Raw genomic sequence first — 55,591 nt, 5'->3', positions numbered from 1 at the left:
AATCGCCTCGAACTCCGAGAGCTCGGCGTCGGATTCCAACACCGTCTCCACCATGCGCACTGCTCGCTGCCGGAACTCCGGCGGGTACTGACGTGGCATAGCTCCATCCTCCTACAAAGAACGGAACTAAACCTGGGGTACTTCAGTACACGATCGACAGTCGCCCGTCTCGGCGCCCCGCGCCGCATCGAGGCCACACGTTTGATCCCCGCCGATGGGGTTATGCGGGTGTCACTGCAGCTCGGTCGTACAGCAGTGTGCGCCGCTGTGGATATGACAGTTCGGTGTCGCGCACGCGCCCGACTCCACCCGACATCTGTCTCTTTCGAACAACAGTTGGGATCGACATGACTGACTCGACCTCCTTTCCTCCAGAACACACTTCCGACCCGCACTATCCCGAATCTGCCGTGCCGCAAAGCTTTTCGTCACCGCAGCACGCCGTGAACCCGAAAGCAGCAGATGTCGGCGGCCATTCGACCGCCGGCGTCGCCGCGCACCAAGCCGGCGAGGTCGCCGGCGGCGCCGCCGACGCCGGCAAACACGTTGCCGGTGTCGCGCAGGAACAAGCCCAGCAGGTCGCCGGCGAGGCGAAGAACCAAGCCAAAGAGCTGTTGCACCAATCCAAAGGCGAACTCACCGAGCAGGCCTCGGCCCAGCAGAAGCGGCTCGCGTCCGGGCTCAGAGCGCTCGGCGACGAACTCGGCACGATTGCCCAGTCCAGTGACAACCCGGGTGTGGCAAGCGATCTCGTCCATCAGGTAGCCGACCGGGCAGGTTCTGTTGCGTCGTGGCTCGATGACCGCGAACCCGGTCATGTGCTCGACGAGGTCACCCGCTTCGCTCGTCGCCGGCCGGGTGCGTTCCTGGCGATCGCCGCGGGAGCGGGCCTGCTCGCCGGCCGACTCGGGCGCGGTCTGCTCGCCGACGACACCGGTACCTCGCCGCAGGCAGAGCGCCGCGACCAGGTGCCGCACACACCGTCGCCGCCGGCTCCGCAGCGTCCGTCGGATGCGCGGCCGATCGTGCCCGCCGCCGAGCCGGTCGGCCAGTTCCCCCCGGACGCGGGCAGCGAATTCGTCTCGCCCACCGAGCGGCCGATCCAGAACACCGGCTATACCGCGCAACCGGGTTACCGGGCCCCCAACACGGGGCTGCAGCCGTGAGCACTCCAGCCGGTACCCACGGCGACCACGTTCCCGACCCGCCCTCGATCGGTGAACTGCTGTCCGCGGTCGGTGAAGATCTGTCGCTGCTGATGCAGCAAGAACTTGCGCTCGCCAAAGCCGAAGCGAAACAGACCGCCACCCGCGCCAGCAAAGGCGCCGCCATGCTCACCGGGGCGGCGCTGGCTGGATTCTTCGTCACGCTGTTCTTGTCGATCGCCCTGTGGTGGGCATTGGGGAACGCGATCGGCCGCGGCTGGTCCGCGCTCGTCGTGGCGGTGATCTGGGCCGTCATCGCAGCCGTTCTCGCTGTCACCGGGCGAGGTGCGCTGCGCACAGCCACAGGTTTACCCCGCACCACCGAGACGGTCAAAGACATTCCCGACGCCCTGACCCCGCACCCCCAGGAGAGATCATGACCACCCCCAGTTCCGAACCCGACCGGATCCGCGCCGACATCGAGCGCACCCGCCGCACCCTGAGTTCCGATGTCGATTCCCTTGCCTACGAGGCGAATCCGGCCACCATGGCCCGCCGTAAGGTGGGCCGGGTGACCGGATCGGTAGCCGGTCTGCGCGATCGTGTGATGGGGTCTGCCCACGACGCCGCGGACGCATCGCACGGAGCGGTGTCCTCGGCCGCGGACACCGCGTCGTCGGTTCCGTCCGCAGCGCGATCACGAACGCAGGGCAACCCGCTCGCGGCAGGGCTGATCGCGTTCGGAGCAGGCCTGCTCGTCTCGGCGCTCATTCCCGCTTCGGAGAAGGAGCACGAGCTCGCGCAGACGGTGAAAGACAACGCCGAGCCGCTGGTCTCCGAAGCCGCCGACGCCGCCAAAGACGTCGCACACAACCTGGCCGAGCCAGCCCAGGACGCAGCGCAGTCGGTCAAAGACACCGCAGCCGATGCCGCGCACACCGTCAAGGACGAAAGCGCCGACGCCGCCGGCGATGTCCGCACTCGAACACAGCAAGCGCGCGAGAACGTCCAAGACGCCTGACACGAGCACTCACGGCGGGGAGCCAACCACCGTCACCCACAGCCGTCAGTGCGGGCTGCCCGGCACCAGCGGCGCCAGGCAGCCCGCACACCCGGCGAACCCACGTTCAGCGCATCGCCCCCCCGAACCGGGCGGTGTCGCCGGCCGTCGTGGCCGAGTGTCCGCTGCTCCGTCTCGGACGTGCCCGAGGTGTTTCGAACAGCTCGCATATCTCCGCCGGGGCGAGTTCGACGACCGCATCCAGGTCGACCAGCCTCGTGCTGTACACCCGATTCATTCCCTGGTGGCCGGGCCGCGAACGCGTGCACGGTGTGTGCAATAAGCGGAGCCATCCGCTGGTCGTTCGATGCGTCCGTTTAACGCCCGAATCTGTTGTCGTTCACAAGAGCTCGTCGTACCCGGAGGATGCGAGAGCGGTCAGCAGTCGGTGTTCGGGCACGCAGGTCGATAGGCCGCAGATACACAGAGAACTCCGGTGCCGAGTCTCCAGCGGCGCGAATCGAGGGTTCGACGGACCCGATTCACATCAGGCTTCCCCCCATCGCTGGCGCTGCCAGGCGCTCGTCCTGCTGCCTCAAGCTGAAGGTCCGACGGGCACGCGGCGTGTCACGCGCTCGGCGCTCGGCGTTGTGAGTCGGATCCGGTGGACGCTACGAACACAGCCGACGCGTCCGAAGTGCGGTTCAATAGCTGCGAGGTGAATTCGGACAGGTTCGAGTTCGAGTGACAGAAAGGGCTGAACTACATGGCTCACTACATGGCTCTCGCTAGTGCGGAGCGGTCCGACTTCGCCGATTTGCTGGAGGGGTTGACCAGCGAGCAGTGGTCGTCGCCGAGCTTGTGCTCGGGATGGTCGGTCAAGGACGTCGCGGCACACACGATCAGCTTCGATGTGCTCGATCGCCGCGGCCTCATCCAGCGGTATGTCGAGGCACGATTCGCGCCCGCCCGCATCAACCAGCTCGGCGTGGACTCCCTCGCGAGTTCGCAGCCCGACGAGTTGGTCGAGGTGTTTCGTCGACACGAACGTCCCACGGGTCTCACCGCCGGTTTCGGCGGCCGAATCGCATTGGTGGATGGACTGATTCATCAACAAGATGTGCGCCGACCGCTCGGGCTGCACAGAATCATCGACTCGGACCGACTTCTGGTCGCGTTGCGGTTTGCGCTCTACGCACCACCGATCCGGGGAGCCGTCCGACTACGCGGACTGGCCCTTTCTGCAACCGACCTCGATTGGTCCCACGGTCGAGGTCCGACAGTACGTGGGCCTGCAGAAGCGTTGCTGATGGCGATGACCGGACGCCGACACGCGACCGCAGACTTGCACGGTCCAGGCTTGGCCACGCTCGCTTCTCGGTGCCACTAGATGCACCGACAACAACAGTTGCGCGCGCAGTCGATCCGCGTCGTGCTGCACAGCTGACACACGACAACCTCGACCAGCAAGCGTCGCTGCCGGTTCGGATCGCTGCCGCGGCGCGGCGGCACACCCGACTGTCGAGTGTCCCGACGACCCCGCCTGCCGCCCTCACCGTGCTGGGCGATCACCCGTTTGCTCGGCCTGCGCCGAGACGACGGCGCTATCGGCGGTTCGATGTCCAGCGTTGCAGTCTGTCCTGGCGCGCAGCAGCAGCAACGCCATCGCGCGCCCACACGGAACATCGCTGTCCTACGGCGAACCTCCGACTTGTCCACTATTCGGCTGTCGTCGGCTCAGCCACGTTTCTTCAGCTGATGTGATTGTCGATCGGCGCCGTCCGCTGACGGACGAATCAGCGGAGCGTGCGAGCCGTTTGTCCGGGCATGGACGCACCAGCAGACAGAGCCGCGGCTGCTGGGTTGTCGGTTGCCCGGTGAGGCATCGCGGCTGGACCGGAGCGTAGGGTCGGATGATGAACAGCGAGGAAAGCCCGCGTGTCGATCTCAGCCGTGTAATCGCGCAGATGACGAGGACGTTCTTCGCTCCTTCTTCTGTGGAGGACACGTTGCGCGGGGTGACCGCCAGTGCAACTGCGTTGATCGATGCGGTCGATTGCGCCGACGTTCTGATCGTCGAAGGCGCGAAAAAGTATCGGTCGCATGCAGCGACGAGTGATCTACCGGTGCGGTTGGACGAACTTCAAGAACGTGTCGGTGAAGGCCCCTGCGTCGATGCCGCGCGTACCGCGGCGTTCGTGCGCTGCGACGATTTTCGTACCGATCCGCGGTGGCCGGCGTTCGGTCCGTCTGCCGTCGAAGCCGGAATCTCGAGCAGCTTGTCGTTCCAGCTGTACGCCAGCGATGACACGATCGGCGCCCTGAACTTGTTCGCACGCGAGGCGAATGCGTTCAGCTATGAGGACGAGCAACTCGGTGCGGTACTGGCCACCCACGCCGCGGTGGCGCTCTACGCCGCGAACAAGGCCGAACAGTTCAGCTCCGGGCTTGCCTCCCGTGATCTGATCGGCCAAGCGAAAGGGATGTTGATGGAGCGTTACCGCATCGACGCCGTGCACGCGTTCGAGTTGATCAGAGAACTGTCTCAAACCCAGAACGTGCCGGTCACCGAATTGGCTGCAGAGCTGGTTCGTCTCGGATCCGAATCGTCGCCTCCGCAGACCGACTAGCCAGACGCCCTCGACAGTCGTGTGTGCTGGGCGCTTCCTACGTATGTCGAACGGGGTGTATAGGTCGTCGACCGCGGGCGGTGTGTGTCGAATGCGGCGCCGAACACCTCGGCAAGACTTCTCGCGCACAACAGCGGCCAGTCGATATCGCCGTGCGTTCGACGGCCGGCCTGGGTCAGTTGCACCGGGCCGGCGTCCGCCGCGGGTGTTTCAATACCGTGGTGTCCACAGTCGATGATGCACCGCCGAGGTCGACGACGGGGATGAACGAAGAAGTGATACCGCGTATCGACGACGACACGGGCGACTCGACGTGGCAACGGCCGGATACGGCGCGCTCGTTCACCGCAGTGCCCGACGCGTGCGCCCGGATCGTGTTGTCGCGAGGAATATCTGCGGTCACTGTCGGCGACATTGAAGAGGTCACCGGCATCACCCGGGCCCGGCTCTACCGTAGATATCGTGATCGCGCCGATCTGCTGGCGCAGCTCTACCGCGAAGGACACCGCCGCGCTGCCCGGTGGTGCGCCGATCCCGCGCACCACCAGCGCGAATCGGGGCCGGCCAGAGTGCGCGAGTTCGCTCATGCGGTACTCGAGGACGCAGCAACCGATCCCGTGGCGCGGGCACTGCACAGCCTCGAGATGTCGCCCATCGCGCACCGCACCGGACTCGACAGCATCTACGCTCTCTGGGGCGCATTCGTGACCTCCGCCCTCTCCACGCCTGCGGCCGCCCTCGAGGACCGCGCTCACGCCGCCGACATCGCTGCCCTCGTCGTCGGCGCCGTGGCCGGGTTGTGTGTTGCAGCCGATCCGCTCACCCACCCAGGCCAGGCCGGTCACGACCACGCCGCACGAGTACTTCACGCGGTCCTGCCGCAACCGCCGCAGTGAAGCCAGTGGGATGGGAGTGAGGATGTGGGCCCGGTGCACCGCCTGGTCGTCGCATGTGATCACCCCATTCCCGGCACAGGCGAACACACATGCTGTTCGTATGTGAGCTTCACCGCACCGGTGTCGGCGCGCACTCGTGCTGCGTGGCACCGACCTGCGTCATGTCCGATCCGGTACTGAACGACAGGCAAGTAACTGCGTCCGGCCCCCTTGAAACGAGTCACCAATTACGACATTGTTCAGACATGAGCACAATAGCCGTCTCGGCCGAGGAACAGCGCGCACTCGGCGACCTTCGCGGTCGCCTCACCGTCGAATTCGCCTCCATCTCGGCTGCGGCGGTCGAGGAGGCGATCACGGCTGCGCATCGCCGGTTCGACGGCGGCGCGATCCGCGACTTCGTGCCCCTGTTCGTCGAACGTGACGCCCGCCGCCGACTCGCCCGAATTCTCTGACCTGAAGTTCGCAGAATTCCCCACTGAACACTTTGTCGATCAGGCGATCCGGACAGGGGCCCGACCGCCTGGCGGGCAGCCTGCCCCCACACGTGCATTATCGGCGGGTCACCGGGCGCCGTGGCCCGCGCCGGGTGATACTGGGACCATGACGCAGGCCGGGCGCAGCGAGGACGACCGCATCATCGACTTCGCACTTCGGTGGCTGCCCTATGGCGGCGGACCGGCCGAGGACATCGTCGTCGGATTCGGAATCAGCCCGCGTGAATTCTTCGCCCGCCTCGATACTCTGCTCCGTGGTCCCGCGCGTCCGCCGCATCTCGACCGCGCCGCAGTCGCAGCCCTGCTGCGTATGTGCAGCCGCCGACTGCGCATGAACGAAGACATCGCCTGACATCCTCCAGCTGCGTACGCCATTCCTCGGCTCGGGCCGGGACGAGGGTGCGGCGGTGCCGGGCTACGAGCGCCCGGTGGTCGTGGCGGCGATGACGCCAACCCAGCGGGCGTTCTCCCCTGGGATGGGGTGTTCTGTCCGTAGAAATTGGTGACCGCGGCCCCGGAACGATGTTGGTTGCCACTGAAGCTGGAAGGCCCGCAGAAGAGGAAGAACGGCCATTCGCGCTGCGCCGGCCGGTGCTGGGTCGCGGAATCACCTGCAGCAGTGCAGGTTCGAGTTCTTGCACCTCGTTGATGAACAACCCCGGAGCGGTACCGTCTGTATCGAAGAGTATTGACTATTTTCGATACACGGAGAGACACCTCGATAGGCAGGCGCGCAAGCGTGGCAGCGATCTGACGCGGCGTGAGCTAGTGCGATTGTCGTCGTGGCGCCTCGGCCGGACGAGTCCACACGGGGCTTCGCCGCGGCGGTTCGGGAAGGCGTCTACGGCTGCGGCGGCAGGCATCGCGCCGCTCCCGGTCATTCGGGCGTTATCTCGCGTTCGTGGCGCCGACCTGTGCCGGTACATCGGTGTTCCAGCGCATGGTGACGGTGGTTCCTTCGCCGGACGGGGTCACTTCCGAACCGGTGGTCACGGCGGTGATCAGCGGCAATCCGTTGCCGCGGACCGGGTCCGGTGTCGGTGTTCGCCACCGGCCGTGGTCGCTGACTGCTACTTCCAGCACGTGTCCGGCACCGGGGTAGCAGGCGTGGACGGTGAATGTTCCCGGCGCTGGGGCGGGGGCGTCGTGGTAGGCGTGTTCGACGGTGTTGGCGAGGGCTTCGTAGACGGCCAGTTCGACATCGGGGCGCCGGTCGGGGTCGATTCCGGCGGCGGTGAGCCAGGAGGAGAGGGTGTGCCGGACCGCTGCGGCGTTGTCCGGGGTGGCCGGGACGTCCGCGATCATCAGTTCGATCGGGGGCGACGGCGACCCGGTGGCACCGGTGGGCATCGCTGTGTCAGCCATGCCGATCCGATACCCCGTACGTGGGGTGTTCACTCCACGGACCCCGCCCGTTCATCGTCGGCTACTCGGTCACCGCTCGGTCGGGGACAGCGCCGCCACGGCCGTAGCCACATCGGTGTAGAGAGTCATTTCCTGGTCGAGGCCGAGCAGTGTCAACGGCCGCGCTGTGGTGGGCCCGTCGGCGACGACGGCGAACTCGGTGGCGTCGGTGACGCGCCGGCTGGCGTCGAGGAGGACGGTCATACCGACCGAGGCGAGGAACGGTACATCGGTCAGGTCGATGATCAACGCCGGCGGGGCGTGCTCGGCGAGGACGGCGTCGATGGATTCGGTCAGCTGCGGGGCGGTCACCAGATCCACCTCACCGCGCACCGAGAGCACGATCGTCTCCTCGTGCTGGGTCACCGACACCTCGAGGGATCCGGCGCCGGCGTCGTCGATCGTCATGAGGGGCACACACCACCTTTTCTGCAACACCCGCCGTTCGGGTATCGGTTGTGCAGCAACCCTAACGTCCCCAGGACTCGGCGCTGAGCTTTCACCACGCCAGGCCGCGTCAAAGGACTGCGCTCGGTGCTGTCCGCCACCGAGAAAAACCCGCCCCCCTTTTTTCGCGACTCGCAGCGTCCCGGGTCGCATGGCGACGCCGGGGCGTTCATCGGCCCCTGCCCCGGTCGACGCGCGACCGGAAAATTCAGGGCGGGGATTGTCACGGCTTCCGCGGTGTTCGGCGGGTCTCGACCAGTTCGGCGGCGAGGGCGGCGACGGGAGTGTTTCTGTTCTGTGACTGGGCGGGAAGCATCTGGAGTGCGTGGAGCGCGTCGACGTCGAACCGTTCCATGATCATTCCTTTGGCTTGTCCGATGATGTCGCGGGAGGCGAGCGCGGACCGGAATTGTTCGTCGCGGCGCGTCATCGAGATCCCGACCGCGATGTGCGCGGCCAATGGCTCGGTTTGCTCGATAGTGTGTTTGTCGAACGCTCGCCGAGGACCGCATCCTGGGTCACCGGGTCAGCAGTAGTCGAATGATGCATGGACCGCGCCAAATCAGCGATCGCACGATAGAGCTGCTTGTCCTCGGTCACCGCACTACCCCCACTGGCCGAGCGCGCGTGTGCCCGGCCCTGTGCTCTCCATGACCCGGTCGGCGTCGGCCCACACCACCCAGTCTGAAAAAGCTTGGTCCAACCCGTGGATACTCGTGACCTGACCGCGAACCGCGGACAGCGGACAGCGGAACACCGAAGGATTGAACACCTGCGCCGGTGGGCACCACTGTGCGATGGGATGGGGCGATCGGGACCGACGCGACCGGCTGTGGCACCGGGTAGCGCATGCCGCGGCGGCGCGGCCCGGAATCGAGTGCATCGACGCCGTCGCCGTGGTGGCCGCCGATTCTTTGCCCATGCCAGGCTGCGAGGTCGTGATCACAGCCCGCGCCGACCCCGGTTCGTCGCCGATGAACGCGCACATCATCGCAGCGACTGCGACGTGGGCGGCTGATCTGGACGCACTGCAAAGCGCGGCCGGGGAAGGCCCGTCACTGTCCGCGTTGCGCAGCGGAGTCCCCGGTGTCGCTGTCGATGCCCGCGCACTTGCCGGGCAGTGGCCGGGGCTGGCGGCGATGACACCACACGACTACGACGGCGCGATCTTCGCATTCCCCGTCGGCTCGCATGCCTCTCCGTTCGCCACCCTCACCGCGTATCTTCGTCGACCCGCCGCTAGTACCCCCGGTATCGCCGACTTGGGCATGGAGGTGGCCGCGATCGCAGCGCTCGTGTTGTCCGAGCACCTCAGCGACTATGTTCACCGCATCGAAACCGACACCGACGGCGACGGTGTCGCTATCGCGGTGGGGATATTGGCCGCTCGTCATCATCTAGCGGCCAGCGACGCCGGAGCTCTGCTCCGCGCGACGGCATTCGGGCGGGGGCAACGTCCCCGAGAGGTAGCCGACGACATCATTGCCGGCTGCTGCGACCCAACCGACACCTGACACCCTCGACATCGCACGCGCCACTGCGGGTCCGACTGCAGATCCCGTACTCCCGAATTGCAGGTCACGTACTGCGACAGACACCTCACGCCGCAATTACGGTTCGGGACGTTTCGGCGACACCGTCCCGGGCGGCCTTCTGTCGCTGATCGACGTCGGCGGCGTCGAGGCCGAGAACGGCGCACCACCATGACATGCGTTCAGCTGTTTCGGTCCAGATCACTGTGTCCATCACACTCGTCCTCACCGATGTCTCGTCTGCTGCGGCTACCCGCCGCGCGGGCAGGGCAAACCCACACCAGTGCGCCCGTCGACGCGTGCACCCGCCGGGTGAACGCACTGCAGGCGACGAAGGCAGGTTTCGCTGGACGTCCAGCTTGGTCGCCGCCGGTACCGCGGCGGAGGTGTGGTGGCGGGTGCTCTAGAAGTCGCCGCTGGTCTCGGCGGGTGCCGTGCGCGCTCGAACTCGCTGCAGGTGCACCCGACGGGAGAGCCGGATGACGGGACGAATCAACAGTTCGATGCTGCCACCGAGAAACAACCACGTGCCTGCGGTGGTGGTCGACTCGCCGAAGAACAGAATGCTTCCGGCGATGACCGCTCTACGGTGCGGGGACGAGGGTCTCGCTGCGGACGAGGAAAGAGTAGCCATCGGAGCTGTGTTCGGTGTTTCGGACCAGCACGAGACCATCGTCTCTGACACCGCGAACCGTGACGTCGATGGTGCGGGCTCCCGCAGTGAGGTGACAACGGTCGCCGACGTTCATACCTGTTGTCTACACCCCCCCCCGACGACGTCACCGTCCCGCCACCCATCCGATGACCCGAAATGTGGACCACATTTACGACAGCACCATCATGACCCCCGGATGCCTCGATGGCCGCGGGCGAACCGCCCGGTCTGCACGTTCACCCGCCGGCCCCGGTCCAATGGTCTCTGCCGCATATTTTCCTTTCTGGGTCTGATCCGAGGCCGCCCGCGACCGGTGATGACGGTGCTCGGTGTGATCCATGCCTCGTCCTTCTCCGGAGATGTCCGGTGCGCGCATCGGCATCCGAGTTCCGACCGGCCGGCCCGGCGGTGTGGGCGGGCGCGGGTGAAGGGGTAGCTTGGTGTGGCTGCGTTGTTGAGACCACAGCTCGCGGTCGGCGTGGATGCGGCATCGATGTCGTATCCACGCGGCCGGCAACATCCGCGGCAGTCGACGGGCCGACCCACGAGTCGAGTGCATCTGTTCGAGACGACAACCACGCTGAGATGGTCTGTCGGTGCAGCGCAAGTCGTCTTGTGCGGCGCCGCGGCAAATTTGTGCATTCATCGTGCACGGTGCCCATAATTGGTGAGTGACTACATCGGATTTCAACGATGCGACGATCGCGGTGTCGGCGCCTGAAACTCCGGCGCCGCGTGTGCGGTGGGGCGGCGTGCATCAAGACCGCGACCTCGCGGCGGCGTTGGGCACTCGCATCGACACCGATACCGACCTCGACAGCGCGCTGCGGGTGTTGGTGTCGCTGGCCCGTACCGCGATCTCCGGCGCAGACAGCGCCGGGGTGTCTCTCACTCTGGGCGAACGTGTGTTCACCGCCGTGCACAGCGATGCCCGCACGTTGATCGTCGATCAACGTCAATACGAGGTGGGTGACGGCCCGTGCCTGCATGCAGCTCGGACCGGGGACATCGTGCGGGTCGACGCGATCGCCGCGGAAACGCGCTGGCCGGTGTTCGTGGACGCAGCACGGGAGGAGAACGTGCACTCGTTCCTCGCCGCCCCGCTCTACGGGGCAAGCACCAGGTTCGGGTCGCTCAATCTTTACGGCGAAGCCCCCGCCGCGTTCGCCGACGCCGACGTCGTAACCCTGACCTCGTTGACCGGGGCGTTGGCGCGGGCACTCGGCGACTATGCCCGCTTCGACCGGCTCCGCACCGAGGTAGCGCAGCTACGGTTCGCACTCGAACACCGGGCCCCGATCGAACAAGCCAAAGGCATTCTGATGGCCACCCACCGCATCGACGCTGACACCGCATTCATCCGGTTGGCGGAAATGTCGCAACACACCAACCGCAAACTACGGGACGTCGCCGCGGAGTTCGTCGCCGCCGCAGCAGCACCCGCCCGCGACATCGACGGCACGCAGAAGTGCGGGTCGTAGACGGGCTTAAAAATGACCGGACCACCGCTCATTCGGGCGAGACCTGTCCCTGCACAGCAAGTTCGGCGATAGCCTTGGTTCGCCGAACTAGCGCTGCGAGCCGCCCGGGACCGTTCGTGCACACCTCCTGGCTGATCGCCGGCGTCTCAACGCCTGTCCGACCCGCCGGTTCGATCGCCGAGTCGCCCCCCGCGCCGTGTTCGGTCGGTGTGGCAATCGACAGTGCACCGCCCCAGCGCGGTCACCGTCGCCCGGCATCGTCGCGTCGTACCGGCACTGCTGCCCGGGTATCGAGAGGCTGCTGCTCATCGCGTGATCGTGGTGGCCGTGTCGAGGCCGACGGGGTAACGATGCCGAGCCCGCAGCGATGGATGCTGTGTGGCTTTCGGGCGGAGTAGAGGTACGGGCCCGGTCGCGGTCTCGGTAGTGATCGATCGACGCCGCCGCGTTCTGGCTTCGCTGCTCGCGGTGCTGCTGGTGGTGTATGCGGTGTCGGTCGGTGTCTCCTGGTGGGATGGCGCCGGTGAGGGCGCAGGCGCGGCCGGCGAGATGTGGGCGACTGTGATCGCTGCAGCCGGGCTGACAATGTTTGGCGCCGCGCAGCGCCGGTCCAGACGGTTTTCAGACTCGCCACCACCTTATACGTCACGTTACCGGTATCGTTGCGTTGCGTAGCGGCGCAACGGATTTGACGTTCATCTGCCATAACCTCAGTACGCTGGCCGTGGACGGCCGTCACCGTACGGGCATCGCGGCGCGGCGTGATGCAATCCATGTCCGGCGAAACCAGCACCGAGTCCTCCGATGCCACCTACGACCGGTGAGCCCATACGTAAGGCCGTACCTGTGGACGCAGCAACCGCCTTGCCGACCGCGAGCCCAGGTCACCGAAGCAGGCGAAGCTCGGCTGCTGCCCCGCGATCTATGAATTGTCATAGTGACAATTCATAGCCCGGGCATGGAGGATGTCGGTCTGCGTTGCGTTGCAGCGTTCTCCGCGTCGGTCGGGTGGCCGAACCGATGTGCAGCGCGTCGGCGTCACCGACCATCGGCCGGCAGAGACCATTGGCCGGCGCCGGTGACGGCGCCAAGCGTCAGGTGTCTGCTGACTTATCTTCTGGACATGCTGGTGACGTCGCGAGCAGCGCGCGTATCTCCGTCGGGGTGAGCCGGGCGGCGGTGTCGAGGTCGACCAGCCCTGCGCGGTATGCGCGGTTCGGCGCCTCCCGGTCCGCCGCGTAGGCGGCCACGGTATGCGCGATCAGCGGAGCCACTTGCAGTCTGTCGATCCGTTCGTTCAACCGCCTAAACATGGTGTCGTTCACTGATACTCCTTATCTGTCGGCTTTCATGGTTCAGCCCGTCGGCGGCCCTTGTGTGGTGGTGGTCGGGTAAACCACGACACCAGCCTCTTTCACCCAGGTCTCGTCGTCAGCGCCGAGGTGTTCGATCAATAGCTCGACTGTCGGAATGTGTTCGGCGAGTGGGTGATCGAACGCGGCGCGGGCGTTACGCACGCAGATGGTCCGATCGAAGCCTGGCGTGTACAGGGCGTCGATGACGAAACCGGGAGTGAAGCGCCCACCCATGGGGTCGCCGCCGCCCACTGCGGCGACGCGGCCGCGCCACCACCGGGTCAACGCCCGGGCTCGGGTGATGTCGGCGGGCGCTTCGACGTCGAGGATGGTGAACTTGTCGTACCCGGAAGATGCGAGGTCGGTCAACAGCCGCGGACCGAGCCAGGCCAGCTGAATGTTCCCTCCAACACGACGTTTTCGCCTCTGCTGATGCAGATGTCGGTGATCGCATCGAGGAGCTTCGTCGACTCGCTGTGCACCAGGGTCGCGAGCTCGCGCGGCAGTACCCGATATCCGTCGGGCAGTATGCGGGCCAGCAGGTCGTCGTAGACGCCGGCGTCGAGTGCGCCGCGCAGTAGGTAGTCGTTGACGCGGTCGGCGTCCAACACCCGCCACCCTCTGCCCGCGAGGTGTCGTCGTTCGACACTCGACGACTTACCGACACCGGGTGGCCCGGCGGTCGCGAGCGCCAGGCACTGGCGACCGACACTGACCTCGGTCTGCTCGGACAGGTACGCCTCGACGATTCCGTCGCGGGTCCGTCGACGCGGGACCGGATCGAAGATGTTGATCGAGGCGCGTGGTCCGTCCTTGTCCAGCACCCCGCCCGGCCGGCACCACGCCTCGAGTTCTACGGAGACCGATGTTGCCGAATCAGCGGGCATTCGCCTGCGCACGTCGATCGGCGGTGGCGTCGAGGAGGGCGCGGTAGTCCTCGTCGCTCAGCAGGTCACCGGCGCGTTCGATCTGGTCCCAGCTGCCGCGGATGTAGCTGTCCCCGATCGGATCATCATCGGCGTCGTGTCCGTAGGTGTAGTCCCACGCGGTCAGCTCGGTCATCATCGCGTCGTGATCGATGAGCTGCGCGGCGTGTTCGAGCAACACCTCGCGTGGGCTTCGCCGACGCGCCCAGGGCTGCAGCCGCAGCTTCTTGACGATCCGGCTCACCTCCGGCTGAGCGACACCGAGATTGGCGGCGATCACTCGCTGCGGGATCCCGGCATCGACGGCGTGCGCGACCGTCCTCAACAGCCGCAGCTGCAGCAACTCCCGCTGCGCGGGAATCGACCGGAGATCCCGCTCCAGATCGGGCATCAGCGCCATCGCAACCACCTCCACAAGGACTTATACGAAACAGTATCATCGTCGAGGGCGGACGCTCCGCGCTCGGACCGCACCTGCGCGACGGTAGAACACGCAGACGGCAGGCGGGTTCGCGTGCCCGACGCGTTCCCGGGTGAACCAGAACGACGGTGAACCAGAACGCCGACCGTGGGATTGCTCAACGTGGGATTGCTCAAATCGTCAGGGTTTCCCGACAGTGTCCCGGCCCGCGCGTGCGCGCCGACGGGTCGGCTTGTCGTGGTTTTTCTGACGTGCATCCGTCGAAAGCTGCCCACTCGTGCTGTGCGCCCTGATCGCCGTATCGTGTCGCGTTCGCCCACTTGCCTATCCCGCGGCCGACAACTGCGGCAGCATTCCGCCATGCTCTTTGCGTGTCGACCCCCCACGACCATTGATGGCAGCGTGACCGCCGGCTTCCTTCGGGTCTGGTGGCGTCGCCTCTCGACTCCTTCTATCGGTCGAAAGGGTCGGAGCGGCCGGCAATGATGTCCGCGGCGATATCACAGGGCCGCATCCCCTGCCCGAACGCGGTCGCGCGTAGTAACGCAGCGGCATCGTCTGCCGCCAGCTCGAGTCGGGCAGATAGAATCCCGACGGCGATGCTGATGTCATCGCCGTCGACGGCCGATTCGATGCGTTGTACATGATCGGCGAAATGTTCTGTCAACGCGATTGCTGCGATCGCCGCCAGATCCATTCCGGCCGCTGCCATAGCCGGTGTCGAGGCAGCAGGACAGTACCGATAGGCGGTCAGGGTGGCGAACGCATCCGAATCGGCTGCAATAGGGAAAGCGAACATCGCCCCATCGAAACCGTCCGGCGTCATCGCTGCCAGTCCCGGTCACCGCCCAGCAAGGGAGCGGGCATCGACGGCCACCCCGGGGACACCGGTGCGCATCACCGACAACGAAGGACCCTCCCCTGCGGCGCTCTGTAATGCGTCCAGATCAGCCGCCCACGATGCGGTCGAGGCGACGATGTGCGCGAACATCGGCGACGATCCGGAAGCAGCGGTCCGGACAGTGATCACGACCTCGCAGCCAGGCATGCCCAACGCCTCGGTAGCAACGACGGCCACCGCGTCGATACAGCCGCGGTCCGGCCGGTTCTGTGCGACGTGCAGTACCCGATGCCAGAGCCGGTCCCGTCGGCCCCGTTCGTCCCATCCCACCGCCCAGTGGTGCCCGCCTCCGGACCGGTTCAACCATCCCCCGATCTGCCGCCGCAGCCGTCCAGCAACACCCCGCGTCGACTGCACCCCCTGATCCATGGGCCGGCACACGGGGCTTCCTGCCCGAACGTTTCCGATCGCGACACCCAGGGCGCTGTGTCGCTCCGTACGACAGGAGCGGCGACCGTCGGCGTCGACCTCGGGGTAGCCTGAAAAGGGCTGTTCTTGTGCTGGTTTGGAACTATTCGACTGCAGCCCTACCGGGAAGGCAGGAGTGCGCGTTCCGTCGGCACCCGCGAGGGGTGGGGTGTGTCGGGGCACCCACCCTGGACACGAGCGGCTCGGCGCACCGGCCACGGTGCGGCGCCGCGTGTCGACAGCAGAACGGCCCCATTGATGATCATGTCCCTCGCCCACGCCGCACTTGCCGCGCCTGTCGTGCGGCCCGGTCGATCCGGCGCTCCGATGGGTGACACCGACAACCGCGTCGCCCGATGAGCCCCCTCACCCCGCAGGCGCCGCCACCACGAGATAGCAATTCAGGAGCCTTACTTGTGGCCCGAGCGGAGTTCCTCGCCCTCGCTGCACTCGGATCAGCGGAAGCAGCCACTGCGTTCGCTGACGTCCGTGATCGCCTACGCCCTGGGACGTCGGCATCGTTACGCGCAATGTCAGTAGCGCTTGCACAGCCCGACGCCGACGCCGCCGCGATCCATGCCCTCGCCGCGGCAGCGCGATCGCCCGCCGATCAAGCGCTCGCCGACGAACTGCTCCCACTGTGCACCAGCGCCGCCGCGACGTTCGCGCTGGCCCGATTGATCGACAGTACCGCCGGCTCGGGGCGTTCCAACGCGGCCCCGGACCACCCCTGACAGCGGCGGCGCGGGTCGAGCCTTCGAGCTGACGTGCGAGACCAGGCAGTCCTGAAACACCCACAGCACGCATCCAGTGCGCGAGCGACCACACACGCAGGTCGATGGCGCCCAGGCTGCAGGGAACTGTTTTCGCACGACCACGAGTACACGGAAACGGCCACGAGTCCGACACGGAGAGGGCTGTTCGGTGCGATGCTTTCGACCCCTTCACGTTCGGGCCGGCCAGACAATGCCGGCATCGGCCGCGCTGGCCACTGACCTGCCGGGTGACCGGCCTTACGCGTCGGGATGCTGGGCGTCGATCAGTTGCCGGGCGAGGTGTGTGACGGGTGTGTTGGAATCTTGGGACAGCTTGCTCAGGAGCGTGAACGCTTGGGTGGATCCGATGTTGTAGCGCTCCATGATCATGCCCTTGGCTTGCCCGATCAGATCTCGCGAGGCCAGAGCGGAATGGAATTGCTCGCTGCGCCGGGCGCTGGACAATGCGACTGCAGTGTGGGCTGCGAGCGCGAACAACTGGTCGGCGGCGTCGTCGCCGAAGCCATCGACGCGCTCCGAATACACGTTCAAGGCGCCGAGTTCGTCGTGATCGGTGTAGAGCCGGATCGACAGGCTCGACCGCACGGGGGTGCGGTCCACGACCGCACGAGCGAACGAGGGCCAGCGTTTCTCGTGTCCGAAGTCGGTGACACGCACGGTGTCGTGTTCACGGGCCGACCGCAGACACGGACCATCGTCGAGTTCTTCTTGCAAAGCGTCGAGCAGCTTGGGGATATCACCTGTGGCCGCGGCCGATCGAACGGTCCGGTGCCCGCCGCGGCGACGAATCAACGTCACTCCGGCATGATCGACAGCGGGAACGAACTGCACAGCACCGAAAGTCGCGTCCTGCAGCACCTGGTCGGGGCTCAACACGGGACTGTCGCCAGTGGCGTTGTGCATCGTGCGCGCCAACTCGGCAATCGACCGGTGCACAGCACGCGAATCTGCCTCTATTCGATCGGTCATCGACGTGTCCCCTCGGCCCCCGACGGTCGCGGCGCAGTCACTGCAACACCCACCTTAATTCACCGGCCCCACCGCAGCAGTGGTTGCAGCGAGAAAACCGGTCGAATCGACCGCAGCACCACACTGTCGATTCGCCGCAGAACGTGTACGTCGACAATCGACGACGTCGTGTTCGACAGTCAGTCGCCGAGCCACCGGGCACTGCGCTCACAGCCCGGACGTCTAGAGCGGAGTGATCCTGTCGACGGGGTCCATGCCGACGAAAGGTTGTCGTACATCCGGTTTGTCGTCCGCCGCGGCTGCGCCTGTGGATATCGGGCGCGCAGTCACCGGTATCGGCGCGCGGTCGTTCACAGGTGGATTCATTCGCGTCGGATCCGGATTGAGGGGCTCGAAGCACTGGGGGCTCGGAGCACCAGAATTCGTTCGGTCGGCAGCGCTTACTCGCGTACCGCATTGCCACGGGAAGACACTGTGCACTGGCGAACATTCGATGTTCGCACTGAGGAAATCTGCGGTCATGCCGACGTTGAGCCGACGAGGTTTTTGAACGCTGCGACTCGGCCATTCTGCTTGTCGGGTTTGCTGGCGCGCCTACCGGCGCAGCGAGCTATGAGAGGGTGAGCGAGGACGTCAGCTCGCATCGGCACGACGGACTCCACATCCGGCTGCGGAAGTCTGAGACCGACCCGGAAGTCAGAGAGCGATGAAAGCCGAGTCCCACGGGACCTGCCTACCATGCACGTGCATTCGCTGGGTGCACGTGGTCACCGCTTTTGATGTAGGCGGCAGGCCTCAAGTGATCCGACTGCGTCGCAAACGGGAGTCGTTCCACGCACATGTGTGCGGTGGGGGAGTGCCCCGTACCGCGGCTCGGGCACCACCTTTCCGGGCCATCGCTTAGAAGGACGACCTCGGCGCTGTCCGTCGTGCACTTCACCAAACAATCCGCCTCGGCGCTGCGCCGGCCGGTTACGACCCCTCAGTGCTATCCAAACTCGGTCCGTCACTCGCTCCGCGCCGGCTTCGTCACCCAGGGCACACGGAACGGAGCTGACGGAGCCGCCATTGCCCGCCAGACCGGACACGCCAGTCTCGACTCCGTCGATTTCTACCGCCGCAAAACTCCTCGTCGAAAACCTGGTGCAGACATCGGCTTCGAGCTCGCGCAGACACATTCCACCAACGCGTGTTGCTCGATGAGGATGAGTCCGTCTCGCCAAGCGGGTCGAGGTACGACGGTCACGAACAGAGATCAAGAGGGATTGGTCAATTACGACCGGTTAGACAAAAAGTTCGAAAACGCTGAGCGTCCGCTCGAAATTGATTTCCCTACACGGCCGGAGCATGGACCGCCCTCGATTCCGGAGGCACGGTAGGCCCTGCGCACTGAACCGGTTGACCTCGCCTCCTGGGAACTTCAACCCGCACCGATAGAATGGCAAAGAATGCGTCGGCATTCCGGCGTAGGTAATGGGACTGGATACACAAGCACGCCATCGGAGCCAATACCGCGGCGGCAAACTGGACTGACGGAGTAGTTATGGCAACTGGAACCGACGGTGGGTTGTTGGATAACCCCAAGCCGCAATCGGTGTACAAGCACGGAATCCTCGACCAGTACGTCCTCCAGTTCGCCACGATGACTGCCAGCAAGCTGTCTCCGAACCGCTGCTTGCTCGTCGATGGGTTCGCCGGTAGAGGCCGATTCGATACGAAAGAACCAGGGTCTGCCGAGTACATGATGCTCGCCGCGCAGAAGGCGAAGTCAACAACCACGCTCGACCTCTTCCTGGTGGAGAAGGCTCCGGCCGACTACGCGTCCCTGGACGCGTTTGCCGACGAATACCGCAAGCGCGCGGGGATACCGCGGGTGCGGAACGGTTGCGGGTTAAGCTCGCTGACGCGCAGTGCGCGCTCGATGATGTCGAGTATCGGGCTGCGAATATTCGAGCGGGGCATGTGTACGTAATCTCGAACATGGGGGCGTTCGGGATCAACATGGTCAAGTTCGGAATGACACGCAGGTTGGAGCCGATGGACCGGGTACGTGAGCTCGGGGATGCATCGGTGCCGTTCCGATTCGATTTGCACGCACTGTTCTTCGCGGACGACGCGGTGTCGGTGGAAGCGGAACTCCATCGGGTGTTTGCGGATCGGCGGGTGAATCAGGTCAATCAACGGCGTGAGTTCTTCTACGCGAATCCGGCCGAGGTACTCGAGGCATTGCGTCGGAATGTCGGTGAAGTCATTTCGTTCACCGAGGAGCCGGAGGCCGAAGAGTATTGGGTGAGCATCGGGAAGAGATCAGCGTCGTTCTGAGCCGACAGGAAAGCTACGGCTCATTCGTCGGTTGAGTTCGGAGAAGAGGGCGGAAGGTTACCGATGATGGCTTCCGGAACGACGGGACGAACAGTTTTTCGCAGGGGGGGCAGTGGTAGAGACTTGCACTGCATGGGGAGATCTGGCAGAACAAGAAAGGCGATGAGGGCGTGTGTCGGTGTCACAGGATCCGCTGCCGCTCCCCTGGGCAGTGCGATCACTTGTCCGTCGAATTCCGCCGCAGTCTGTTGTAGTTCAGGGCGGTTCGACTCAGCCGACGTGTGGCGAGTTCGGTGTCACGAGGGTGTCACAAGTCGGTACGTTCGGAGATGTATGGGTTCGGACGTTGATGTACGAAAGCTGTTGTAAATAAACAAATATCGAGTCCTTTGAAGTTCAGGTGGATCCATTTCCAGGGACTTAAAATCCGCACAGTGTCGGTTCGGTTCCGACTGGGGGCACTGAAGTCCATATGGACTCGAAAAATCAGTCCACGCACTGGTTTTCGACGGGTGGCGCTGACAGTGTTGAACCGTGGCGGTTTGAAAGACCTGTGGCGCAGCGGATCCGAAGACCGTTGATTGGTTGACACATCGTTTCGGTCATCCTGGGTGTTATTGGAGGTCAGTGCGTGTTTGCAGACTGCAAGACTGCCGTTTGCGGCAACTCCATGACACGAGGCTGACACAACTCGGTGCAACTGGATGAAATCATGCGCTTTGTTGACCGTTGCCCCCCTGCGAAGCAGCGGATCGCGAGGTCACCAAAACGGCTGCAACGAGGTATTCAGGGGTCGACGGGCGCCGAGAGTTTAGGGCAGTTCCGGACCGTCTACTGGAAGCGCGAGTTCGCCTGGGTTTCGCTCCGAAGCTCCAATCCGTGGCCTCAGCGGTCGCCGCTCGGATCGCAACCGCGTCGCGGAATTTTTGTTCGAAGGGCACTCGCCGGATGAAAGCGACGGCAGGACGACGGCTTCATTGCTACTCATCGTCGGTCCATCCAAACAAAGTACGTGATTGCCCCGGCCGCATCGTAGTGCCGGGTACGAATCCCGCCGTAGGACGAAGTTCGATCGCACGTACCGGGACGGCAGCTGTGTGCCGAGACTGGACCGATGGATGCACAAGATGGGCATGATGTGCCCGGATATATGCACCTTCTGGGTCTCTGATCGAGCTACTGAGACTTGGCACACTGGGTTACGAAGTCATCACTGCACCATGTGGCTACGTGGTCTTTCCTAGTGCAACCCGAAAGGGGTTTGAAGATGCCTACGCTCAACGGCGGGCAGGTCATTGCTCGCATCCTGAAGCAGTACGGCGTTCCGTACGTTGCCGGCATTCCCGGACATGGAATCTGGGGCCTGATGGACGCGTTCCTCGACGAGGAGTCGAAGATCCCGTTCATTCAGACCTACCACGAGCAGAGTGCTGTGCACCTGGCCGACGGTTATTACCGAGTGTCAGGCAAGCCCATGGCTGCAGTCACCTCGATCGGTGCGGGCGCCTCGAACACCGTGCTAGGCCTCGCCACCGCATACAGCGACTCGACCAGCGTTCTCGTGATCACCGGTGGTCCGCCGCGCCACATGCGCGGACGCGGTGTGCTGCAGGAGCTCGAACGTCAGAAGGACAACGGCTTCCCGCAGGTCGCCGAGGCCGTCTCGAAGCGCAGCTGGGTCGCCAACAGCATCGAGGACCTGCCCTTCATCCTGCACCGCGCGTTCAGTGCGATGTTGACGGGTCGTCGCGGTCCGGCTCATGTCGAGATCCCCTGGGACCTGCACCACGAGACCGCCGATGTCAACTTCCACGACCTCGAGACTCGCCTCCCCGTCGGCGTCCCGTACCCGGACCCCGAGGCCGTCTCTCGCGCAGCGAAGCTGCTCGCCGGTGCGTCGCGCCCGGTCATCGTCGTCGGTGGTGGCGCGATCAGCGCCAACGCGACCGACGAGGTCCTTGCCCTCGCCGAGGCGCAGGGAATCCCCGTCGTCACGACGTGGAACGGCAAGAGCGCGTTCCCCGAGGATCACGAACTGTTCGCAGGTAGCGTCGGCCAGACCGGCACGATCCACGGCAACTACCTCGCGGCGAACGCCGACGTGGTCGTCTCTGTCGGTTGTCGCTTCACCGACTGGTCCGCCTCCAGCTACACGCGCGGCAAGTCGTTCTCGTTCCCGCCGGCCAAGCTGATCCACATCGACATAGACCCGCACGAGATCGGCAAGATCTACCCGGCCGAGGTCGGCATCGTCGCCGATGCCAAGCCGACCGTCGCCGCTATCGTGTCGATGCTCCCGTCCTCGGCGCCGGATCGCTCCGAGTACGCCGCGGAAATCGCCGAGCGCAAGCGCGATTGGGAAGAGCAGCTTTCCTCTCGCCGCGACACCGACCGCTTTCCGTTCACGCTGCAGACGCCTCTCGGCGCGCTGCGTCGCGTGATGGATCGTGAAGGCATCGTCCTCGCAGGTTCCGGAAACACGCAGGGTGCAGTCAAGCAGACCTTCCCGGTCTACGAGCCGCGCACCCACCTCACCACCGGCGGCTTCTCGGCGATGGGTTGGCCCGTACCGGCCGCCATCGGCGCCAAACTAGCGGCTCCCGAGCGTCAGGTCGCCTGCATCACCGGTGACGGTGACTTCCTGATGACGAACCAGGAGATCGGTGTTGCTGTGCAGCACGACATTCCGGTCGTGTTCGTGGTGCAGGACAACTCCGGATACATCTCGATCCGTGGTGGTCAGAAGAACGCATCGGACCGCATCATCGGTACCGAGTTCAACCGTCCCGACGGCACTCCGTACAGCCCGAGCTTCAAGGACCTCGGAAAGTCGTTCGGCTTGGAGTCGTTCCGCGTCGACTCCCCGGCGGATCTCGAGTCCACGTTCCAGAAAGCGTTCGACGCGAAGGCGCCTGTGCTCGTGGAGATTCCGACGGACCGCGATCTCGCCAGCCCGTTCGTTCCCGGTTGGCTCGACTTCCCGCCGCTGTCGACGATCACCGACGAGCGCCAGGACGAGTACCGCGAACTGCGGGCGAACCAGCAGCACCAGTAAGACCATCTCTCGCTCGAGTCAGGCCACCGCCCAGCGTCGTGCGGTGGCCTGATTCGTTTCTGCAGGAGTCAGCGAAGCGGTGACACCAAGAAGGAATCGGGCTCGATCGCAGCCACCTGTGTAACTCCGGTGCCTGCGATCATAAATGCCGCTCGCTCCCATGGGCGTTGGTCGTCGAGAAACGGTATTTCCTCGGTCTGCCATTCGTCCCAGAACGACGAGGACTCGGTGGTGTTGCCTTCGCGGGTCAGGGCTGCTTCTCGGGCTGCGTCGAGGTCGGAATGAACCCAGACCACGTCGTCGAGCCACGGTGTCAGCTCTCGGCGGCCGGCGCCGACGCCTTCGACGATCACCATCGTCGTGGTCGGTGCGACGCGAATGGCGCCTTCCCGGCCGTGCTCGTCCCACGGGGCGGGCCGACACGAGATGCCACTCCCGTTCGTGCGCAACGGCTTCAGCACTCCGTCGATCAGCTGGTCGGCCCAGTCGAAGAACGACAGATTCCATGCGACGTCGTCCGTATGCACCACCGTCGCCGACCGGTGGTGCGTCGCCAACAGCGTCGCGGTCGTCGACTTTCCGGATCCGCTTCGGCCGTCGAGACCGACGACGATCGGCCGGCGACGAGTCCCCTCGTGGGCGCGGAGCCGAGCGAGCAGCGATGAGGCTGATTCGGTGCGCCAGTCGCCGGCAGGTTCTTCGAACGGGCCGCTTACGCCATCGGACATCACCCGATTATGCACACATCCACCCAGATCAACTCCGCATCGATTGGAAAACCCATGCGTCACAACGTACTGCCGCATCGACGCCGCTCGTACGCCGCCCATCCGGGTGCCGATTTGTCCGACGACGCCAGGATGCTCGCGTTCGCGAAACGGTGGCACCCATACGGCGGCGGATCCGGCGAGGATATTCGCGTCGAATTCGGATTGAGCGTGGTGGAGTTCTACCGCCGCGTCGCCGCTCTGCTGGGCGACGACGTGTTGCCGACGAAGATCGCTGCCCACGAAGTGGAGTCGATTCGTGGGGTGTGCCGTCGGCGTACATGGCTGGGCGAGTGAACGCGCGATCGAACACTGCCCGGCGACTGCACAGCGTGTAGCGCGATCCAGCACAACACTTCCCAACCTGTATCTATGTCAGGCCGATGCGGCCTTGGCACCCTGATAAGTACTTCCGGACTATCGGCGCCGCAGGGGGCGCTGGTCGATCCCCGCAGGTAGATCGCTGCGTCCGGGTAGACCGTCACGCACAAGGAGACACCTGATGTCGTTCGTACTCAAGGCAGCCACGGGGGAGCCCGCAGGCCGCACCAGCAACCCCGCCGTCGTCGACACCGTCGCAAATGTCATCGCGGACATCCGCGCGAACGGCGACGATGCAGTACGCAAGTACTCCGAGAAGTTCGACAAGTGGTCGCCCGAGTCGTTCAAGCTGTCCGACGACGAGGTCGCCAAGATCGTCTCGTCCGTTCCGGAGACCGTGCTCGACGACATCCGCTTCGCGCAGAAGCAGATCGGCGGCTTCGCACGGCATCAACGTGAATCGATCCATGACTTCGAGGTCGAGACCATTCCCGGCGTGTTCCTCGGACAGCGCAACGTCCCAGTCAACGCTTCCGGCGCGTACGTGCCCGGTGGCCGCTATCCGCTGACGGCATCCGCTCACATGACGGTGCTGACCGCCAAGGTTGCAGGCGTCGAGCGCGTCGCCGCGACGACCCCTCCGAACGAGGGCACCCCGCCGCCCATCAGCGTCGCGGCGATGCACCTCGCCGGCGCCGACGAGATTTATGTGATGGGTGGCGTGCAGGCCATCGCAGCACTCGCTCTCGGTACCGAGACCATCGGCGCGGTCGACATCCTGACCGGCCCCGGCAACGCCTTCGTGGCCGAGGCCAAGCGTCAGCTGTTCGGTGAGGTCGGCATCGACCTGTTCGCAGGCCCGACCGAGACCCTCATCGTGGCCGACGAGTCCGCTGATCCGTTCACCGTTGCCGTCGACCTGCTCAGCCAGGCCGAGCACGGCCCCGACTCTCCCTGTGTCCTGATCACGAACTCCGAGGCCGTCGGCCGTGCGACGCTGCAGCACATCGAGGACCTGCTCCCCGGACTGCAGACCAACGCGATTGCCGGACCTGCGTGGCGTGACCACGGTCAGGTGCACGTCACCGACACGCTCGACGAGGCATACGCCCTCGCGGACAAGTTCGCGTCCGAGCACGTGCAGATCCTGACCGAGGAGCCGCGTCGCGCGCTCGACGCGATGCGCAACTACGGCGCACTGTTCCTCGGTGAAGGAACCTGTGTTCCCTATGGCGACAAGGTAATCGGTACCAACCACGTGCTCCCGACGCTCGGTGCCGCTCGATACACCGGTGGTCTGTGGGTCGGTAAGTTCCTGAAGACGCTGACCTACCAGGAAGTGCGCGACCCGGCAGCAAGTGCTCGGATCGGTGAGGTCGCTGCGCGCCTGTCGCGTCTCGAGAAGTTCGAGGGTCACGCCCGCAGTGGCGACCTGCGTGCTGCGAAGTTCGGTGGAGCCGAGCTGGCCTGGGGCGAAATCCCCGGTGTCACCGCAAGCAAGTGACCACACGCGTCGAACACGATCTGCTCGGTGACCGCGAGGTTCCGGCGGATGTGCTGTACGGAGTGCACACCGGCCGGGCCATCGAGAACTTCCCGATCACGGGTGTACCGATCTCGGTTCATCCCGAACTCGTCCGAGCCCTGGCTGCAGTCAAACAGGCTGCAGCCCGGGCGAACCGGAAGCTCGATCTGCTGCCGCCCGACGTCGCCGACGTCATCGATCGTGCGTGCACCGAGATTCGGGACGGTGCGTTTCACGATCAATTCGTCGTGGACGTTCTGCAGGGCGGTGCAGGCACCTCGACAAACATGAATGCAAACGAGGTAATCGCGAATCGGTCGCTCGAGATGCTGAAACGGCCTCGGGGACAATATGATCGGGTCCACCCGATCGATCACGTCAACCTCGGGCAGAGTACCAACGACGTCTACCCAACGGCGGTCAAGCTCGGACTGCAGGCAGCGATGGCGGGGTTGCGCGCCACGCTCGGCGAACTCGTGTCCACGTTGTTCGACAAGTCGGTCGAGTTCGGCGGCGTTCTCAAGATGGGTCGAACGCAGCTCCAGGACGCCGTCCCGATGACGTTGGGACAGGAGTTCGGGGCGTGGGCGTCGATGTTGCGGGAAGACATGGATCGGCTGACGGAGTCCGCTTCGTTGATCTCCGAGATCAATCTGGGTGGTACGGCCATCGGAACCGGGCTGAACGCACACCCGCTCTACGCCGAACTCGTGACGACGAATCTGCGTGAAATCAGCGGTTTCGACGTCGTCACTGCGTCCGACCTCGTCGAGGCGACGCAGGATGTCGGTGTCTTCGTACAGCTTTCGGGCGTTCTGAAGCGTACCGCCGTCAAGATGTCGAAGATATGCAACGACCTCAGGCTGCTGTCCTCCGGTCCGCGCGCAGGTTTCGGCGAGATCAAGTTGCCCAGCGTGCAGGCTGGTTCGTCCATCATGCCCGGCAAGGTCAACCCGGTCATTCCCGAAATGGTCAACCAAGTTGCCTTTCGTGTGGTCGGCAACGACACGACCGTCACGATGGCGGCCGAGGGCGGACAGTTGCAGCTCAACGCCTTCGAACCCGTCATCGCGCACTGCCTGTTCGAATCGATCGAACTGCTCGAACGCTCATGCGCGATTCTCGCGACGCGGTGCATCAGTGGAATCGAGGCGAACACCGAACGGCTTCGAGACATGGTCGAATCGTCCATCGGAGTGGTGACTGCGCTGAACCCCCACATCGGCTATCGAGCGGCCACCGACGTTGCCGCCGAGGCTCTTTCGACCGGGCGAACGGTTTCTTCCCTTGTTCTCGAAAAAGGCCTGATGACGGCCGAACAGCTCGATTTCGTACTGTCGCCCGCGAACCTGGTGCGTGGGCTGCCCTCGGTGCCCGTTGTCCCGGCCACACGACCTGACGTGCTGGTTCGCGGGGCGCACGTGGTTCATTAGGGTCGGATCATGATCCTGACGGTTGCGTCTGTGCTGGAGTTGGAGCCCTTCGAGGGCTCAGGCGCTAGGGTCGTCACTGGCGAAGACCATCTCAGCCGTGAGGTTCGCTGGGTGCACGCGTCGGAATTGGCCGATATCGCGCAGTACTTGTCCGGCGGTGAGTTGCTGCTCACCGCCGGAACCGGGCTGGGGTGGACCGAAGAATCTCAACGCAGGTACATACGGGAAATTGCCGCGGCGGGCGCCGCGGCGCTGGTCGTCGAGGAATCCGGCCGCATTTTCGACGCGGTGCCGAAAGCCGCGATCGACGAGGCGTCGAAAGTCGACCTTCCGCTGGTCGCCCTTTCACGGGAGATCCCGTTCGCACAGGTGTCGGCCAAGGTGCACGAGGTTCTCACCCAAATTCGCGTCCACATTCTCACCCGTGAACGCGAGATCGAGGCATCGTTCTCGGAATTGCTCATCCAGGGTGCCGACCATCTCGGTATCGCCCGCGAACTCGCCAAAGTGACCGGGTGCTCAGTAGTGCTGGAGAACATCGTTCACCAGGTCATGGCCTATGTAGGGAAGTCGGCTGCGGCGAACCACATTGTCGACAACTGGGCCGTGCACTCGCGCGAGACCCATCACGACGACGATGAATCGTGTATTCGACGGACCGTGACGATGCGGGGGCAGCAGTGGGGATGGATCCACCTGCTGTCCGACGGTGGGGCACCGTTCGGGGAGATCGATCGATTCGCCGTCGAACGCGCGGCTGGAACCGTAGCCGCGTCATTGCTCACTGACCGCACCAAGGAGGCGAGGGACGATCAACGCAGTACCGCTCTGATCACGCGACTCATGCTGGGCGACCTCACGGGCGCCGCGTTCGCGGAACGAGCACGTCAGATTGGTTACAGACTTTCCGGTGACAACGTCGTCGTACTCGTGATCAACAACGACGGACGAGCACCGGGGGAGGGGCGGCCGACGTTGCCGTACATCTCTGCGCACCTCGGCGATTACACGCTCGTCGTCATTCCCGAGCAAGCCCTGAACAGCACCGAAGTGCGATCTGCGCTGGCGGAAGCGTCGGCGGGTGGTGGCATCAGCCGCCCTGTGAAGGTCGATGACATCTCGGTTGCCCTCACGCAGGCGCAGAGCGCTGCGACCGTCGCCCGATCTCTCGCCAACTACCCGGTCCTCAGATTCGACGAGCTGGGCGTCGAACGCATTCTCGTCGCGCTGGGCCAAGGCCCAGAGTTGGCGAACTTCGTCCGGGACGAGCTCGGGCCGATCTTGACGTGGGACGCGTCGACCGCGAATCCACTGATGCCGACATTGCGTGCATTTCTGGACTGCGACGGCAGGAAGAGCGATGCGGCCGCCAAGCTGTTCATCCAACGGCGCACCCTGTACAACCGGCTCGACCGTCTGTCCACGCTTCTCCGACGATCCCTGGACGAACCTGCGACCCGCCAGCGATTGCTCTTGGCCGTCAAGGGGCTTGACCTGCTCGAGAGCGACCCGCGCTCGAGGTTCCGACACTGAGTCACCGGCTCAGGATGGTTACTTCAGGTTCACCACACCTTCCCAGAGTGTGTCGGAATCTGCGGAATCGGGCACACATTGTGACTGTTTACGACGGCCTCGGGATTTGTAGCGTGATCTGCAGCATAAAGCGAGGAATCGGACGGTGCGGAGCACCACTCGAAGAGTCTTCTTCGCTCAGTGCGCATCGTCAACGAGCCCGTCGTGGGCCAGTCAAAGGAACGACATGACAGTTGCATCACCGGACTCCGGGTCCAAATTTCAGCTGACGCGCCTGAGGAAGGCGCGCTTGGCAACGTTCTTCGGCTTTTTCCAGCTCGGCGCCATGATCTTGGTGTGGTCGACGTCGACCTCACCCCTGCGTGAGCACCTGGGTTGGAGTGGAGAGGGCGGCGACAGCAATTTCGGATTGCTTGCGCTGTCGATCGGTATCGGCGCGACAGTGGGATGTTATGCCATCGGCCCATTCATCGACCGGTTCGGACCGAGAAACACGACGACCTTCACTCTCGTCCTCTATCCGTTGGTCTATATCCCGCTGGCCTTCCTCGGTGGCCTCGGTGCAGCAATGGTTTTCGGTGCCATCATCGGGCTTTTACGTGGAGCCGGTGACACCGCAATCAATGCCCACGGCGTCCAGGTCGAGCGTTACTACGGTCGCCCCATCATGTCGGCGTTCCACGCTGCGTACCCAGCTGGCGGTTTCTTTCTCGGCCTGGTCGGCAGTGCGCTGGCCCGACACTTCGTCGACAGCCCTGCAGTTCTGTACATCTCCACGGGCGTGATCATGTCGCTGCTCGGCCTTGCCTTCGGCAAGTGGATGCTCGCTCAAAGCGAGCTGCTGCCGGCGGACGCCGAGGTGAAGGCCGACGAGTCGATCGACAGGGAATCGACTGGACCCTCCAAGGCGACTGCGACCCTACTCATCATGATCGGTTTCGGCGTTCTGCTTCTCGGCTCTCAGCTGTCCGAAGGCGCAATCCTCGACTGGGGTCAGGAATTCGTCGTTCGCCACGTAGGCACCACCGTGGCAACCGCAGCTGCGGCCGTCACTGTTTACTCCGGCGCGCAGTTCGTCGGTCGGCTGTTCGGCGACCGTCTCGCCGAGGTCATCGGCTCACGCACGATGCTCGCGGGCAGTGGCGTCCTCGGCGCGGCGGGAGCACTGACGGCGATGTCGGCGGGCAACGCGACTATCGCCCTGGTCGGCTTCGGCATGATGGGGCTCGGACTCGCGTGCATGGCTCCGCTTATGCTGTCGTCCGCAGGTCGACGGGATCCCGCGAACGCTGGCCGCAACATTGGACTTGTGAATGCCCTGGGCTACGGCGGCATGCTCGCCGGGCCGGCGGCGATCACGGTGATCGTCGAGAAATTCGGAATCGGGTTCGTACCCATGCTCCCGGCCATCCTTCTGGTTCTTATCGCGATTTTCGGGCCAGTGCTGATGAAGACCGCGCCGAAATACCGTCGACGCGAAGCGGCGGCCGTCGAGACGGCCACGTCGAACTGACCTGTCGCTGCATACCTCAATGAAAGGTGTTCCGATGACCAAGGTTCTCTACCTGTACGGTGGCTGGCCCGGCCACTACCCCTACGAAATCGCCGATTGGGCTCGGGGTGTGTTCCAGGAGCTGCACTACGACGTCGAGGAGACGCAGGACATCTTCCGCCTCGACGGTGACCTGACGGGCTACGACCTGATCGTCCTCGGATGGAACAACGCGCTCACGACAGAGGATCTCAGCGACGCACAGGAAGACAGCTTGCTCGAGGCGGTCGAGGCGGGAACCGGAGTCGCGGCATGGCACGGTGCTGCAGCCGCCTTCCGGGCCAGCCTGAAGTACCACTTCCTGCTCGGCGGAAGCTTCATCGAACATCCGGCGGGCGAGGCTTATCCCCAGCCGTACACGGTCACGATCACCGATCGCGAACACTCCGTCACGGCAGGCGTATCCGATTTCCAGGTAGCGTCGGAGCAGTACTACATGCACGTCGACCCCAACAATCATGTTCTCGCCGAAACGGTATTTACCGGCGAGCACCTGCCGTGGCTGAACGGACTGACCAGTCCCGTTGCGTGGGTACGTGATTGGGGTAAAGGTCGCGTGTTCTATCACTCCGTCGGTCACGATCCGAGCAACCTGGACGACCCCGATGTTCGGCGGTTGACGAAGCAGGGTCTGCAGTACGCGGCCCGGCACTGATACACAAAAGGCTGATAGCACCATGACACTTACTTCACGACCCATCGACGCCTACGCCCCACTGCGCAACGGAGCTGTCGTCGATGCATCCAGCAGCCAGACGCTGACAGCAGACGTCGTCGTAATCGGTTCCGGGATGGGTGGATCCACGCTGGCATACGCCCTGCGTGATTCGGGACTGGACGTTCTCGTCGTCGAACGCGGCAAGTTTCTGCCGCGCGAGCCAGAGAACTCGATGCCCGAAGAAATGCACATCCACGGCCGCTACAAGACAGCAGAACCGTGGTTCGACGCTCGAACGGGCGAGCCGTTCAGCCCGGGTACGTACTACTGGGTCGGCGGCAACACCAAGTTCTACGGTGCCAGCCTTCCTCGGTTCCGCCGCGAGGATTTCGGGGAGATCATCCACCGCGACGGCACCTCGCCTGCTTGGCCGTTCAGCTACGACGAGCTCGAGCCGTTCTACACCGAAGCCGAGAAGCTGTTCCAGGTACACGGCAGTACCGACGAGGATCCGACGGAACCGACGCACTCCGAGCCGTACCCGCATGGACCGCTCGCGCACGAACCGACCATCGAACGCTTCTCGGATTCGCTGAAGAAGCAGGGCTTGCATCCGTTCCACACCCCGAACGGAATGAACCTCGACACCGAGGCGCAGCGTCGCGCGTCCACCGCGTCGGACGGCTGCCCGTCGGAATCGGACGTCAAGAGCGAGGCCGAAAACCGGGTTTTGCGACCGGCACTCGGGTCGAGGAACGTACGGCTGCTGATCGAAGCCAAGATCATGAAGCTCCTGACGTCAGCCGACGGCCGCACCGTCGTGGCAGCGGAAGCCGAGCTGCACGGTAAGAAGATTCGAATCGAAGCCAAGCAGTTCGTCGTCTCGGCAGGAGCGGTGAACACCGCTGCGCTGCTGCTTCGTTCGGCCAACGAGCAGCACGCGAACGGTCTCGGAAATTCCTCCGGACTGCTCGGCAGGAACTACATGGTGCACAACAGCACCTTCTTCGTCGCGATCGATCCGCGTCGTCGAAACAAGACGGCGTGGCAGAAAACCCTGGGTTTGAACGACTGGTACACAGCAGGACCCACGAACGAGTACCCGCTCGGGAACTTGCAGATGCTCGGCAAGCTGCAGGCGGCGATGATCAAGAATCAACGGCCATGGGCTCCGATGTGGGGCCTGAAGATGGCGACCGATCGCAGCCTGGACATCTACCTGACCACCGAAGACCTTCCCCGACTGGACAATCAGGTCACGGTCTCCGGCGACAAGATCCTCGTGCGCTGGCGTCCGAACAACGTCGATTCGCACACAGAACTCGTCAGGCGGGTCACCAAGGCGGTGCGCAAGTCGGGCTACCCGATCGTGCTCACGCAGCGCATGGGTATCGAGACCAACTCGCACATGTGCGGAACGGCTGTCGCAGGACATGATTCGGCGACCAGCGTGCTGAACGCGGATTGCCGTAGCCACGACGTGGACAACTTGTGGATGGTCGACGGGTCGTTCTTCCCGTCGTCGGCGGCACTGAATCCGGCGTTGACTATCGCAGCCAACGCGCTGCGGGTGGCGCCGAAGATTGCGGGCGCTGCGCGCTGACCCGCTACGAAAATGACTAGGGGCGGGGTCTTTCGGCCCCGCCCCTGCTCTTTTTCCCTCGACTATCGATCAGGGCAGCGCGCGTGCCACTACCCGCAAAGCGAGGGAGCGGATCGCGAAGTCACCAAATCCTGCGACGAGTTACTTGGAACCGCAATCCTGGATCCATGCGGATCCTTATGACCCGGTATCGGCGAGTCGGTCGATGACAGTGTCGAGTGCGGGGTGGGCGGGTTCGCGCCAGATCAGTTCGACGGGGGCCAGCAAGGGAGGAGTGAGAGGACGGACGACTATCCCGGACACGGGAACGTGCTCGGTCATGGCCGGGGCGACCGGAGCGACTCCGTGCCCCGAGGCGACGGAGCGCAGAACGGCTTCCGGAGCGTTGATGAGGTCAGGCTGGGTGACCACCTGATCGTGGCGGGACAGGCCTGAGGGCAGTAGATGGCCGACCATGTGGTCCCAGATGCCGAGGAACAGGTCGCGGGGAAACATCACGATGGTCTCGGCGGCAAGTTCGGCGACCGGAATCACTTCCCGTGTTGCGAGTCGGTGTCCGGCCGAAACGGCCAGATGGATAGGTACTTGGCGCAGGACGGTGCTCGCGAGGTCCAGGTTGTGCGTGGCGCGGATCCAGACGATGGCGGCGTCGATGCGGTCCTCTCGAACCGCGAGGATCGCGTCGCTGTCGGTGCTGGTTGCAATGGAGACTTGCAGGCCGGAGGCTTGCCCGGACAGGTGACGCAGGGGCTCGTCCAGGACGTGCTCCATGGCCGGCGCGATGCGCAGGGCGAGGTGCCGATGGCGGCCGTCGGCGCAGCGAACCTCGTTGCGGGCACGTTCGGCCCTCGCCAGGAGGACGTGGGCGTGCTCGAGTAGCACCTCCCCGGCAGGGGTGAGGACCACCTTGCGCGGGCTGCGTTCGAGCAGGGTGACGTGCAGGTCTCGTTCCAAGGCCTGAATCTGTTGAGACAGCGACGGTGCAGCGATGCGCAGCCTTCGGGCGGCTCGCCCGAAGTGCCGTTCCTCGGCCACGGCAACGAAGTACCGGAGCTGGCGGAGCTCCATGCCAGCAACGTTAGACCCTGGCTGACGCATAGAAGGAACTGCGTCCTGGTGGTGGCCGATCAGCACTGGAAAAGTGGGTTCTGCGTGGCCTCGCTCGCACTGTGTGTCGCGAAGTGAAACCCGCGCGGACAGGTCGAATTCTGCTATTGCACAACCTATTTGAGGAGGTTTGACGTGAAAGCTCTCGTTTACGAGGGGCCGCGCCGGGTCAGCGTCGAAGATGTGCCGGACGCGGAGATCGAACGGCCCACAGATGTACTGGTGCGGATCACCGCAACGAATATCTGTGGGTCGGACCTGCACATGTACGAGGGCAGGACCGATTTCGAGGTCGGCCGCTGGTTCGGCCACGAAAACCTCGGGGAAGTCGTCGAGGTGGGTAACGGTGTCGACAAGGTCAAGGTCGGTGAGCGGGTCGTTCTCCCGTTCAACGTGTCCTGCGGGTTCTGCAAGAACTGCGAGCGAGGTTTCACGAATTACTGTCTGACCACACAGCCCGAACCGCAGATGGCCGGTGCGGCGTACGGCTTCGCCGACATGGGTCCTTGGCAGGGCGGGCAAGCAGAGTTGCTGCGGGTGCCCTACGGCGATCACAACTGCCTGCGGTTGGGTGAGGACTCCACCGACAAGGAAAACGACTACGTGATGCTGGCGGACATCTTCCCGACCGGGTATCACGCCACCGAAATAGCAGGGGTGGTTCCTGGGGATTCCGTCGTCATCTACGGTGCCGGCCCGGTGGGACTCATGGCGGCCCTGTCAGCGACGATCAAGGGCGCCGGGAAGGTGATGGTGGTGGACCGCCACGCGGACCGGTTGAGGCTCGCCGAGGAAATCGGTGCCCTCCCCGTGGACGACTCGAAGGTCGACCCGGTCGAGTTCGTGCTGGACCAGACCATGGGTCTGGGTGCAGACCGCGGGTGCGAGTGTGTCGGGTACCAGGCGCACGACCCGCAGGGCACCGAACATCCGAACATGACGCTCAACGATCTGGTGAAGTCGGTTCGCTTCACCGGGGGTATCGGCGCAGTCGGCGTGTACGTACCGCAGGACCCCGGCGGTCCGGACGACTTGGCCAAGCGGGGCGAGGTGGCTTTCGACTACGGCCTGCACTGGTTCAAGGGCCAGACCATCGGCAGCGGGCAGTGTCCGGTGAAGAAGTACAACCGGCGACTACGCGACCTGATCGCCGGTGACAAAGCCAAGCCATCGTGGATCGTCTCGCACGATCTACCCCTGGACCAGGGGCCGGAGGCATATCAGCACTTCGACGCCCGGGACGACGGGTGGACCAAGGTCGTGCTGCACCCCGACGGGTCTCATCGTAAGCACCGAGCGGAGGAGACACGCTGAACCTCAGCTACGTCACGCCTACGGGCAGGGATAGGGGCGGCCCACCCGGACAGTCCACGACCACCTCACAGAACGGAACACAACATGGCAGAAGAGTTGCGCGGCAAGCGGATCGCAATATTGGCGGCCGACGGCGTCGAGCGCGTGGAGTTGGAACAACCGAGACAGGCTCTGCAGGATGCCGGCGCCGCGACCGTGCTGCTGTCCCTGCACGACGGCGAAATTCAGGCGCGTGACCACGATCTCGACGCAGCCGGCACATTTACGGTCGACGCTCTGATCGCGTCGGCTTCGGTGGAGGACTATGACGCCCTGCTGCTGCCCGGAGGCACTGTGAACCCGGACCAGTTGCGAGCCGACCCAGACGCAGTGGGCTTCGTGCGCGGGTTCGCGGCCACGGGCAAACCAATTGCCGCGATCTGCCACGGACCGTGGACATTGATCGAAGCCGGTGTCGTGGAAGGCCGCACGTTGACCTCGTTCCCGAGCATCCGAACCGACTTGCGCAATGCCGGCGCACGCGTCGTGGACGAAGAGGTGGTACGCGACGGGAACCTCCTCACCAGTCGCTCGCCCGATGATCTCCCGGCCTTCTGTGACGCAGCCGTTGAACTGTTCGGGCACTCCACACAGCCGGTCAGCTCATGAGCAACGTAGTGAGCAAGGCGGCGCAGGCCGGGTTGGGTGCAGCCAGTCAACTTGTCGGACAACTGCAACGCCGGCTCGGTGGTGAAACCACCGACGTCGGGGACGGCGAGCCGCGTTCGCGGTGGCGCAGCGTGACGATCGACAGGAGCCCGGACGAGGTCATGCCGAACGGCGTACTGCCCCAACCACTCGCAGCGCTCGGCGATCGTATCGAGGTGCAGGTCCGCGAAGCCGCGGGTGGGAAGGGCACCGAACTAGCCGCCCGGCTGCGTCAGCCCGAGCCCAGCGGCCTCGGCTCGGTCGCGGCGCGGGTGTCGGGTGACGACCCACGCCAACAGGTCCGGGCGGCGCTGCGCGAAGCGAAACAACTGATCGAAGTCGGTGAAGTGCTGCGGGTCGATCCGACCCCCCATTGCACCCGCACCGCCACCCCGACCGGCAAGCTCGTGGAACTCGCGACCCGGCGCTCGGGTGGGGAGGGAGTGTTGTGAAAGCGCTGTGCTGGACCGGCGTCGACGAGACCTCGGTGGAGACTGTCGACGACCCCGAAATTCTCAACGATAGAGACGTCATCCTGAAAGTCACGTTGTCGACGACCTGCGGATCCGATCTGCATCTGCTCGGTGGCTACATCCCGGGTATGCGGGCCGGGGACGTACTCGGTCACGAGTTCATGGGCGAGGTCGTCGAGGTAGGCTCGGCGGTCCGCAACCACCAGATCGGTGACCGCGTTGTGGTGTGCTCGTTCATTGCCTGCGGCCGATGCTGGTACTGCCGGCACGAGATGTTCTCGTTGTGCGACAACGGAAACCCTCACCCCGCGCTCACGGAAGGAATGTGGGGATCGGCGATCGGTGGCTGCTTTGCCTACAGTCACATGCTCGGCGGGTACGCAGGCAGCCACGCCGAGTACATTCGGGTGCCCTACGCCGACCAAGGCGCGTTCGCTGTGCCGGACGGCGTCTCGGACCTGGCGGCGCTGTTCGCCTCCGACGCAGCTCCCACCGGTTGGACCGGAGCCGACGGGGCCGGCATCACCCCCGGCGACACCGTCGCGGTGTGGGGTGCAGGCGGTGTCGGGCAAATGGCCGCGCGTGGCGCGATGCTCATGGGCGCCGAACAGGTCATCGTCATCGACCGTCTCCCCGAACGACTCGATCAGGTCGGGCGATACATCGGCGCCGAGACGTTGAACTACACCGACGACAACGTCGTGGTGGAGCTGAAGGAACGCACCGGTGGCCGTGGCCCGGACGTGGTGATCGAGGCAGTCGGAATGGAGGCTCACAGCACTGGGCCGGCGTATCTCTACGACCAGGTCAAGCAGCAACTGAGACTGCAGACAGACCGCCCCACTGCAGTCCGGGAGGCGATCTACGCATGCCGGAAGGGCGGGAGCTTGTTCGTCCTGGGAGTGTTCGGCGGCGTCGTCGACAAGTTTCCACTTGGCGCCGTCATGAACAAGGGAATGACCCTGCGGGGGGCGCAGCAGCATGGTCACCGGTACATCCCGGCAATTCTGCAGCATATCGCCGACGGCGAACTACACACCGAGCACCTTGCCACCCACATCATGCCCCTGGATCAGGGCCCGAAGGGTTACCGAATGTTCAAGGGTAAGACCGATGGTTGCGTCCGCGCTGTGTTTCAGCCGGGGGCCAGGTGAGGTGATCGGCTGTGCGCTACCGACGGTAGTGAATGCCTTATTCGAAGATGCGTTCACGCACGATCCACGAAAGATCCTGCAGGAGTTGGACGTGCCCGGTGGTCCACTGACGGGGCTGGCGGTCCCAGACGCAGAGCGTTCCGACGGCATGTCCGTCATCGTCGGCCAACGGGATGCCGAGGTAGGACACCATCAGCTCGCCGGTGACTGCGGCGTGGTCTTTGTATGCGTCGACGAGCCGAGCGTCTTCCACGACGACTGTGTCGCCGGCGTCGACGACGTATCTGCACATCGATAGTTCGAGTGGAATCTCGCGTGCACCGTTCAATTCCGACGGCAGCCCGAGTGCGCTCTTGAAGAATTGACGTTCGTCGGTCAACAGGGAGATCGCAGCCCCGGGCACCGACAACGCCTCCGACGCCATCGCGGCGAGCCGGTCGTATCGTGCGTCGACGTCGGTGTCGAGCAATCCGGTCGCCTCGACGGCCCGTAGTCGTTCGGGATCGGAGAGCGCGGTGCCAGCCGGCGGCGTGGGAACGGGCTCATCCGCACTGCTGTCGTAGTGGGCTTGGAGGTGGCGCAGCAGCTGCCCGACGTCGGAATTCTCGTCGGCCTTCAGTGCTTCGACCAGTCGTGTCACCACCGAACGGCGGATGAACGTGTCGACGCTTTCACCCGCTCGGTCGGCCTGTTCGGCAAGTAATTGGTTCAGTCGGTCGTCGAAGCCCGCCACTGACTGTGTCATCACGCCGATGGTACGCAAGTCTGGTTACCAGCCGGTGTGATCGCGAGAGACCGCGGTGGGGCGAGTTGCAATTCGACGCGAAATGGTTGCGGGCGAACGACGCGCGTTGTCTTCGGGAGTCATTCCTGCTCGTGCTCGAATGATTGTTCCCGCGTCTTCTCCAGGCGCTGCCGTTGCCGGATCCCGTAAGCCGCATCCGTGACGGCGTCATCGTCTTCGAGGCCTGAGCCGAGCGCCCCTCCGATGGTGGCGATCGATGCCAGTAGCCAGGCGAGGGTGAGATAGTCGGAGAAGTTCACCGCGTGCCCCACAGTGTTGGACAGCAAGTGTGGGGGAAGGGTGACACTGGCGGTGAAGAGCAGTAGGCAGAACAAGGCCACATGCAAGATTGCGACGCCGATGAGCAGGGTCACCACGGTCGCGGCGTTGTACAGCACGGATCGTTGTCGCTCTTGGGGCGCTTTGGGTCGCTCCCACAATTCGTGGTCGAGGACAAGCCACAGAACCATCGCTGCGATCGACAGCACGGTTGCCGCGCTCATCCGCCAAGGACCCATGGTGTCGGCGAACAACCAGATCGTGCTGGTGGCCAGTGCGAACGCGCCGGTGGCGAACGCGCCGACGAGTACCTTCGACAACCCGGTGACCAACCGCCACGGGCGATTCGCCCGGACCATTCCCGACAGCAGACGCAGCCGTCGTAGCCCCGAGGGCGCGAAGTAGCGTGTGCCGCCGTCGATCTGCTCCGATGGAAGTCGTCTGCTCGCATTCGGCGGCGCGAGGTTCGGTTCGTTCAGAGCGCGGGCGATCACCAGTTCGACGGCGTTCTCCACCCGGCTCTCGATGCGTACTCCGCCCACGGCTGCGACGGAGACGAGCGCGAACAGGTGGTCGGCGCTGACATCGGCGACCACCGGCACAGTGTCCTCGCGTCGAGGCAGGTCGGTGAGGTAGATGACGAGGTCTTCGCGCTCGGACGATGGTTCGACCGCGCCGACCACTTCGAACAAGGCGGCCTGCTCGTCCGAGAGATAGGGTTCGCTGCGCACATGCGTCGTCCATCGGCGCCTGCGACCATCGCGGCTTCTCAGTTGTTCCGGCAGGCGCTGTGCCACCCGGTGCGCCAGAGCCGTGGCTTTGCCCGGATCAGCGATCAGCAGCACCGAGACTTGCTCGTCCGCTGCACCGGTCTGTGATTGTTGGTTGTGTTCGTTCCCCGACACCCTGTCAGGCTAGCGGGTCGACCCCGCGACAGCAGCCGATTGCCCTGATGGATCGCCATTTTCGGCAATTACGCGGTGCGACAACGAACCAAAGCCCGGCAACGAACACCGCTTCGCGCGGTCAGCCCGTATGTCGAGCCGAAACCGCCACGGACAAGGAAACTTTCGTTCTTTCCTGACCCGGTGCCGTGAAGGCGCGGCGCGGGGTCGGTCCGTACCGTGCGGTCGTCTTCGTACGCGATCGTGCAGAGATTACGTGGCGATCGATCACCGCACGGTAGGCACCGAGGGGGCTGCCGCGCTCGTGAAGGAAATTCCGACGGCATCACCGGTACCGCGGCATCCCACCTCGCATTACCTCGGCCGCTTCCGCGGGACTCTGTGGTGTGTCACGCGTCGCAGTGATGCCCGACCCAGGCCGCGATGTCGATCGTGTGGGCGAGCTTCCTGCGTTCCAACGCGGTCTTGCCGCCCCAAATGCCATGTGTCTGATTGCTGACGAGTGCGTAGCGAAGACATTCCGTACGCACCGGGCATTGCCGACAGACCAGCTTCGTCTGCCGTTCGATCGATGCAACCGACGACCCGAGGGCGTCGGCGGCGGGGAAGAACATACTCACGGGCATGGATCTGCACGACGCATGCATCTGCCATTCCCAGCAGCACGCGCAGGGCGGGGGCAGCCGAACAGCCGAATCGTGTCGCACCGTCGACCCACTTTCTAGTTTCTAACTCAGTTGAATCCGACGAAAAATGCTGTTCGTCGGCGACAGCTACCCCGGTCGTCCAGCCCCATGAGACTCGACGACCGGGAAGCGCCGCGCTTCGCGTCAGACCGGTGCGCCTGCGACAGCGCGAGACTCCTCGATCTCGTCGGGAACTGCGGCTGCGTCGCTCTCGGCGTCGGGAGACGGTGGGCCGAAGTGTGCGTACTTCTCGATGTGCTGGTCGAGGCTCAACGGACTAGGCGTGCCGTAGGTGAAGTATGTCTCCCAGGGCAGAGCAGCGCCGCCGACGGCCAAGCCGGTATCGATGTCCGACATCTGCCAGGTCTTCGTTTCGGCATCGGGTTCGAGGTGCAGGTAGCCGGCCTCGCCGAACAGTTCGATGCGGTTTCCACCCGGCTCGAACACGTACAGGAACTGGCCCTGCGTGATGCCGTGCTTGTCCGGCCCGGCCTCGATGCGGATGTCGTAATCTCGGAACATTTCGACTGCGTCCGAATTGTGTTGGCCGGTGCCGTAATAGAACGCGACGTGGTGCATCTTTCCGCGGCCTCCGGTCATGTCACGCATGCAGGCGACTTCGTGGCCGAGGATATTGGAACTCATCCAGGCACCGATCTCGACGTCCCCGTCCACGACGCGTTCGGTAGTTCGGAAACCGAGATGACTCTCGAAAGAGTTCTTGACGGCGGTGACGTCGGATGCCATCAGATTGAGGTGGTCTATCCGCTTGACCGGAACGCCCTGCAGAGGCTTCTTCGACTTGCGCGTGAGGATCTTGCTTTTCAGTTCGGGCGGGGCGACATACGTCTCGGCTTCCCAGAGCAGCTGCAGGTTGTGGCCGTCGGGCGACTTGTACTCGAATGTCTTGCCGTAGCCGAACTCGTCCTCGCTCCACACCCCTTCGACGTTGCCCTGTTTCAGCGATTCCGCGCGCCGATTCAGTGATTCGGGCGAGCTGGTGCGCAGAGCGGCGTGGCCCATACCTGCTTCGGGCGACTCGGTGATCTTGAGGCTCCACTGGTACGGGTCTTCGTAGCCGCGGAGATAGGCGGACTGGCCTTCCTTGCGGGTGACGTACATCCCGAGGAACTTCGTGAAGAAGTCCAGAGTCTCCTGCGGTTTCGGGCTGAAGAGTTCTACCCGGGCGAGGTGGGCGATCTCATGGCGTGAATCGTTGTCGCTCATCGGTTCTCCTGCATGTCCGTGATTGGTGATGCCTCGAGCATGGACAGCCGAAATGTCCCGAGTCACGTCCGTTCGGAATGCCCGAACAGTGACACCCTCGAACGCCGACGGCGTCCGCGCCTGCCGGATCGCAGCCCACCGCCTCCGCACTGTTCCTAGCGTCGGGGCATGACTTTCACGCCGCACAGGAAAGGCCGCTCATGAGTCGATTGACAGCTGCGATAGTCGGGTCCGGCAACATCGGGACCGATCTGATGTACAAACTGCTGCGTTCACAGCACATCGAACCGCGCTACATGGTGGGCATCGATCCCGCGAGTGACGGCCTGTCACGAGCACGCGACGAGGGACTCGAAGCGTCGGCTGGCGGAGTCGACTGGCTCCTGGCCCGCCCTGAGCTGCCCGATATCGTCTTCGAAGCCACGTCCGCGGCGGTGCACAGCGCTGCGGCGCCGAGGTACGCCGAGGCGGGAATCCGTGCAATCGATCTGACGCCCGCGTCCGTCGGCCCGTACGTCGTGCCTGCAGTCAATCTGCACCAGCACCTGGATGCACCCAATCTCAACATGGTCAGCTGCGCCGGCCAGGCGACGATACCGATCCTCTACGCCATCAACGAAGTCGCCGACGCGCCGTACGGCGAGATCGTCGCCGCCATCGCGTCCAAATCTGCTGGACCCGGTACCCGACAGAACCTCAGCGAGTTCAGCGAGAAGACCGGTCGCGCACTGGCTTCGGTCGCGGGGGTCCCCAGCGCCAAGGCAATCTCGGTGGTGAATCCGGCTGAGCCACCGATGAACATGCGCGACACGGTCTACGCCAAGGTGCGCAATCCCGACAGCGACGCGATCGAGCGCGCGGTCGTCGACATGGTTGCCCGCGTCCAGGAATACGTGCCGGGGTACTCGCTCCGCCTCGTGGATGTCGACGGCGAACTCGTCACCGTGATGCTCGAAGTAGTCGGAGCGGGCGACTACTTGCCCACGTACGCAGGCAACTTGGATATCATCACGGCCGCAGCAGTACAGGTCGCCGACGTGATCGGCCAACGGTCGGCCCTGGTCGAAGGAGTAGCGCGATGAACAACAGGATCACACTCGTGGACACCACGCTTCGCGACGGAATGTCAAGCGTGTCACACCGATTCACTACACAGAACGTTGCCGACATCGCACGGGGACTTGCTCGTGCGGGCATACCCACCATCGAAGTGGCTCACGGCATCGGTTTGGGAGCATCGTCCATTCAGTACGGCTATGCCGCCGCGACCGATCCCGAGTACGTCGCCGCCGCGGTCGCCGCGGCACCCGATGCTCACATCGCCGTGCTGTACGTGCCGGGTATCGCGACGCTCGCGGGGCTACAGGGCGCGATCGACGCCGGCATCGACACCGTGCGAGTTGCCGTTCATTGCACCGAGGCGGACTGCGGACAGCAACCCATCGAATGGGCCGCAGAGCGTGGGTTGACGGTGATGACGTTTCTCATGATGAGCCACAAGCTGTCACCCGAGGCGCTGGCCGAACAAGCGATCAAGCTCGAATCCTACGGTGCAGACGTGATCTACGTCGTCGACTCGGCCGGCGCCATGGTTCCCGCGCAAGCAGGCGCGCGTGTGGCACGGTTGCGCGATGCCGTGGGTACCGACATCGGGTTCCATGCGCACAACAACCTCGGGGTGGGAATCGCCAACGCGCTCACGGCTGCTGAGAACGGAGCCACCTTCATCGACGGGTCCTTGCGTGGGCTCGGCGCAAGCGCCGGCAACGCTCAAACCGAGGTTCTCGCAGCGGCTTTCGAGCGTGCCGGGTGGGAGACGAACGTCGATCTCTTCCCACTGATCGATACCGCCGAGAACACGGTCGCGCCGCTGATGTCCGAACCGCAGATCGTCGACGAGACCGCACTGGTCCTGGGATACGCAGGGGTCTACTCCACGTTCTTCCATCCCACCAAGCGAGCGGCGAAGAAGTTCGGCGTCCCGGCCAGGGACATCCTCCTCGAGCTGGGGCGCCGCGGCGTCATCGGTGGCCAGGAGGACATGATCGTCGACGTCGCCGCCGAGCTGGCCGGTCGCACCTCTCACGTCCCCACAGGAGTCTGACCCATGACCCACACCATCCACCATCTCATCGGCAGCGAATGGCGAGCAGCCTCCGACGGCGCGTCGTTCGACAGTCACGACCCCCATGACGGCTCCCACCTCGCCACCGTCGCCCGGGGCACAGCAGAGGACGGCGACGCCGCAATCAGCGCCGCTCGTACAGCATTCGACGAAGGTCCCTGGGCGCGTATGGCATCCAAGGAACGCGCGAAGATCTTGCATGCCGTCGCGGACGCAGTCGACGACCATCGGGCTGAACTCTCCGACCTGGAGACGCGGGACGGCGGCAAGACCATCACTCAGTCGTCACACGCCGAAATCCCGCGCGTGGCACACAATCTGCGCTTCTTCGCGGATTACGCCGCGATGGCGGAGAACGAGGCGTATCCCGACGGCGATCTCCTTTCCTACACGCTGTACCCCCCAGCCGGAGTCGTCTCGGCGATCAGCCCGTGGAACGCGCCTCTGATGCTCGCGACCTGGAAGATCGCTCCCGCGTTGGCATTCGGCAACACCGTGGTCTTGAAGCCGGCGCCGCAGACACCATTGACCGCCAACAGATTCGCGGAGCTCGCGCTCGAAGCAGGTCTGCCGGAGGGCGTCCTCAACGTCGTGCACGGATTCGGCGGCGAGGCAGTGGCCGGACCGCTGACGTCCGACCCCCGGGTCGATCGCATCACCTTCACCGGGTCGAGCGCAACGGGTGTGAAGATTCTGCAAGCTGCGGCAGCGAACCACACACCGGTGTCGGCGGAGATGGGCGGAAAGTCGGCGAACATCGTGTTCGACGACGCGGATCTGGATATCGCGGTGCCGATGTCCATTCGGGCGATCTTCGGCGGAAACGGGCAGGTCTGTCTGTCGGGTTCTCGGTTGCTCGTACAGAACGGGATCATGGACGCTTTCCTCGACCGATTCGTCGACGCAGCCCAGAACCTGGCCGTCGGTGATCCGAAGGATCCGGCCACCGTCGTCGGACCGCTCATCGAAGAGAAACATCTCGAAAAGGTCCACGGCTACGTCGAACTCGCGCAGGAGGAGGGCGGAAAAGTCGTCACCGGTGGGAGTCGACTCACCGACCCCGCCCACGCCCCAGGGTTCTACTACCCGCCGACGGTCATCACCGGTCTGACGAACTCGTCACGCACTGCACGGGAAGAAATCTTCGGTCCGGTGGAAACCGTACTCGGGTTCGACACCGAGGACGAAGCACTGCGAATCGCGAACGACTCACCGTACGGCCTCGCCGGAATTCTGTTCACTCAGAATCTCTCTCGTGCCCACCGTATGGCTGCGCGATGGCGTGCAGGCACCGTGTGGATCAACACGTTCTTCGAGCGTGATCTGCGCCTGCCGTTCGGTGGTGAAGGAATCAGCGGCCTCGGACGAGAGGGCGGGCGATACTCGCGAGAATTCTTCACCGAGCCTCGCGCGGTGACTATCCGATTGAGCCGTTAGATGAGCAGCCTGTGCGTGGTCGTCGGGGCCACCGGTGCGCTCGGAACCGCCGTCACACGCCGACTCGTGACTGCAGGGCACCGGGTGCTTGCGGTGGCACGCAGCGCCGACGCCCTCGACGCTCTCGCGTCTCGGCATCCCGCCGTGACCCCGTGCGTGGCAGACATCGGTTCCGACGACGCGATCGAGGCGATCTCGACGGCCGTCGACGCGCCTGTGCGACTGGCGCTGTTCGCGGCGGGGCTCCCGGTGAAAGGATCCGCCGATACGATCGATCCGTCCGGCCTTGCGATTGCGGCGAACATCAAATCCGGGGGCGTGGTCCGGTTGCTGCATGCTGTTCGCGATCATCTGCAGGAAGGAGCGCGGTTCGTGGCCGTCGCGGGCTCGCTCGGTGTGGAGCCAGGTCCGTTCGACGCCGGCCCCGGCACCGCGAACGCCGCGCTGTTCAATCTGATGCGTCAGATCGGGGCACTCTATGGACCGAAGGGCGTCACAACGCACACCCTTGCCCCTGGACCGATCGACACACCGAGGCTCGACGCATTCATCGAGCGGGAATCGATCGAGACCGGGGCCTCGCCCGACACCATCCGCGAGAGATACTACGCCGCAACGTCATTGGGACGCTTGCCGACGCTGGACGAGGTTGCGTGGATCGTCGAGATGTTGCTCGCACCGGAGGCTTCGGTCCTGCACGGCAGCATTCTGACCGTCGACGGCGGCACCCGCCACGGAATCTTCTAGGAGTATTCGATGCCTGTCGCGCATTTTCATCTGGTCGACGGTTCGTTCAGTGCCGACCAGGGCAGCGCTTGCTCACCGAGGCGAGCCGCCTGTATGCAGACATCCTGAACGCGCCGATCGACAGGATCCGCGCGTTCATCGTCCGATACGGTGCGATGGACGTCGCGGTGAGCGGAGCGTTCTACGCGTCCAGTTCGCCGTATTTCACGGCCATCGTGTTGGCGGGCAGACCCGCGTCGCAACGACAAGAACTCCTGGCCCGCTTCACCGATCTCGTGGTGGACGTGTTGGACGTCGACCGACGCGGGGTTCGCGGGCGCATCGTCGAGGTGCAGCCCGAGAATTGGGCAATCGGCGGCACTCCGGCTGCGGTGGCGCGTGCCGACGAAATCTCGGCACGCGCCGTGAACTAGGGATCGGCTCCGCTGAGCATCATTGCCGAACTGTGCCTGCGGGCAGACCTGCTGTCACCGTTCGGCGATGGTCACGTCCCCTGCAGCGAAGTGCGTCTTCCGGACCTCTCGGATGATCACGCGCACGGTGCTCACCGGCACACCGAGGGCGCGTTGTGCGCCCTCGGTGAGCTCGTGAATCAACGCACGCAGTTGTTCAGGGCTGCGGCCCTCTGCAATCGTCACGTCGATGATCGGCACGTTATTCTCCCGCCACCGTGACGGAACCGAGAGAAGTGAAGTGCGCCGCGATACGTGAACCTGGTTGCACGGGAACGGCATCGGTCATGCCGCCGGTCAACACCACCCATCCCGGTTCGATGGCCAACCCGCGTTCCGCGAGAGTGTTCGCGGCGAACGCCAAGGCCTCCGCAGGGTGCCCGTGCACCGCTGCTCCGGTAGCGGAATCGACAACTTCTCCGTCCACTTCCAACAGGCACGCCTCCAACGCGAGATCCAGGTCCTCGGGACTGCGTCCGATCGGTCCGGTGACGTAGCGTCCCGACGAATTGTTGTCTGCGATGGCGTCCATCATCGTGAACTCGTACCCGGAGAATCTACTGTCGATGATTTCGATGGCGCCGACCACATGGTCGACCGCAGCGAGGGCCGTCGCCGCGGAAACCCCAGGGCCGCTGAGGCGTCGGCCCATGACGAACGCGATCTCGGGCTCGGCCCGTGCGTGAATGTGGCGCCTCAGCGGAACGGGCGCACCGATCGGCAGAATCATCGCGTCGGTGAGCCAAGCCGTCGACGGCGAATCCACGCCTACCTGAATCTGTTTGGCGCGTGACGTCACCCCGAGCTTGACGCCCGTCACCGTCTGTCCGCCGGAGATGCGCATGCGGAGCGCTACGTCCTGCGCGTCGTAAGCGGCACGGAGATCGAGTCCGTCCCACTCCGCTCCGATGGATGTCTGTGGTTCCGCTCGCCGCTCCGCTCCTAGCAGAGTTTCAGCGATCTGCGCGACGCTCCACTGCGTCATGACTCTCCCTCCTCGTCGAAAATTGCAGTTACCGAGCCGATTCCACCGATGTTCGCCACTACCGACTGGCCTGGACCGACGGCGAACGCCCGGGTCATGGAACCGGGCAGAACGACATGCCCGGGTTCCAATGTGACGCCCAGCGGGCCGACCGTGTTGGCGAGCCAGACCAGCGCGTTGATCGGTGAGCCCAGTACGGCGCCACCTGCGCCCGTGGCGACGAGTGCGCCGTCCATGTGCAGCGTGCAGCCGGCGAGCCGCAGATCGACCGCGTTCAGCGACATCGGCTTGCTACCGAGAATCACGCCACCGGACGATGCGTTGTCCGCGATGGTGTCGACGATGCCGATTTTCCAGTCGCGGATTCGCGAATCCACCACTTCCAGGGCGGGGAGAACGAAGTCGACGGCGCGCACGGCATCGGCGACGGTGACGCCCGGCCCCGTGAGGGGCTTACCGAGCACGAAAGCAATTTCTGGTTCGATGCGGGGCTGCAGAAAGATTCCTGACGGAATCGGTTGGTGCTCGAGGTGGAACATTCTTCCGGTCAGATGTCCGAAGTCCGGTTGCCCGACGCCCATCTGTCGCTGGATTGCTCGGGACGCGAGTCCCACCTTGTGACCCTTGATAACCTCGCCGTTCCGCACCCACTGCTCGACCTGCGCTTGCTGCACTCTGTACGCGAACTCGACGCCGGCCTCGGGGTAGCGGGGCGAGAGCGGCTCGATCGGCTGACCGGTTCGATAGACCTCGAGCAGCAGGTCAGCCGCGTCGTGTACGGCGTTCTCGTCGGTAGCTGCGCCACTCCCTGTCACAGCGGTCACGACGCGAACCTTCCCTGCACTGGAGCGGTCGTTCGGTTGCGACCGAGTGGCACGACGGCCTCGGCTACCTCGGCGAGTGCCCTGGTCACCTCGTTCGCGGCACCGACGACGGCTCGGTGGAACTCGACGCGGTTGGCGACGAAACGTGACGCCGGAACGCTCATGCTGATGGCGGCGACCACCTGGCCCATGTCGTCCCGTACCGGGGCTGCGACACAGTCGACGTCGGCGACCGCCTCGCCGAGATCGAAGGCGCAGCCTGCCGACCGCACCGCGTCGAGCGCCTCTACCAGTCCGGCCGCGCTGGTGATGGTGGTCGGTGTTCTACGACGGAGCGTGGTCGTGTCCAGAAAGCGTGCGAGCTCGACATGGTGCAGTTGAGCGAGCAGTACTTTACCCACCGCGGTGCAGTATGCGTCGAGCCGTGTTCCCACACGCGCGCCCTGCACCGTGATGTTGTGTGTGCCGAGCACCTTGTCGACGTACAACACTCGGTTTCGTTCCATGACCGCGAGATGTGTTGTCTCGCCGTAGTTCTCGACGAGCCTGTCCAGGACGGGGGCTGCGCAGGTACGAACGTCCACGGTGCCGCGGAGCGCTTGACCGAGTTCGACCACACGCCATCCGATCCGATACCGCCCGCGTGCTCGGCACTGGAGCAGCCCGATGTCCACGAGCGAGGACAGCAAGGCGTGTGCACTCGATCGCGGGAGATCGATGGTATTCGCGACCTCCGATACCCCCCACTCCGGTCGTTCGACCGTAAATAGGTCCAGTACGGGACCGATCTTCTGCACTGTCTGCAGCGTCGCCACGGTATCTCCTCGTTGTCTTCCTTCTGTGATCTGCAACACTAGGAACCGAAGGAGGATCCGACCATGACCGCCGACGCACGAAAAGATGGCTCGGAGCGCACGGACACGTCGGTGTACATCGACACCAGTGGTCTCGGATCTCGCGAAGGCCGTGACACCTGGGCCAGTGCGCTCGAATCGACGTACTGCGAGATGGGCCTCGAATGGGGTTCACCGCACGCACATTTCGACGCGGAACTGGTCGGACGTCCGTTCGGCGATCTCTACGTCAGCACCGTGCGCGCCGATCCGCACACAGTCATCCGGACACCTGCGATGATTTCGGGCGACGACGACGACTTGTTGTTGTGCCTGGTCATGCGGGGCCGTGGCCACGTCGAACAGGACGGGCGGTCGGCCGACCTGCGGCACGGGTCCTTCGCCTTTCTCGATCCTTCGCGACCGTTCGTGTTCGCTTCTCCGACCGAATTCGAGCAAGTGGTGGTGCGCACCCCGCGACGCCTGCTCACGTCGCGGCTGCCGTCGCACATCGTCGATGCGGTTGCGGCTCAGGGCGTATCGGCGGGTGAGGGTGTAGGTCGCGTCGTGAGCCGTCTCCTGCAGGAGATCGCCGGTCTCGATCCCGGCGTGGCGCCCGGCGCCGCGTCGTCGTTGTCGGCGTCGATGATGGACATGTTGGTCACCGCACTTGCCGACGGGACGGTTCTGCAGAGCCACACCGAGCTCGCTCATGTGCGAGACCTCCGGCGCGCTCAGCAGCTCCTGGGATCACGAATGCACGACCCGGACCTCACGATGTCCGACGCAGCTCGCGATCTCGGCATGTCTGTTCGCCATCTTCAGAACTTGTTCCGACGAGCCGACGCAACACCCATGAACTGGTTGTACGCCGCAAGGCTCGACCGGGCGCGCGGCCTGCTCATCGGCTCCGATGCCACCATCAACGATGTGGCGGAAACCGTGGGTTTCCGAGACGTCTCGCATTTCAGCCGAACGTTCCGCAAGCGCTTCGGAGCGAGTCCCGGCGAATACCGCAAAGCCAACTCGACGAGCTGATTTTCCGCCCATCCGAACGGACACGGGACGCACTGCGTCCGATGTTCGGAACTACCGAACGATGTTCGGGTGGACTTCGAGCGCGTCTCAGTCTTGTGATCGCGGACACAACCGAACCACATCGGGGTCCGCGTTCGACCTGACTACACGCGCCGCAGAAGGAGAATCATGACCGCCACTCTCGGCTTCATCGAAAGCATCACGATCGAAGAGCTCGAAAAGGACCCGTACCCGTTCTACGAGCGCCTGCGCCGAGAAGCGCCGGTGGCGTTCGTCCCCGCCCTCGGCATGTACATAGTGTCCTCGAAAGATTTGTGTGCGGAGATCGCGAAGGATTCCGACAATTGGCCTGCGGTCATCTCTGCGGCCGGCGGCCGCACGTTCGGGCCAGGTGCTCTGCTGAACACCAACGGCGAAGAACATCGGAAGTTGCGCGACATGATCGAGCCCCATCTGCAGCCCAGTGCGGTCGACAAGTACATCGACGCACTGGTCCGGCCCTACGCACGCGAGCGTCTCGAAGCCTTCGACAGCGACGGGCGCGCAGATCTCGTATCGGCGTACTGCGAGCCGGTCAGCGTGCGTGCGCTCGGCGACCTGCTCGGATTGAACGACGTCAGCACCGACAAGCTACGGGAGTGGTTCCACAAACTCAGCGTCTCCTTCACGAACGCTGCCGTCGACGACAACGGGGATTTCGCCAACCCGGACGGGTTCGAGCCGGGTGACGAGGCGAAAGCCGAGATCGTCGCGCACGTCGATCCCAAGATCGATCACTGGATCGACCATCCCGACCACTCCGCGATATCGCACTGGCTGCACGACGGCATGCCCGAAGGGCAGACGCGTCCACGCGAGGTCATCTATCCCAACCTGTACGTGTTCCTGCTCGGCGCGATGCAGGAGCCCGGTCACGCGATGGCGACCACGGTTGCGGGATTGTTGAGCAGACCCGACCAGCTCGAACGCGTCGTCGACGATCCGACGTTGATCCCTCGTGCCCAGTCCGAGGGAATGCGTTGGGTAGCACCGATCTGGTCGGCGGTCGTCAAGGCTGCGACGAAAGACGTCACCGTCGGCGGTGTCGACATCCCCGCGGGATCGGCCGTCATGCTCTCGTACGGATCGGCGAACCAAGACGAACACGCGTACGACGCGCCCACCGCCTACGACCTCGACCGGCCCGTCACTCCGAACATGACCTTCGGTGCGGGCGCACACGCCTGCGGGGGAACGTATTTCGCGAACGCCGTCATCAGAATCGGTCTGGAGGAGCTGTTGGAGGCCATCCCGAACCTTGAACGCGACGACACTCGTGACGTCGATTTCTGGGGCTGGGGTTTTCGGGGGCCGAAGGAACTTTTCGTCAAGTGGGAGGTGTGAGATGACCGCCGAACATCGCGTCCGACTTCCAGGCCGCGACATCGAGTGTGGGGAGCAGCAGTCCATCCTCGACGCGACCCTGCGCGGCGGAGGATGGCTGTCGCATTCCTGCACACAGGGAACGTGCGGCACGTGCAAGGTGAAGGTTCTGTGCGGCACCGTCGACCACGGCGCATCTCCCGAGTACACACTGACGGCCGAGGAACGGGAGCGGGGCCTGGCGTTGGCGTGTATGGCGAGTCCGTGCACCGACGTCGTCGTCGAACCCCTCGGTGTCGTGGCCGACGACGGCACGCCGCGGTATCCGTTACGCGATTACGAAGGCACCGTGACCGTGCTCGACGACGTCGCGTCGAACACCCGTCGGCTGAAAATCCGCCTCGACGCAGCAATGGAATTCAATGCAGGCCAGTACGCCGAGATTCTCGTTCCCGGAACGGGCGTCGGGCGTCAGTACTCCATGGCCAATGCACCGAGCGAGTCTCGCGAACTCGAATTCCACATCAAGCGCACCGACCACGGAATCGCCACCGCTGGTTGGATATTCGGCAACCTCGCCGTCGGTGATCGGGTGTCGCTGCGCGGGCCACTCGGGCAATTCGGGATCGCACGACGGCACGACGAGCCCGCGATCCTCATCGGCGGCGGAACGGGGTTGGCGCCGCTGACCTCGATCGTTCGCCACGCCCTCGAACACGACTTGTTGCCGGAGTTGTACCTCTACCACGGAGGAAGGCGTCGGGACGATCTGTACGACGGTGACTACTTCCGCGATCTCGAACGGGCCCATCCTCAGTTCCACTACCGTCCCGCGCTGAGCGAGGAGATCTGGGACGGCGCGTGCGGGTTGGTCACCGATGTCGTGCTCGACGACTTCGTCACCTGTAAGGGCCTGCGCGCGTATTTGTGTGGGCCACCGCCGATGGTGGATGCGGCGGTGAAGGCGCTCAAGCGACGGCGCATGGCGCCGCGGCTCGTCGCGCGAGAGGAATTCACGGCGTCGACTCCTGTTCTCTCGAGCGTTCTTTGACGACGGTGGAAGCCGGTGCTCTTTCTCGTCGAGAGCACCGGCTTCCACTGACGGTGACCGGTCTAGAAACCCCACGGCTCGTCTCTACCGACGACCGCGAGCGACCGGAAGCTTCCGGTGTAGAACACCAGGGGGCTGCCGTCGTCGTAGGCGAGTTCCTCGACCCGGCCGAGATGCAACGAGTGGTCTCCGGCGGGATACGTCGCCTCTAGGGTGCACGACAGATGCACGAGGGCACCCTCGAGAAGTGGAACGCCGCGGCGCCACACGAAGCGGACGAGGTCGGGGCGGCGAACAGCGTTCGCGAAGTGCAAGGACAGCGGCTCTTGATCACCGGCGAGTACCGACACTCCGTACTTGCCGGTATCACGAATGCGCGCGTCCATCTTCGCCCGGGTCGAGATGGACACCAATACCAACGGCGGATCGAGCGACACGGAGGTGAAAGCGTTGGCAGTCATGCCGTGTACCGATTCTTCGTTCTCGCTTTCGGCGGTCGTCACTATCGTGACACCGCTGGCGAACCGCCCCAGGGCCTTACGCATGACGAACGGCGAGATTTTCACGTCAGCGCCGCCGAACGATCTCGAGGTCGTCGTTCGAAATCAGATCGGGGCGTGTCCAGCCGTCGACGTCGTATTCGGACATGCACTGTTCTGCAAAGCCTTTGAGCTTCAGGTCCGCGCCCGCACCCTGATACGCGAACAGGGTCTGAAAGCGGACGGCTTCGTGATCGCCGCCGTAGTTGCGCTCGTACAGCTCGTGTCGTCCGCCGAATTCGGTACCGACTGCGTCCCACAGCAACTTGAGCAATTTGACGCGATCGACGGCCTCGACGCCACCGGAACCACGAACGTATTGATCCAGATAGGGACGAATTCGGTCGTCGCCGAAATCGCTGACATGGCTGTTGAGGTAGATCAGTCCGCTGCCGAGGGTCTGCTGGATGATTTCCTTGATTCTCGGGTAGCCGATGCCCATGAAGGTGCGGTAAGCCAAGCCGTATCGCGTATTCGGTTGCACCGCACCGCCGACCCAGTCCTCGGGCGACTTGGCCATGGCGTCCGACAGTCCCCAGAACATGTCTCGCCAGTTGAGTATTTCACCGACCTGCATCTGAACGCCGCGGAAGCTCGCCGAGCCGGTGAGCTCGACAGCCTTCATGACGCAGCCGGCAATGAAGTCGAGCTTCACGGCAAGCCGCGCGCAACCATGAAAGGTGAAGCGCGGCAAGAAACCCGAGCGCATCACGAACCCGTTGGATGCCTCGACGTCGTAGGCGAATATGTTCTCCCAGGGCACGAGCACGTTGTCGAGAACCATGATCGCATCGTTCTCGTCGAAGCGGCTCGACAACGGGTAGTCGAAAGGGCTGCCCATGACAGCCGCGCTCATTTCGTACGACGTGCGGCAGAACAGTTTCAGACCAGGGGAGTCCATCGGCACGGTGAAGACGACGCCGAATTCCTTCTTGCGAATCGGCAGGCCGTAATGGGCGATGAAGTTCGCATTGGTGATGGCCGAACCGGTGGCCACCACCTTCGCGCCGGACACGACCAAACCTGCATCCGTCTCTTTCACGACGTGGATGCACACGTCCGCGGTCTCGTCGGCCGGCTTGTCTCGATCGATGGGAGGGTGCACGATCGCATGGTTGAGGTAGAGCAACCGCTCCTGCGCTTCCTTGTACCAGCGCAGGGCATTCGGCTTGTACTCGCCGTAGAAGTCGGCGTTGGCGCCGAGCGTGCCCAAGAACGACGCCTTGTAGTCGGGCGAACGTCCCATCCAGCCGTACACTTCCCGCTGCCAGGTGACGATAGCGTCCCGGGCGAGAACGAGATCGTCGGCGCTACGCGCAGTCTTGAAGAACGGATGCGTGAATCCGCCGTTGCCCGTGTCCGTCGGCACCGCGAGAACGCCTGCAGCCTCGGGACGGTGAATGGCGTCGTACATGCGGGCAACGGAACGCACCGAATTGCGGAACGCAGGGTGGGTGGTGACGTCGTCCACTCGTTCGCCGCGGAAGTAGACTTCGCGGCCGTCGCGCAACGACTCGATGTACTCGTCGCCCGTCATCGGACGAATGTCGTTGAGCGATTGGGATTCCTGGGAATTCAACACTGCAGTCATGAAGTGGTGTCCTCTTTCGTCAGCCGAAGTTTGTCTGTGATTCGGAACACTAGAAGCGTGAGGTGAGGTTCGACCATGACCAACGACGCACGACGGGATGACTCCGCGCGCACACTTCGGTCCGTCACGTTCAGCACTCGTGATCTCGGTACCAGAGAGGGCCGCGACGCGTGGGCGCGGGCGCTCGACTCGACCTACTGCGAGATGGATCTCGACTGGGGTGAACCGCGTGGTCGCTTCGACGGTGAGCTGACAGGCAAACAATTCGGTGACCTGTTCGTCACCACGGTGACCGCAGATCCCCACACCGTGGTACGCACGCCGGCATCGATCTCGTCCGACGAGCGGGCGCACTACTTGCTGTGTGTCGTGACGGCGGGCCACGTCCACATACGGCAAGACGGGCGTGTGTCGACTCTCGACGGTGGGGCGTTCGCCTTCCTGGATCCTGCGCGCCCATTCGTCTTTCGGTCAGATGCTCGGTTCTCTCAACTGGTGATTCGCGCACCTCGTGAAGCTCTGGATTCTCGATTGGCGATCCACGATGGCTCGACCATTACAGCGCAGGCGATTTCGAGCAATTCAGGAACAGGTTCGATCGTCAGCACGTTCCTGCAGAGCATCGCAACATTGGAATCGGACATCGTGTCGAGAGCGGCGCAGTCACTGTCGTTGTCGACTCTCGACATGCTGGTGACATCGATGAACACGGAACTCGCCCGTACCGACAGGCCCACCGAACTACGGGCGCGCCATCTTCACAGTTATCAAACGCAACTGGAAAGCACGTTGCATGATCCGAACGTCTCGCTCACCGACGCGGCGCATGCGACCGGAATGTCGCTGAGATATGTGCAGAACTTGTTCCGCGACATCGGAACCACGCCGTCGGCCTGGCTCGCCTCGCATCGGCTGGAGCGGGCACGGCGACTGCTGACGGAGTCCGATATAACCGTGCAGGAAGTGAGTGAGGCCAGCGGCTTTCGCGACGTCTCACATTTCAGCCGCACGTTCCGCAAGCAGTTCGGCATGAGTCCCGGGCGTTACCGGAGCGCATCGGCCGGTTCATAGGCCTCGATACACGTCAGTCACAACTGCTTTGCAAGTTCCAACGCGATGTTTAGCGCCCGTGCGTCGAGTCTGCGAGACGGGACTGCGGACAACGCCCGATCCGCCCTCTGCAGCAATCTCGACCCGCGATGCGTGATACAAAGAAGGTGCTGTTGGCGCTTTGCGGGGTTTTGCTGCACTGCAACGTATCCTGCGCTTGCCAACGCACCGGTGGTGACTCCGATACTGGTGCGATGTCGGAGGAGCGATCGACTGAGGGCTGTATAGGTGACCGGTCCATGCGCCTCCAGATGACGAAGAATCTCGTACCGAGCCCAGCTCACCCCGACGACCGTGAGCTGTTGTTCCAGTGAAGCGCGCAACGAGTCCGCGGTACGCAGGAACGCCATGTAAGACGCAACCAAGTCAGAAACTTCGGGTCGCGACGGATCGGGTATGGGTGGCGAATGGGCGACGGTCGTCTTCACTCGGCGCCCTACTTCAGTTCTGCGAGGACGGTGCCTTGGGTGATGGCAGAGCCGGGGGTGACGGCGAGGCCGGTGACGATGCCTGCTTTGTGGGCGTTGACGGGGTTTTCCATCTTCATCGCTTCGAGGACGGCGATGAGGTCGCCTTCGGCGACTTCTTGTCCTTCTTCGACGGCGACCTTGACGACGGTGCCCTGCATGGGTGCGGTGACGGCGTCACCGGACGTGGCACCGGCGCCGC

General features: G+C 64.3%; 57 protein-coding genes and 2 pseudogenes. 34 read left to right on the top strand and 25 right to left on the bottom strand.

Annotated features, from left to right (window positions below; all coding sequences use genetic code 11):
• Positions 1-347 precede the first annotated feature (347 nt).
• The 8 genes from DK926_RS26910 (at position 348) to DK926_RS24390 (ending at position 6,520) form a co-directional block, all read left to right on the top strand.
• Positions 348-1,166, top strand: coding sequence for a hypothetical protein (locus tag DK926_RS26910; RefSeq protein WP_207890905.1), 819 nt, complete (start codon positions 348-350; stop codon positions 1,164-1,166).
• Positions 1,163-1,585, top strand: coding sequence for a phage holin family protein (locus DK926_RS24420; protein ID WP_243637006.1), 423 nt, complete (start codon positions 1,163-1,165; stop codon positions 1,583-1,585). Before DK926_RS26910 ends, DK926_RS24420 begins: the two co-directional genes overlap by 4 nt.
• Positions 1,582-2,166 (top strand): DUF3618 domain-containing protein, encoded by a 585-nt coding sequence (locus DK926_RS24415; protein WP_114332549.1) that lies wholly within the window; start codon positions 1,582-1,584, stop codon positions 2,164-2,166. Before DK926_RS24420 ends, DK926_RS24415 begins: the two co-directional genes overlap by 4 nt.
• A 745-nt stretch (positions 2,167-2,911) precedes the next feature.
• A complete protein-coding gene (locus DK926_RS24410; RefSeq protein WP_114332548.1) occupies positions 2,912-3,535 on the top strand; it encodes a maleylpyruvate isomerase family mycothiol-dependent enzyme in 624 nt (207 codons plus the stop codon).
• A 526-nt stretch (positions 3,536-4,061) separates the two neighbouring features.
• Positions 4,062-4,775 carry a GAF and ANTAR domain-containing protein gene (locus DK926_RS24405; protein ID WP_114332547.1) on the top strand — a complete coding sequence of 238 codons (714 nt, stop codon included), beginning with the start codon at positions 4,062-4,064 and terminating at the stop codon, positions 4,773-4,775.
• Between the two features lie 221 nt (positions 4,776-4,996).
• Positions 4,997-5,671, top strand: a complete 675-nt coding sequence (locus DK926_RS24400) for a TetR family transcriptional regulator (protein WP_125833459.1) — start codon at positions 4,997-4,999, stop codon at positions 5,669-5,671.
• A 245-nt stretch (positions 5,672-5,916) separates the two neighbouring features.
• Positions 5,917-6,126: a hypothetical protein gene (locus DK926_RS24395; protein WP_114332545.1), complete on the top strand. Its 210-nt coding sequence runs from the start codon at positions 5,917-5,919 to the stop codon at positions 6,124-6,126.
• Positions 6,127-6,274: 148 nt separating this feature from the next.
• Positions 6,275-6,520: a hypothetical protein gene (locus tag DK926_RS24390; RefSeq protein ID WP_114332544.1), complete on the top strand. Its 246-nt coding sequence runs from the start codon at positions 6,275-6,277 to the stop codon at positions 6,518-6,520.
• A 536-nt stretch (positions 6,521-7,056) separates the two neighbouring features.
• On the opposite strand, the gene DK926_RS24385 is transcribed toward DK926_RS24390, so the two are convergent.
• The 3 genes and pseudogenes from DK926_RS24385 to DK926_RS24375 all read right to left on the bottom strand — a co-directional run.
• The gene (locus tag DK926_RS24385; protein WP_114332543.1) at positions 7,057-7,533 is read right to left on the bottom strand and encodes an ATP-binding protein; all 477 of its coding nucleotides are present in this window, start codon (positions 7,531-7,533) and stop codon (positions 7,057-7,059) included.
• Between the two features lie 69 nt (positions 7,534-7,602).
• Positions 7,603-7,980, bottom strand: a complete 378-nt coding sequence (locus DK926_RS24380) for an STAS domain-containing protein (RefSeq protein ID WP_114332542.1) — start codon at positions 7,978-7,980, stop codon at positions 7,603-7,605.
• Positions 7,981-8,242: 262 nt separating this feature from the next.
• Positions 8,243-8,476, bottom strand: a pseudogene (locus DK926_RS24375) (ANTAR domain-containing protein); the annotation flags it as partial.
• Between the two features lie 340 nt (positions 8,477-8,816).
• Here DK926_RS24375 and DK926_RS24370 point away from each other — a divergent pair.
• Positions 8,817-9,533 carry an ANTAR domain-containing protein gene (locus DK926_RS24370; protein ID WP_114332541.1) on the top strand — a complete coding sequence of 239 codons (717 nt, stop codon included), beginning with the start codon at positions 8,817-8,819 and terminating at the stop codon, positions 9,531-9,533.
• 85 nt (positions 9,534-9,618) lie between these two features.
• On the opposite strand, the gene DK926_RS26805 is transcribed toward DK926_RS24370, so the two are convergent.
• Complete coding sequence (locus DK926_RS26805) at positions 9,619-9,765, bottom strand: hypothetical protein (RefSeq protein WP_165839663.1); 147 nt, start codon at positions 9,763-9,765, stop codon at positions 9,619-9,621.
• A gap of 189 nt (positions 9,766-9,954) precedes the next feature.
• Positions 9,955-10,185, bottom strand: a complete 231-nt coding sequence (locus tag DK926_RS24365) for a YrhK family protein (RefSeq protein WP_243637005.1) — start codon at positions 10,183-10,185, stop codon at positions 9,955-9,957.
• Positions 10,186-10,877: 692 nt separating this feature from the next.
• Here DK926_RS24365 and DK926_RS24360 point away from each other — a divergent pair.
• Positions 10,878-11,687, top strand: coding sequence for a GAF and ANTAR domain-containing protein (locus DK926_RS24360; RefSeq protein ID WP_243637004.1), 810 nt, complete (start codon positions 10,878-10,880; stop codon positions 11,685-11,687).
• A 1,094-nt stretch (positions 11,688-12,781) separates the two neighbouring features.
• Here the strand turns inward: DK926_RS24360 and DK926_RS24355 are convergent.
• The 6 genes from DK926_RS24355 to DK926_RS24335 form a co-directional block, all read right to left on the bottom strand.
• Entirely contained in the window at positions 12,782-13,012 is a 231-nt protein-coding gene (locus DK926_RS24355; RefSeq protein ID WP_114332539.1) for a hypothetical protein, read from the bottom strand.
• Between the two features lie 30 nt (positions 13,013-13,042).
• On the bottom strand, positions 13,043-13,411 hold the full coding sequence (locus DK926_RS27175; protein ID WP_243637003.1) for a hypothetical protein: 369 nt from the start codon (positions 13,409-13,411) through the stop codon (positions 13,043-13,045).
• A complete protein-coding gene (locus tag DK926_RS27170) occupies positions 13,408-13,929 on the bottom strand; it encodes a zeta toxin family protein (protein WP_243637002.1) in 522 nt (173 codons plus the stop codon). The genes DK926_RS27175 and DK926_RS27170 overlap by 4 nt, the downstream gene beginning before the upstream one ends.
• Complete coding sequence (locus DK926_RS24345; protein WP_114332555.1) at positions 13,919-14,368, bottom strand: hypothetical protein; 450 nt, start codon at positions 14,366-14,368, stop codon at positions 13,919-13,921. Before DK926_RS24345 ends, DK926_RS27170 begins: the two co-directional genes overlap by 11 nt.
• A gap of 472 nt (positions 14,369-14,840) precedes the next feature.
• On the bottom strand, positions 14,841-15,215 hold the full coding sequence (locus DK926_RS24340) for a hypothetical protein (RefSeq protein ID WP_125833458.1): 375 nt from the start codon (positions 15,213-15,215) through the stop codon (positions 14,841-14,843).
• A gap of 15 nt (positions 15,216-15,230) precedes the next feature.
• Positions 15,231-15,647 (bottom strand): hypothetical protein, encoded by a 417-nt coding sequence (locus tag DK926_RS24335; RefSeq protein WP_125833457.1) that lies wholly within the window; start codon positions 15,645-15,647, stop codon positions 15,231-15,233.
• 581 nt (positions 15,648-16,228) lie between these two features.
• Between DK926_RS24335 and DK926_RS24330 the strand changes: the two genes are divergently transcribed.
• Positions 16,229-16,432, top strand: a complete 204-nt coding sequence (locus DK926_RS24330) for a hypothetical protein (RefSeq protein WP_114332536.1) — start codon at positions 16,229-16,231, stop codon at positions 16,430-16,432.
• Positions 16,433-16,711: 279 nt separating this feature from the next.
• On the opposite strand, the gene DK926_RS24325 is transcribed toward DK926_RS24330, so the two are convergent.
• The gene (locus DK926_RS24325) at positions 16,712-17,443 is read right to left on the bottom strand and encodes a GAF and ANTAR domain-containing protein (protein WP_114332535.1); all 732 of its coding nucleotides are present in this window, start codon (positions 17,441-17,443) and stop codon (positions 16,712-16,714) included.
• Between the two features lie 1,543 nt (positions 17,444-18,986).
• Here DK926_RS24325 and DK926_RS27165 point away from each other — a divergent pair.
• The 3 genes from DK926_RS27165 (at position 18,987) to DK926_RS24315 (ending at position 22,820) form a co-directional block, all read left to right on the top strand.
• Positions 18,987-19,415, top strand: a complete 429-nt coding sequence (locus DK926_RS27165; protein WP_243637001.1) for a hypothetical protein — start codon at positions 18,987-18,989, stop codon at positions 19,413-19,415.
• A gap of 8 nt (positions 19,416-19,423) precedes the next feature.
• Positions 19,424-19,765, top strand: coding sequence for a GIY-YIG nuclease family protein (locus DK926_RS27160; protein ID WP_243637000.1), 342 nt, complete (start codon positions 19,424-19,426; stop codon positions 19,763-19,765).
• Between the two features lie 1,267 nt (positions 19,766-21,032).
• Positions 21,033-22,820 carry a thiamine pyrophosphate-binding protein gene (locus tag DK926_RS24315; protein WP_114332533.1) on the top strand — a complete coding sequence of 596 codons (1,788 nt, stop codon included), beginning with the start codon at positions 21,033-21,035 and terminating at the stop codon, positions 22,818-22,820.
• Between the two features lie 68 nt (positions 22,821-22,888).
• Here the strand turns inward: DK926_RS24315 and DK926_RS24310 are convergent, their stop codons facing one another.
• The gene (locus tag DK926_RS24310; protein WP_125833456.1) at positions 22,889-23,548 is read right to left on the bottom strand and encodes a hypothetical protein; all 660 of its coding nucleotides are present in this window, start codon (positions 23,546-23,548) and stop codon (positions 22,889-22,891) included.
• A 54-nt stretch (positions 23,549-23,602) separates the two neighbouring features.
• Between DK926_RS24310 and DK926_RS24305 the strand changes: the two genes are divergently transcribed.
• From DK926_RS24305 to DK926_RS24275, 7 genes are all read left to right on the top strand, one after another.
• Positions 23,603-23,884 carry a DUF3263 domain-containing protein gene (locus DK926_RS24305; protein ID WP_243636999.1) on the top strand — a complete coding sequence of 94 codons (282 nt, stop codon included), beginning with the start codon at positions 23,603-23,605 and terminating at the stop codon, positions 23,882-23,884.
• Positions 23,885-24,089: 205 nt separating this feature from the next.
• On the top strand, positions 24,090-25,412 hold the full coding sequence (gene hisD / locus DK926_RS24300; protein ID WP_114332531.1) for a histidinol dehydrogenase: 1,323 nt from the start codon (positions 24,090-24,092) through the stop codon (positions 25,410-25,412).
• On the top strand, positions 25,409-26,866 hold the full coding sequence (locus tag DK926_RS24295) for an aspartate ammonia-lyase (protein WP_114332530.1): 1,458 nt from the start codon (positions 25,409-25,411) through the stop codon (positions 26,864-26,866). The genes hisD and DK926_RS24295 overlap by 4 nt, the downstream gene beginning before the upstream one ends.
• Positions 26,867-26,875: 9 nt before the next feature.
• A complete protein-coding gene (locus tag DK926_RS24290) occupies positions 26,876-28,399 on the top strand; it encodes a PucR family transcriptional regulator (protein ID WP_114332529.1) in 1,524 nt (507 codons plus the stop codon).
• 226 nt (positions 28,400-28,625) lie between these two features.
• On the top strand, positions 28,626-29,912 hold the full coding sequence (locus tag DK926_RS24285; protein WP_114332528.1) for an MFS transporter: 1,287 nt from the start codon (positions 28,626-28,628) through the stop codon (positions 29,910-29,912).
• A gap of 34 nt (positions 29,913-29,946) precedes the next feature.
• A complete protein-coding gene (locus tag DK926_RS24280; protein WP_114332553.1) occupies positions 29,947-30,606 on the top strand; it encodes a ThuA domain-containing protein in 660 nt (219 codons plus the stop codon).
• 22 nt (positions 30,607-30,628) lie between these two features.
• Positions 30,629-32,212, top strand: a complete 1,584-nt coding sequence (locus tag DK926_RS24275) for a GMC family oxidoreductase (RefSeq protein ID WP_114332527.1) — start codon at positions 30,629-30,631, stop codon at positions 32,210-32,212.
• 177 nt (positions 32,213-32,389) lie between these two features.
• Here the strand turns inward: DK926_RS24275 and DK926_RS24270 are convergent, their stop codons facing one another.
• Positions 32,390-33,280 (bottom strand): LysR family transcriptional regulator, encoded by an 891-nt coding sequence (locus DK926_RS24270; RefSeq protein WP_165839662.1) that lies wholly within the window; start codon positions 33,278-33,280, stop codon positions 32,390-32,392.
• Between the two features lie 174 nt (positions 33,281-33,454).
• Between DK926_RS24270 and DK926_RS24265 the strand changes: the two genes are divergently transcribed.
• The 4 genes from DK926_RS24265 (at position 33,455) to DK926_RS24250 (ending at position 36,947) form a co-directional block, all read left to right on the top strand.
• Positions 33,455-34,633: a glutathione-independent formaldehyde dehydrogenase gene (locus DK926_RS24265; protein WP_114332525.1), complete on the top strand. Its 1,179-nt coding sequence runs from the start codon at positions 33,455-33,457 to the stop codon at positions 34,631-34,633.
• 84 nt (positions 34,634-34,717) lie between these two features.
• The gene (locus tag DK926_RS24260; protein WP_114332524.1) at positions 34,718-35,281 is read left to right on the top strand and encodes a type 1 glutamine amidotransferase domain-containing protein; all 564 of its coding nucleotides are present in this window, start codon (positions 34,718-34,720) and stop codon (positions 35,279-35,281) included.
• Positions 35,278-35,772 carry a hypothetical protein gene (locus DK926_RS24255; RefSeq protein WP_114332523.1) on the top strand — a complete coding sequence of 165 codons (495 nt, stop codon included), beginning with the start codon at positions 35,278-35,280 and terminating at the stop codon, positions 35,770-35,772. Before DK926_RS24260 ends, DK926_RS24255 begins: the two co-directional genes overlap by 4 nt.
• Positions 35,769-36,947, top strand: a complete 1,179-nt coding sequence (locus tag DK926_RS24250; protein WP_114332522.1) for a zinc-dependent alcohol dehydrogenase — start codon at positions 35,769-35,771, stop codon at positions 36,945-36,947. Before DK926_RS24255 ends, DK926_RS24250 begins: the two co-directional genes overlap by 4 nt.
• Positions 36,948-36,984: 37 nt before the next feature.
• On the opposite strand, the gene DK926_RS24245 is transcribed toward DK926_RS24250, so the two are convergent.
• From DK926_RS24245 to DK926_RS24230, 4 genes are all read right to left on the bottom strand, one after another.
• Positions 36,985-37,692 (bottom strand): GAF domain-containing protein, encoded by a 708-nt coding sequence (locus DK926_RS24245; RefSeq protein WP_114332521.1) that lies wholly within the window; start codon positions 37,690-37,692, stop codon positions 36,985-36,987.
• Positions 37,693-37,811: 119 nt separating this feature from the next.
• On the bottom strand, positions 37,812-38,915 hold the full coding sequence (locus tag DK926_RS24240) for a hypothetical protein (protein ID WP_114332520.1): 1,104 nt from the start codon (positions 38,913-38,915) through the stop codon (positions 37,812-37,814).
• A gap of 389 nt (positions 38,916-39,304) precedes the next feature.
• The gene (locus tag DK926_RS24235) at positions 39,305-39,562 is read right to left on the bottom strand and encodes a WhiB family transcriptional regulator (protein WP_114332552.1); all 258 of its coding nucleotides are present in this window, start codon (positions 39,560-39,562) and stop codon (positions 39,305-39,307) included.
• A 183-nt stretch (positions 39,563-39,745) separates the two neighbouring features.
• Positions 39,746-40,828 (bottom strand): VOC family protein, encoded by a 1,083-nt coding sequence (locus DK926_RS24230; RefSeq protein WP_114332519.1) that lies wholly within the window; start codon positions 40,826-40,828, stop codon positions 39,746-39,748.
• A 200-nt stretch (positions 40,829-41,028) separates the two neighbouring features.
• On the opposite strand from DK926_RS24230, the gene DK926_RS24225 reads away from it, so the two are divergent.
• The 5 genes and pseudogenes from DK926_RS24225 (at position 41,029) to DK926_RS24205 (ending at position 45,550) form a co-directional block, all read left to right on the top strand.
• Positions 41,029-41,910 (top strand): acetaldehyde dehydrogenase (acetylating), encoded by an 882-nt coding sequence (locus tag DK926_RS24225; RefSeq protein ID WP_114332518.1) that lies wholly within the window; start codon positions 41,029-41,031, stop codon positions 41,908-41,910.
• On the top strand, positions 41,907-42,932 hold the full coding sequence (gene dmpG / locus DK926_RS24220; protein ID WP_114332517.1) for a 4-hydroxy-2-oxovalerate aldolase: 1,026 nt from the start codon (positions 41,907-41,909) through the stop codon (positions 42,930-42,932). The genes DK926_RS24225 and dmpG overlap by 4 nt, the downstream gene beginning before the upstream one ends.
• 3 nt (positions 42,933-42,935) lie before the next feature.
• Positions 42,936-44,390: an aldehyde dehydrogenase gene (locus DK926_RS24215; RefSeq protein ID WP_114332516.1), complete on the top strand. Its 1,455-nt coding sequence runs from the start codon at positions 42,936-42,938 to the stop codon at positions 44,388-44,390.
• Positions 44,391-45,137: an SDR family oxidoreductase gene (locus tag DK926_RS24210; RefSeq protein WP_114332515.1), complete on the top strand. Its 747-nt coding sequence runs from the start codon at positions 44,391-44,393 to the stop codon at positions 45,135-45,137.
• A 9-nt stretch (positions 45,138-45,146) separates the two neighbouring features.
• Positions 45,147-45,550 (top strand): annotated as a pseudogene (locus tag DK926_RS24205) (tautomerase family protein).
• A gap of 54 nt (positions 45,551-45,604) precedes the next feature.
• Here DK926_RS24205 and DK926_RS24200 read toward each other — a convergent pair.
• From DK926_RS24200 to DK926_RS24185, 4 genes are read right to left on the bottom strand one after another with little or no spacing between them, the layout of a single operon-like run.
• Positions 45,605-45,790 (bottom strand): tautomerase family protein, encoded by a 186-nt coding sequence (locus tag DK926_RS24200; protein WP_114332514.1) that lies wholly within the window; start codon positions 45,788-45,790, stop codon positions 45,605-45,607.
• 1 nt (position 45,791) lies between these two features.
• A complete protein-coding gene (locus tag DK926_RS24195) occupies positions 45,792-46,574 on the bottom strand; it encodes a fumarylacetoacetate hydrolase family protein (protein ID WP_114332513.1) in 783 nt (260 codons plus the stop codon).
• The gene (locus DK926_RS24190; RefSeq protein ID WP_114332551.1) at positions 46,571-47,389 is read right to left on the bottom strand and encodes a fumarylacetoacetate hydrolase family protein; all 819 of its coding nucleotides are present in this window, start codon (positions 47,387-47,389) and stop codon (positions 46,571-46,573) included. Before DK926_RS24190 ends, DK926_RS24195 begins: the two co-directional genes overlap by 4 nt.
• A gap of 5 nt (positions 47,390-47,394) precedes the next feature.
• Complete coding sequence (locus DK926_RS24185) at positions 47,395-48,213, bottom strand: IclR family transcriptional regulator (protein WP_114332512.1); 819 nt, start codon at positions 48,211-48,213, stop codon at positions 47,395-47,397.
• A gap of 63 nt (positions 48,214-48,276) precedes the next feature.
• Here DK926_RS24185 and DK926_RS24180 point away from each other — a divergent pair, with 63 nt between their 5' ends.
• The 3 genes from DK926_RS24180 (at position 48,277) to DK926_RS24170 (ending at position 51,682) form a co-directional block, all read left to right on the top strand.
• Positions 48,277-49,269 (top strand): helix-turn-helix domain-containing protein, encoded by a 993-nt coding sequence (locus DK926_RS24180; protein WP_114332511.1) that lies wholly within the window; start codon positions 48,277-48,279, stop codon positions 49,267-49,269.
• A gap of 168 nt (positions 49,270-49,437) precedes the next feature.
• On the top strand, positions 49,438-50,652 hold the full coding sequence (locus DK926_RS24175) for a cytochrome P450 (protein ID WP_114332510.1): 1,215 nt from the start codon (positions 49,438-49,440) through the stop codon (positions 50,650-50,652).
• A 1-nt stretch (position 50,653) separates the two neighbouring features.
• Positions 50,654-51,682 carry a 2Fe-2S iron-sulfur cluster-binding protein gene (locus tag DK926_RS24170; protein ID WP_114332509.1) on the top strand — a complete coding sequence of 343 codons (1,029 nt, stop codon included), beginning with the start codon at positions 50,654-50,656 and terminating at the stop codon, positions 51,680-51,682.
• 62 nt (positions 51,683-51,744) lie between these two features.
• Here the strand turns inward: DK926_RS24170 and nphA are convergent, their stop codons facing one another.
• The gene (nphA, locus tag DK926_RS24165) at positions 51,745-52,227 is read right to left on the bottom strand and encodes an NADH-dependent flavin reductase (protein WP_114332550.1); all 483 of its coding nucleotides are present in this window, start codon (positions 52,225-52,227) and stop codon (positions 51,745-51,747) included.
• A gap of 22 nt (positions 52,228-52,249) precedes the next feature.
• Positions 52,250-53,812 carry a 4-hydroxyphenylacetate 3-hydroxylase N-terminal domain-containing protein gene (locus DK926_RS24160; RefSeq protein WP_114332508.1) on the bottom strand — a complete coding sequence of 521 codons (1,563 nt, stop codon included), beginning with the start codon at positions 53,810-53,812 and terminating at the stop codon, positions 52,250-52,252.
• A 75-nt stretch (positions 53,813-53,887) separates the two neighbouring features.
• Between DK926_RS24160 and DK926_RS24155 the strand changes: the two genes are divergently transcribed.
• The gene (locus tag DK926_RS24155; protein WP_114332507.1) at positions 53,888-54,883 is read left to right on the top strand and encodes an AraC family transcriptional regulator; all 996 of its coding nucleotides are present in this window, start codon (positions 53,888-53,890) and stop codon (positions 54,881-54,883) included.
• Between the two features lie 475 nt (positions 54,884-55,358).
• On the opposite strand, the gene DK926_RS24150 is transcribed toward DK926_RS24155, so the two are convergent.
• Positions 55,359-55,591 (bottom strand): DUF2118 domain-containing protein (locus tag DK926_RS24150; protein ID WP_114332416.1); only part of this gene is annotated, 233 nt, incomplete at its 5' end.

Origin of the sequence: Rhodococcus sp. Eu-32, assembly GCF_003336925.1 — a bacterium.
In the GTDB taxonomy this organism is placed as follows: Bacteria; Actinomycetota; Actinomycetes; order Mycobacteriales; family Mycobacteriaceae; genus Rhodococcoides; species Rhodococcoides kyotonensis_B.
This window is presented reverse-complemented; position numbering and strand designations above follow the sequence as displayed.

Excerpts from the sequence above, each read along its gene's own strand:
- DK926_RS24225 (WP_114332518.1), top strand. The coding sequence starts at position 41,029 with ATGAGTCGATTGACAGCTGCGATAGTCGGGTCCGGCAACATCGGGACC.
- DK926_RS24330 (WP_114332536.1), top strand. The coding sequence starts at position 16,229 with ATGTCAGTAGCGCTTGCACAGCCCGACGCCGACGCCGCCGCGATCCAT.
- DK926_RS24255 (WP_114332523.1), top strand. The coding sequence starts at position 35,278 with ATGAGCAACGTAGTGAGCAAGGCGGCGCAGGCCGGGTTGGGTGCAGCC.
- DK926_RS24170 (WP_114332509.1), top strand. The coding sequence starts at position 50,654 with ATGACCGCCGAACATCGCGTCCGACTTCCAGGCCGCGACATCGAGTGT.
- DK926_RS24230 (WP_114332519.1), bottom strand. The coding sequence starts at position 40,828 with ATGAGCGACAACGATTCACGCCATGAGATCGCCCACCTCGCCCGGGTA.
- DK926_RS24380 (WP_114332542.1), bottom strand. The coding sequence starts at position 7,980 with ATGACGATCGACGACGCCGGCGCCGGATCCCTCGAGGTGTCGGTGACC.
- DK926_RS27170 (WP_243637002.1), bottom strand. The coding sequence starts at position 13,929 with ATGCCCGCTGATTCGGCAACATCGGTCTCCGTAGAACTCGAGGCGTGG.
- DK926_RS24235 (WP_114332552.1), bottom strand. The coding sequence starts at position 39,562 with ATGCATGCGTCGTGCAGATCCATGCCCGTGAGTATGTTCTTCCCCGCC.
- DK926_RS24315 (WP_114332533.1), top strand. The coding sequence starts at position 21,033 with ATGCCTACGCTCAACGGCGGGCAGGTCATTGCTCGCATCCTGAAGCAG.
- DK926_RS26805 (WP_165839663.1), bottom strand. The coding sequence starts at position 9,765 with ATGGACACAGTGATCTGGACCGAAACAGCTGAACGCATGTCATGGTGG.
- DK926_RS24365 (WP_243637005.1), bottom strand. The coding sequence starts at position 10,185 with ATGGCTACTCTTTCCTCGTCCGCAGCGAGACCCTCGTCCCCGCACCGT.
- DK926_RS24370 (WP_114332541.1), top strand. The coding sequence starts at position 8,817 with ATGGGATGGGGCGATCGGGACCGACGCGACCGGCTGTGGCACCGGGTA.
- DK926_RS24310 (WP_125833456.1), bottom strand. The coding sequence starts at position 23,548 with ATGTCCGATGGCGTAAGCGGCCCGTTCGAAGAACCTGCCGGCGACTGG.
- DK926_RS24385 (WP_114332543.1), bottom strand. The coding sequence starts at position 7,533 with ATGGCTGACACAGCGATGCCCACCGGTGCCACCGGGTCGCCGTCGCCC.
- DK926_RS24405 (WP_114332547.1), top strand. The coding sequence starts at position 4,062 with ATGAACAGCGAGGAAAGCCCGCGTGTCGATCTCAGCCGTGTAATCGCG.
- DK926_RS24410 (WP_114332548.1), top strand. The coding sequence starts at position 2,912 with ATGGCTCACTACATGGCTCTCGCTAGTGCGGAGCGGTCCGACTTCGCC.
- DK926_RS27160 (WP_243637000.1), top strand. The coding sequence starts at position 19,424 with ATGGGGGCGTTCGGGATCAACATGGTCAAGTTCGGAATGACACGCAGG.
- DK926_RS26910 (WP_207890905.1), top strand. The coding sequence starts at position 348 with ATGACTGACTCGACCTCCTTTCCTCCAGAACACACTTCCGACCCGCAC.
- DK926_RS24415 (WP_114332549.1), top strand. The coding sequence starts at position 1,582 with ATGACCACCCCCAGTTCCGAACCCGACCGGATCCGCGCCGACATCGAG.
- hisD (WP_114332531.1), top strand. The coding sequence starts at position 24,090 with ATGTCGTTCGTACTCAAGGCAGCCACGGGGGAGCCCGCAGGCCGCACC.
- DK926_RS24390 (WP_114332544.1), top strand. The coding sequence starts at position 6,275 with ATGACGCAGGCCGGGCGCAGCGAGGACGACCGCATCATCGACTTCGCA.
- DK926_RS24325 (WP_114332535.1), bottom strand. The coding sequence starts at position 17,443 with ATGACCGATCGAATAGAGGCAGATTCGCGTGCTGTGCACCGGTCGATT.
- DK926_RS24270 (WP_165839662.1), bottom strand. The coding sequence starts at position 33,280 with ATGGAGCTCCGCCAGCTCCGGTACTTCGTTGCCGTGGCCGAGGAACGG.
- DK926_RS24305 (WP_243636999.1), top strand. The coding sequence starts at position 23,603 with ATGCGTCACAACGTACTGCCGCATCGACGCCGCTCGTACGCCGCCCAT.
- DK926_RS27165 (WP_243637001.1), top strand. The coding sequence starts at position 18,987 with ATGGCAACTGGAACCGACGGTGGGTTGTTGGATAACCCCAAGCCGCAA.
- DK926_RS24245 (WP_114332521.1), bottom strand. The coding sequence starts at position 37,692 with ATGACACAGTCAGTGGCGGGCTTCGACGACCGACTGAACCAATTACTT.
- DK926_RS24210 (WP_114332515.1), top strand. The coding sequence starts at position 44,391 with ATGAGCAGCCTGTGCGTGGTCGTCGGGGCCACCGGTGCGCTCGGAACC.
- DK926_RS24395 (WP_114332545.1), top strand. The coding sequence starts at position 5,917 with ATGAGCACAATAGCCGTCTCGGCCGAGGAACAGCGCGCACTCGGCGAC.
- DK926_RS24175 (WP_114332510.1), top strand. The coding sequence starts at position 49,438 with ATGACCGCCACTCTCGGCTTCATCGAAAGCATCACGATCGAAGAGCTC.
- dmpG (WP_114332517.1), top strand. The coding sequence starts at position 41,907 with ATGAACAACAGGATCACACTCGTGGACACCACGCTTCGCGACGGAATG.
- DK926_RS24280 (WP_114332553.1), top strand. The coding sequence starts at position 29,947 with ATGACCAAGGTTCTCTACCTGTACGGTGGCTGGCCCGGCCACTACCCC.
- DK926_RS24275 (WP_114332527.1), top strand. The coding sequence starts at position 30,629 with ATGACACTTACTTCACGACCCATCGACGCCTACGCCCCACTGCGCAAC.
- DK926_RS24180 (WP_114332511.1), top strand. The coding sequence starts at position 48,277 with ATGACCGCCGACGCACGAAAAGATGGCTCGGAGCGCACGGACACGTCG.
- DK926_RS24340 (WP_125833458.1), bottom strand. The coding sequence starts at position 15,215 with ATGACGCCGGACGGTTTCGATGGGGCGATGTTCGCTTTCCCTATTGCA.
- DK926_RS24160 (WP_114332508.1), bottom strand. The coding sequence starts at position 53,812 with ATGACTGCAGTGTTGAATTCCCAGGAATCCCAATCGCTCAACGACATT.
- nphA (WP_114332550.1), bottom strand. The coding sequence starts at position 52,227 with ATGCGTAAGGCCCTGGGGCGGTTCGCCAGCGGTGTCACGATAGTGACG.
- DK926_RS24195 (WP_114332513.1), bottom strand. The coding sequence starts at position 46,574 with ATGACGCAGTGGAGCGTCGCGCAGATCGCTGAAACTCTGCTAGGAGCG.
- DK926_RS24290 (WP_114332529.1), top strand. The coding sequence starts at position 26,876 with ATGATCCTGACGGTTGCGTCTGTGCTGGAGTTGGAGCCCTTCGAGGGC.
- DK926_RS24155 (WP_114332507.1), top strand. The coding sequence starts at position 53,888 with ATGACCAACGACGCACGACGGGATGACTCCGCGCGCACACTTCGGTCC.
- DK926_RS24260 (WP_114332524.1), top strand. The coding sequence starts at position 34,718 with ATGGCAGAAGAGTTGCGCGGCAAGCGGATCGCAATATTGGCGGCCGAC.
- DK926_RS24215 (WP_114332516.1), top strand. The coding sequence starts at position 42,936 with ATGACCCACACCATCCACCATCTCATCGGCAGCGAATGGCGAGCAGCC.
- DK926_RS24285 (WP_114332528.1), top strand. The coding sequence starts at position 28,626 with ATGACAGTTGCATCACCGGACTCCGGGTCCAAATTTCAGCTGACGCGC.
- DK926_RS24345 (WP_114332555.1), bottom strand. The coding sequence starts at position 14,368 with ATGGCGCTGATGCCCGATCTGGAGCGGGATCTCCGGTCGATTCCCGCG.